Source organism: Sporolactobacillus vineae DSM 21990 = SL153 (assembly GCF_000377985.1).
Lineage (GTDB): Bacteria > Bacillota > Bacilli > Bacillales > Sporolactobacillaceae > Sporolactobacillus > Sporolactobacillus vineae.
In genome coordinates, this window is record NZ_KB899048.1 from 1 (window position 1) to 57,671 (window position 57,671).

The window sequence follows — 57,671 nt, forward strand, 5'->3', positions numbered from 1 at the left end:
TCTCCAAAAAGGGGATATTCAACGGCTCCGGGAAAAATGGCTGTCGGATTTCTTTGTCAGCTTGCCGCTTCATTCCTCACGTATCGCAATACGCTCCGGTACTCGCGCCTTCGCTTCCTCGAACTCCTCGGCCCTTTTTGTCCTTGCCCTTGAACGATCCCTGCGAAAGCCTCAGCTTCCGTTTCTTACATTTTCGTTCATTCGATCCTCAGCAAAATTGAATTGACTAAAAGGGGTTTACCCTTCCAATCACGCTTGGCTTTTATTTAGTTTTCAAGGAACGATTCCTGAGCAATCATCATAAAAGACAACTTTTATATACTATCAAAAACTGATAGACATGTCAAATCCCTTATGGTGATAACTTGTCTTTATTATATCGATGCCGTCGTTATCTGTCAATAACTGAATGTGTTTCCCCGACAGCGACTTAAATAATATAACAAGAAGCAAAAATATTGTCAACCCCATTTTAAAATAAATTCGATCCTCAGCCAAATGACTGCAATCCATAATCCGATGATCTCAAGAAGGCTGCTCTGTTGAAACCTGACCGTTGTTTTCCGCTGCAGGTGCCTGCATCCCTTGGGCGAACCGCCCTCGCCCGCTGTGCACCGATCCCGCGGGCGTCCTGCGCCTTCCGATCCAGACGATTGAGTGAAAAACAATATAAAAAAAGGCAATGAGAGATTTCCTCATTGCCCGTTTCCGAAAAAGCAGATCGTTTTTGATTATTTTTCCTTGCCGATACCCTGTGCAACAATAACCTTTCCGATTGCAGCAGAAGCTTCATCCGCATCCGAACCATCGGCAATAACTTTAAACTCTGCACCCTGCATAATGCCGAGAGCCATAACACCCATGATGCTCTTCAGATTTGCTTTCTTGCCGTTGTATTCAATGTTGATATTTGATTCAAACTTGCTTGCTTCACTAACAAGCACCGTTGCAGGACGTGCATGAATTCCCGTTTCATCAGTGACAACATAATTTTTTTCCATCTGATAACTCGCTCCATTCATTTTCTTGAATTGGTATTGGTCAAAATTCAATTATAAAAGGATTCAGATAACCGTTTTCATCCCTTTATCGACAGAATTCTGCAAAACCACAATTTTTATTTTATCATTCCTTTTCGCTCATGTCATGGAAAAAGGTGAAGAAAATTAGAACGCTGTCATTTTTCACAAAAAATATTTTCAAATTGTCTGCTAACGTTTGGTCATTCCCAGGAAAATGCCGCCGACCGTAATCAGTAAACATCCGATCAGGATAAGAACAAACTGTTTTCTTGTTTTCTTTTCGTGAAGCAGGAAGATGCCACCTAATGTAGACAGTACGGTGCCGATCTGGGACATCGAAAAACTGGTAGCCACGCCTTCGAGTTTTGTGGCAATCAGCAGGGCAATATTGCCGCCTCCCCACATCAAGCCTGAAGTAATATTCCTAAACGTGTATTTGCTCGCAATTTCCTTAATAGTCCTGGCTGAAAAAACGAGTGAACCGACGATCATTCCTACAGACTGAGAGAGAATGATCGACCAGCCGTTCAGATTGAAATAGCGAATAATCAGCAAATATGCCAGATAACCCAGTGTAGAAAGAAACACGTAGCCGATCCCCCGGAAAAGATGCCCATTTTGCTGACGGTTACTTCTTGCTTTCCCTTCATAAGACGTGAAAAGCACACCTGTAATAATGAGCAGCAATGCCAGGAAACCGATCGTCAGCTTGAAAGACGTATCCCATTCTTTGAAAATTATAACGCCGAATAAGGCGGCTCCCGCCAGCTGTGTTCCAGTTGAGAAGGGCATCGTTTTAGAAACGCCGATCGTTTGCATGGATGCAAATTGATAAAACTGACCGATTGTCCAGAATAAACCTGAAATAAATCCGATCATCATCACCTTCGGATCAAAGTCAGGTGGGTAAATAAAAGAGACAAACAGTGAAAACAGTAAAGCGCCGATCGTCATCCCGAAGACCTGATGGGCAGGCTTACCGCCATTTTTCATGCACACAAGCGGCAACGTGCCCCATAATAGTGCCGGGATCAGTGCAATTAACAAACCATTCAAGTCGTACACCCTCCGGAAGAAGTCCATGGTGTGCCTCTGGCTGAGGCTCTCCGATGTCATTCAGCTTATGTATGTCGTGCCGGAGTAAAAATCCGGCACTTTACTAAAAATACCATAAAAACCATTTCTGAAAAAGTTAAGGAGAATTCTGAATTTCATCGGAACTGAAATCGCCTTTTGACGGCAAATTAAAAATCAAAGCACCTTCTCACTCACCTGACTTAAAAAGGTGGCGAAAAGGTGCTTGAGAAATGCAGAATGATATTGAGATGTTGCTTTTCCCCCAGCTGCATTGATGAATACTTCCCCTGCTATTTTTAATTGATCTACTTAGTTTTACGGATCGTTCCGGTTGCTATTGCCGGCACTGTTTCCAAAGGGTATAAGCACGAAGTTTACCTTGCTCAGATCTTCATCATTTCTTCTGCACGATTTTCGATTCTTAATTTATCAGCGACCATGGCAATGAATTCACTGTTCGTTGGTTTTGCCTTTGACATTGAGATGGTGTAGCCGAACAGCGATGAAATAGACTCGACATTTCCGCGGCTCCAGGCAACTTCAATGGCATGACGAATGGCTCTTTCAACCCGGCTCGGCGTTGTTTTATATTTTTTGGCAATATCCGGATAAAGGACCTTAGTGATTGAACCGAGCAGCTCGATATCATGGTAAACCATCGATATTGCTTCCCGCAGATACATATAGCCTTTAATGTGGGCAGGCACACCGATCTCGTGGATGATTTCCGTGATACTGGCATTCAGATCATGATTGCTTTTCACCGCCTGATGATGGGGCTTACTTCCGGATACAACGGCACTTTCCGTTTCTTTTCTTCCTGCTACATGCCGGATCTGATTCGCCAGATTCTCCATATCAAATGGTTTCAGGATAAAATAGGAGGCGCCGAGCTCAACGGCCTTTTTCGTCACGTCTTCCTGTCCGAACGCCGTCAGCATGATAATCTTCGGGCGGTTCGGCAGATTTTTTTCCCGAATCTGCCGCAGAACGCCGAGTCCGTCAAGATGCGGCATAATGATATCAAGTAACAGAACATCCGGTTCCACCTTACCCAGCATCTCCAGACATTCTTTTCCGTTTCTCGCCGTACCGATTACGTCCATGTCTTCTTGTGTCCGCAGATATTCCGAGATCAATGTAATCATTTCCTGGTTATCATCTGTCAGGCATACTTTAATTTTCTGCACAAGAAAATCCCCCTCATCAAATTTACTACATGTAAGTTTTTCGACAATGAGAGGAACAATCCTTTTTATTCAATTTGAAAATTATTGATCTTTTTCCTGCTGATTCATCTTATTTCGACAACATAAGACAGAAATGAGCAAAATGCGCTGGCTTTCGCAGCCGATTGCCGGACATTTGTTGAATTTCTTTTATGTCAGCTTGCCCGTTCTTCAGATTTCCGGGTTTCTTCCAGCCCGCTCTCTCGCAGCATCCATTCGATGTGGACCCCATAGCCGCATGTGGGGTCATTGACGAATACATGTGTCACCGCTCCGACAATCATTCCATTTTGAATGATCGGGCTTCCGCTCATCCCCTGGATGATGCCTCCGGTTACTTTCAAAAGGCGCGGATCAGTAATTTTTATGACCAGTCCTTTAGTTCCCGGTTTTTTTTGTGTTTCAGCATTCAGGATCCGGATATTAAAGGCCTGTACACGATTGCCGCTGAGCACAGTCAGAATCTTTGCCGGACCCTCGCGAACCTGTGACGGATGGGCTACCGGGAGTGCCTCCTGCAGGTTCAGTGCATTTCGCTGCATCGGCTGCTCAAAATGGCCGAAAATTCCGAAAGGTGTATTTTCTTCAACTGTGCCGATCGTTCTGGCATGATCGGAAAAAAGCGCGATTTTCTCACCTGGTTTGCCTTGTACGCCTTTTTCGATCGCCATGACGGAGGCTTTAAGAATATTGCCGTTCCGGATCAGAATCGGCTGCCCGGTGTCGTGATCGGAAATCACATGGCCGAGCGCACCGTAGCCTGATGTCACCGGATCATAGTAGGTCAGTGTGCCGATACCTGATGCCGAATCCCGGATATTCAGGCCTAATTGATTCTGTCCGTTGTTTTGGACCGGAACGAGATTCTTTCTGATCAGTGAATTTCTTCTTAATACGTCTATTTTCAGTGGCCTGGATGATGAAGCAGCCGGTATGATTCGCTGTATATCCGCCACATTTCGGATGACTGTTCCGTTAATTTTCGTAATAACGTCACCGATTCGTATATCGGCAATTTCTCCAGGTGACAGCGGCGGCTTCCCGGAAGCCGCCGGGACCAGATGATAGCCGACCACAAGTACGCCGTGCGTTGCGACGCGAATGCCGATGGACTGACCGCCCGGAATCAGTCTTCTCTGATCCTGACTCTGAACCGCCAGTGCGGATCGGTCTGCCGACAGAGTCTCCAGGCTTCCTGATGCCTTCTTCTGGATTAATCCGGCCCTCAGCTGACGGAAATTATGTCCTGCAGATGCCAGCACTGCTTCATGCCCCTGATCGTCATATTGTGACCCGGGACCGGACTTAATATGACCGATAACTTGCTCCGGCCCGGTAAGACTTAACACAATCACAGCGACTGCCAGTATCAGTCCCGACAGCCAGCCGATCTTTCTTTTTCTCCTTCCCATAATGCACTCTCCTCGCTCCAGTCCTGCATCCATCTTTGCCGTGCATTTATTAAAGTTGCCGGGGCAAGGTAGAATTATGAGCCGCATGATAAATCGATTGCTGCCATTCAAGGGGAGTGATACCAATTCTGGAGCCAAAGCTTTGGCGACTGAAACCGGGCGATGATCCCTTATTTTCCGTTATTTCACTTTTTCCGCCATCACACGGAGTTCGTGCGCATGACGGCGCGTCAGTTCCGTCATCTGTGTTCCTGAAATCATTCGGCCGATCTCATTAATCTTATCCTCTTCATTCAGCTTTTTCACCGATGTCAGGGTCCTGTGTTCCGGCGTCACCCGCTTTGAGATATAAAAATGATGGTCGGCAATCGCTGCGACTTGCGGAAGATGGGTGATGCAGAATACCTGGCTCGACTTCGACAGACTGAATATTTTCTCCGCCATGGCCTGGGCAACACGACCGCTGACGCCGGTGTCCACCTCATCAAAAATGATCGACGAGACGCCCATAACGCGGCGAAAGTTTGATTTCAGCGCAAGCATAATCCGGGACAATTCGCCGCCGGATGCAATCTTCGCCAGCGGCCGCATCGGTTCACCGGGATTGGTCGTAATAAAAAATTCTGCCTCATCAATGCCATCCGGATGATAATTTTCAAAAGTGCTGAGATTTTCATTTCGGTTCAGCCTTGCTTCAAAGCGGGCATGATTCATGTATAAATCCTTCAGTTCACTGCTGACCGATTTGTTGAGCTGGACCACTGTTTTCTGGCGGATTTGGGAAACAGACAGGGCCGCTTGTTTCAGTTTCACCAGATGCTCCTGAAATGCAGCATAGAGCTCGTCCATTTTCTGGTCGCGATGTGTCAAGTCATCATATTCCCTGCCGATTTTATCGAGATAACTGAGGATCTCGGTGATACTTGCCCCGTATTTTCGTTTCAATAGAGAAATACGATCCAGACGTGTCTCAATTTCGTCAAGCCGTTCCGGATGGTACGCCATCTGTTCCAGATAATCGCGCAGCGAAGCTGCCTGATCTTCAAGGGTGTAACGGCAATTGGCCACCGATTCGGAAAATGTGCCGATCTCCTTACCCATATCCTGAACGGAGTCCAGACTTGTCGACGCTTTCCGGATCCAGTCCAGGCCCATATTCTCACCGTCGAGTGCTTCGTAGGCTGTCTTCAGTGCCTGAAATACCTTTTGGAAATGCGTCAGCCGGTTTTTTTCGTCTTCAAGTGTCTCATCTTCGCCTTCCTGAAGATGTGCTTCGCTGATCTCGCGGATCTGATACTTCAGCAAATCAATTCGCTGGGCCGCAAGCTTTTCACTCTTATTGAATTTAGCCAGCTGCGCAGCTATTTCTGCTGTCTTCTGATACTGCCGGCGATACGTCTCTTTAAGCACAGCCAGTTTATCGCCGCCGAACAGATCGATCAGCGGCAGATGCTGATCCGGGTCGAGAAGCAGCTGGTGCTCATGCTGGCCGTGAATATCGATCAATTTTCGGCCAATCTTCTGAAGAACAGCCAGCGTGACGAGTTTTCCATTCACTCGGCAGACACTTTTGCCTTTTGCTGAGATTTCGCGGCTGATAATCACTGTCTGATCGTCATGATCAATGCCCTGATCGTCCATGACCTGAAAAGCTTTAGAATTTCCGTCAATATCAAACTGACCCTCGATTTCTGCTTTCTCAGTCCCGTGACGGACATATTCCGTCGACGCACGTCCCCCGGCAAGCAGACCGATGGCATCGATAATTATGGATTTACCGGCACCTGTCTCACCGGTGAAGACGGACATTCCCTTTTCGAACGAAAGGTTCAGCCGATCAATAAGCGCAAAATTCTTGATCTGCAATTCTGCGAGCACCCGAAGCACCTCCTGAAAAGCGAACACAGGTTCTTTACTTATTGTCACCTGTTTTTATCCATTCGTCAATATCTGTGCCCAAATAGCGCGGACAAAGAAGATGAAAAAAGAGAGCCTGCACGCTCTCTGAAATGATTTTTTGTTCACCTTTTATCCAGTTCCTGATGGGCCCGGGAAACAATGTCTTCAGGCCGCTCTTTCAATTTATTCTCTGCACCGGCGCCGTCCGCCTGGAGCCAGGCTAAAAATTCGATATTTCCGTCCCCGCCGGTGATTGGGGAATAATCCAGTCCGCACAGACTGAAACCTGTCTTCAGTGCAAACTCGAGTATGTTCTGAAGCACTTCCAGATGGACGTCCGGATCCCGGATAATTCCCTTCTTGCCGACTTCATCCCGTCCCGCCTCAAACTGCGGCTTGATCAGGACAACGGCCGAACTGCGGGGAACAATGATGTCCATCAGCGGAGGAAGAATTTTTTTCAGCGATATAAATGATACATCTGTCGTCGCAAAGTCCGGTTGCCCCTGCTGAAAATCATCGGATGTGCAATAACGGAAGTTGGTTTTCTCCATAACGATCACTCTGGGGTCGCTCCGCAGTTTCCAGGCAAGCTGATTGTAGCCAACGTCAAGGGCATATACTTTTGCTGCACCGTTCTGAAGCGCGCAGTCTGTAAATCCACCGGTGGAAGCGCCGATATCAAGCATCAGCCGGTCACGGACATCCACAGGAAATATCTTCAAAGCCTTCTCCAGTTTCAGACCGCCGCGCCCGACATAAGGCAGTGTCCTTCCCCTGACTTCCAGGCGGACCGTACTGTCCAGCTTGCTTCCCGGTTTATCCACTCGCCGGTTGTCAAGGTACACCATACCGGCCATTACCGCCCGCTGCGCTTTTTCACGCGACTCAAACAGGCCGTCCCGGACTAAGAGGACGTCGACGCGCTCTTTATCCTTCATGGCAGGGTGATCCTTCTTTTTACATGTTTTTGATCCGACACCGGCTTCTTGATCAGTTTCCTGATCCGGGCACAGACGCCGTCAGCGGTGAGTCCAAGTTCCTTCCAGAGCTCGCGGACACTGCCGTGCTCGACAAACTGATCAGGAATGCCCATGATGTCGACCGCGAGATCCTGCACGCCGTGCTCAGCGAAATATTCCAGAACGCTGGAACCGAAGCCGCCGGCGAGCACCCCTTCTTCCAGAGTCAGCACCGGTTTTCCCGCTTTAGCAAGTGTATTCAGCAGTTCTCCGTCCAGCGGTTTAAGGAAGCGGGCATTGACGATGCCGACATGCACGCCTTCTGTATTCAAGGCTTTGGCTGCTTCAGCAGCAACCCGAAGCATCGGTCCAAAGCTCAGGATCACGGCGTCGGCACCTTCGCGGATAACTTCCCATTTTCCGATCGGTATCTGCACCGGTACACGATCCATTTTTACACCAGTTCCGTTTCCGCGGGGAAAGCGCACGGCAATCGGTCCGTCGTGATACTGCAATGCCGTAAAAACCATGTTTCTCAATTCGTTCTCATCTTTACCCATCATGATCGTCATATTCGGCATTGCCCGCAGAAAGCTGATGTCGAAGACGCCCTGATGGGTTTCACCGTCGGCACCGACCAGCCCGGCCCGGTCGACGGCAATAACCACGTTCAGTTTCTGACGGCAAATGTCATGCACAAGCTGATCGTAGGCCCGCTGCATAAACGTCGAGTAGATCGACAGCACCGGTTTCATGCCCTGTGTGGCGAGCCCGGCGGCAAACGTGGCGGCATGCTGCTCCGCAATACCGACGTCGAAAAGCCGGTCGGGAAATTCATGGGCAAAGCCTTCAAGTTTCGACCCGACGACCATGGCCGGCGTGATGACCACGATTTTGTCGTCTTTACGTGCCTGTTCCTGCAAGGTATCGTTAACTACCTTGCTGTAAGACGGCGCAGCGGCCACCGGCTTGATAAATGCACCGGATTCGATTTTATAAGGACCGGTCCCGTGCCAGGTGCCGATCAGGTCCATCTCGGCCGGCCTGTAGCCTTTCCCTTTCTGCGTCAGGACATGAATCAGAACCGGCCCCTTGCGTTTTCTGGCAAGGTTCAGGTTATCGATCAGGGCACTGAGGTTATGGCCGTCAACCGGCCCCTGGTAGGTGATCCCGAGCTCTTCAAAAAAAACGCCTGAGACAAAGAGATATTTAAAGCGGTCCTTCATCCGCTCGGCCACCGATGCCAGCCGGCCGCCGAAAGCAGGAATCCGTTTCATCAGATACTCGATATCTTCTTTTGCTTTTGTATATTTCTGTGCGGAGCGGATTCGGTCCAGCATATTATGCATGGCGCCGACATTCGGCGCGATCGACATCTCATTATCATTCAATATGATGATCATATCTTTCTTGAGCTGGCCGATATTATTCAGCGCCTCAAGAGCCATCCCGCCTGTCAGGGCTCCATCGCCGATTACCGCAATGACGCTGAACTTTTCCTTTTTCAGATCACGGGCGACAGCCATTCCAAGCGCCGCCGACAGCGACGTGGAACTGTGTCCCGTTTCCCAGACGTCATGCTTGCTCTCACTGCGCTTTGGAAAACCGCATAGCCCCTTATACTGGCGCAGGCTGTCGAACCGGCCCGCTCTTCCTGTGAGGATTTTATGCACATAAGTCTGATGGCCGACATCCCAGATGAGTTTATCTTCCGGACTGTGAAATACCCGGTGCAGAGCAATCGTCAGCTCCACAACGCCAAGATTCGGTGCAAGATGGCCGCCGGTCTTGGACAGTTTATTGATTAAAAACCGGCGGATATCCGCTGCAAGGCGATTCATCTGTTCCAGAGACAAATGTTTCAGAAATTCAGGATTTTTAATTGACGTCAGATCCATGGGTTATTCACCCTTTTTCCGTTTTTTATCTGTATTTGTTTTTTTATCAAGCAGATTCAGCACCGGCAGATGAAGATGATGCTCAGCAAAAAAAATCACGTACCCGACTTTATAAATGATCTTTGTTGCATTTTTAATGGCAAACGTTTTCCCGAGTGCTTTGACAAATACCGTTGTCGCAGCCACAAAGCAGGTCATCACAACAGAGAGCACATTCTCAATGAAACTGCCCCGGTTCGAGGCGATCATGGCGATCATCTCAGCAACAACAACAGAAGCAGCCGTACCACTGATAATCGCACTGATGTCGCCGATGACATCTGTACAGAACGTATTCACTCTGTCTGCGTTCTTCGTCAGCCATACAGCATATCTTGCGCCGCGCATGCCCTTCGATGCCATCGAATGGAAGGGTGCCTCATTCGAAGCGGTCGCTGCCACGCCAATTATATCAAAAAACAAGGCGATCAGAATAATCACAAGAACCACAAAAATGCCTGAAAACACCCCGGCATGATTCAAAACGACCGTTGATATAATTGAAAAAATAGCCGCCAGCACAAGCGTGATAACGGCTAGGGGCAACGCCCATCTTAGTGAATTCTTCAGTTCGTTTTTCATTCACCGTTCCGGTCTTCCCCCAGACTGCAGAGGAAACCAAGTCGTCACATCCTTAACGGATCAATTCGAAAATGGACCTGCACCGGCCATTTCTGATCTGAACCTTTTATCTTATACTTATTCAGTCCATAACTTTAATATGTAAAGCAGGAGGTCACTGGGAAAGTAAACATTGCGGCTTAGGTCCAGTAGGTTTTCCCGTCAGGCCACCCGATGTTGCCATGCGGGCAGTTTCCTTTTAAAGCCTGACCGGCGTCGTCACCAGACGCCGAACTGGAACACCACTCAGGCCGCACTATAATCCTTTCCCGGTGCTGTCCGCATCCGGACAGACAGTCTAGGAGATTTCCTCAAGCACTCTTGAAACTTTATTCTAGCCTCTTTTGCAGAATTGATTTCAGGAAGGCGCACGCCGCCGGTGCCGGCCAAGCGACCGGCAGTTCCGCGTCTCCATCCCCTCTTTTCCACTCAAGGCAGGCTACGCTGTCTGCTTTTCCTTATAAAAAGTACTTACAAACAGGTTTTCCACTCAGTCATTTTGCATCAAAAGCAAACAACGTTTTGTGTCTCCACGGGCGCAGGGTCTTCGCCCACATGCCGTTGCGGATCGCCCTACACCCTTTACTCCCAGTACCAGCCCAAAGCTGGGCGCCTTAAGCCGGCACCAGGAACTTCATCGATGTGCCCTTTGACGGATTTTTAGCCCCGTCTTCAAATAAAGTGGAGTGACTAGAATACTGCACCACCTGCATAATAACTAATTCTATTCTATCATAAAAACAAAAACTGCTCAATCCTGTTAATGCGTCCGCGTCTGAAGGTAATCAGCCAGATCCGAGAGAACGCCATAATGAATGCCGCTTTCGCGCAGCGCTTTTTTAGCTGATGCAACATGATCTTCCAGTTTCTTCCTTGCACCCTCCATGGTCAGCAGGCTGACATATGTATTTTTATGATTGACCAGATCGCTGCCGACCGGCTTTCCCAGTTCCTGCTCGCTTCCGGAAATATCGAGAATATCGTCACCGATCTGGAAAGCAAGCCCGAGGTGCCCGGCGTACTGTTCCAGTGCGCGCCGCTGATGTTCCGGAGCACCGGCAATGACCGCAGCCGCAGCTACCGGGAAGCAGATCAGCCTTCCTGTTTTCCTTCGATGCACAGACATCAGTTCATCGATGGTCAGCGTCTTCTCTTCCGCCTCCAGATCGTCTTCCTGCCCGCCGACCATACCCTCAGGTCCTGCCGCATTCGCCAGCATCTGAAGGATCCGGCAGCGGATTTCAGCATTCAGTGCAGGATCTCCGGCAACCAGATCAAAGGCTGCAGTCAGCAGACCGTCACCGGCAAGAACGGCTGTTGCTTCGCCGAAAATCACATGATTCGTCGGCTTGCCTCTTCGCAGATCATCATTGTCCATTGCCGGCAGATCATCATGGATCAGGGAATAGGTATGAATCATTTCCAGCCCGATCGCGGTCGACAGCCCTTTTTCTTCCCGGCAGCCCAGGGCATCAAGCGTCGCAAAAAGGAGGATCGGCCGAATCCGTTTTCCTCCGGCCATCAGTGAATAGATCATCGATTCCTTCAGTTTGCCGGGAATCGAGGCCTGTTCCAGAAAATCAGGCAGCTTTTCTTCCAGCCACACTTTTTTAGATGCCATATAATCGTGCAGCGACGCGTTCACCGATCTTCATCCCCCTGAACAGAGAACGGCTGCGACTGGCCGCTGCTGTCAATCAGCTGATCCATCTTTTTACTGACTAGATCCAGTTTGTCATGACATAAATGCGACAAAGCCATCCCCTGCTGAAAGAGGCCGATCGCCTTTTCCAGTGGGACATCATTCTGTTCCAGCTGGCCGACAATCTTCTCCAGCTGCTCCATTGCCTCTTCGAAAGTCGGATTCTTTTTGTCACTAGCCTGTGCATCATCCTGATGATTGTCATCCGTCATTTTTTCTTTGCCTCCTCAATACCCCAGATCTGGCAGTCTATTTTTCCATCATGCATCCGGATCATTAACGGGTCACCCGGAGCCAGTTGCCTGACCGATTTGACCAGCTCATGCTTTTGATTGTAAGCCAGATTGTATCCGCGCGCCATGATTTTCAGCGGACTCAGTGCGTTGAGCTGCAAAACAATCTGGCGAAAACGGGCACTTCGAGTCTGAAGGTCGTTCTGCGCCGAGCGGGCAAGACGGGCGGTCCAGTCTTTCAAGCTTGCCTCGGCTCGGCTGATCATTGCGTCCGGCCGGTTCTTGCCAAGCAGACGATCGTTTAGATTGAGCTGTTCCCGTCTTCCGTTCAACTGTCCGGCCATACCTTTTTCCAGGCGATCGGCCAGCCGGTCATATTCCTGTTCCTTCTGCAAAATCAGCTGGCCGGGATAGCGGAATGCATAGGCGTCACGTGCCCGTTTCAGCCGGTCCCGGCCGCGCATATATCCGTTTTTCATAGCCTGGATCAGGCGGGCGACATCGCTGTTTAACTGTCTGGACAGATCCCGGACATCCGGAACGGCGAATTCTCCAGCTGCCGTCGGTGTCGGTGCCCGTTTGTCGGCGACAAAATCGGCAATTGTAAAATCCGTTTCGTGACCTACTGCAGAGATGACCGGTATGTGTGACTGAAAAATTGCTTTAGCCACAATTTCTTCATTGAACGCCCACAGATCCTCGATCGATCCGCCGCCTCTGCCGACGATCAGCAGGTCAAAAGTATTGATCCTGTTCGCCTGCTCAATCGCGGAAGCAATCGACGGTGCGGCCCCGGCGCCCTGTACAAGCACCGGAAAAACACTCAGGCGGGCAGAAGGAGACCGTCGCTTAATCGTCGTGAACAGATCGCGAATCGCAGCACCGGTCGGGGACGTGATAATGGCAATTTCTCTGGCCGCAGCCGGAATCGGCTTTTTTCGGGCCGTGTCGAACATACCCTGGGTTTCTAGCTTTTTCTTCAATGCTTCGTAGGCCAGGTAAAGTCTGCCCAGCCCGTCCTGTTCCATCTGGCGGATATAAATCTGGTATTCTCCATAAGGTTCATAAAGCGAGATCGAACCGCGCACAAGTACCTTCATCCCGTCTTCCGGCTCGAAAGTCAGCGATCTGGCATTGCCGGCAAACATCACTGCGCGGATGCGTGCGTTATTGTCTTTGAGTGTCAGATAAAGGTGGCCGCGGGAATGCCGTTTGAAATTGGATATTTCCCCTTTCAGCCAGACTTCCCGAAGCAGCTCGTCCGATTCCATTTTCTGTTTGATATAGCGCGTCAGCCGGGTGACACTGACATAGCGGTCATCCTGCAGCATGATTTGCCCGCTTCAGGGCGTTCTCAGCAGCCTTTAATGTATTCTCAAGCAGCATGACACGCGTCATCGGACCGACTCCGCCCGGCACAGGAGTGATCAAACCGGCCACCTGACTTGCCCCTGCAAAATCAACATCGCCAACCAGTTTGCCTTCGCTGTTGCGGTTCATTCCGACATCAATCACCACGGCGCCCGGCTTGATCGCATCGGCACCGATCAGTCCGGCACGGCCGACAGCAACAACGAGAATATCGGCCTGACGGGTATAGTCGGCCAGCGATCTGGTCTTTGAATGGCAAATCGTCACCGTTGCATTGTGGTTCAGCAGCAGCTGTGCAGCCGGTTTCCCGACAATATGGCTTCTGCCGACAATCACGGCATGTTTCCCGGCAATGTCAATCTGTTCCGTTTTGAGCATCTCGATAATCCCTGCCGGCGTACAAGGGATGAAGCCGTCCTGACCGGTCATCATTCTGCCGATATTGACCGGGTGGAAACCGTCGACATCCTTGTCCGGACGGATCGCGTCGATCACCTTTTGTTCGGAAATCTGTTCCGGAAGCGGCAGCTGCACCAGGATGCCGTGCACGTTCTCATCGGCATTTAACCGGTCAATCTGTTCCAGCAACGCTTCTTCGCTGACTGTTTCAGGAAGATGAATCAGTTGTGAATTAATGCCGACTTCCTTGCAATCCCTAATTTTCCCCCTGACGTAGGAACGGGATGCCGGATTTTCGCCGACAAGAACTACGGTAAGTCCGGGGACCAGGCCTTTCCGGCTAAGCAATGCTACCTTCGCTTTCATATTCTGCCGTTTTGCCGCAGCAATGGCTTTCCCGTCAATCAATTTCGCCGTCATTCATCTTCCGCCTTTCGTTATTCCAAATTTTTGTCCGCGACGCCTCAGAATCTGCCTGTCATCTTTCAGCTTTGTCCAGCAATTCACGTGTTATGCTCGACAATACTCCATTGACAAATTTTCTCGACTTCTCATCACTGAACTTCCGGCATAACTCAACTGCTTCGCTGATCGTTACCGTATCCGGCACATCGTCGAAATACAGCAGTTCACAGACTGCCAGCCGTAATATTGCCTTGTCGATATTTCCGATCCGGTCGAAAGACCAGTTTACTAAATGGCGGCCGATCCATTGGTCGATCTCTTTCTCATGGCCGGATATCCCGTCCAGAAGACGATCCACAAAAGGATCTTCCGGGAGATCCTGTTCATTGACCGCCTCCCATGCCGTCTTTCTGTCGGTCCCGCTCAGCATCATCTGGAACAGCACCTGCAGGGCCATCTCCCGCGATTGTCTGCGTTTCATTTCCAACTTCCTCTCTGACATCGTTTAATACAGAAAAAAGCAAAGAGATACATGCCGATCCCCTTGCTTCTTAATCTTCTCCGATTGTTTTTCGCTCAGGTGAATCGAACTGGATGCCGACGACATGAATATTGATTTTTTCGACTTCCAGTGCTGTCATTTTTTTCAGTGCACGAATAATATTCACCTGAACATTTTCTGCGACATCCGGAATCGACGTGCCGAAATTCACGGTCAGGTGGACATCGATGACAATGCCGTTGTCTGTCAGATCGACCTTAACCCCTCTGCTGTATTTCCGGCCGCTCAGTTTGTCGACCATTCCGGATGCAAAATTGCCGTGCATCGCCGCAACACCGGATACTTCCAGTGCCGCAAGCCCGGCAATGATTTCGATGACGTCGGGGGAAATTTCAATTTTCCCAAGGTCGTCACGATGCTCCGCGTCCTCCGGCGACCTTATCTCATTGTCTGGCATGAGTGTCACACCTCCAAAGATTATTCCTGTTTATTAAGCGGATATTTTTTTAGAAATTTTGTATTAAACCGGCCACTGGCGAAAACAGGATGACTGATCAGGCGCAAATGAAAAGGAATTGTTGTATGGATACCCTCAATGACATATTCGCCCAGAGCGCGTTTCATAATCGCAATCGCTTCGTCGCGCGTTTTTCCATAGGCAATGACCTTGGCAATCATGGAATCATAATACGGCGGGATAAAGTAGCCCTGATAGGCTGCTGAATCCACCCGGATACCAGGCCCGCCGGGCGGCAGATAAGTCTCAATCCGCCCGCATGACGGCATAAAGTTCTTTTCAGGATTTTCCGCATTGATCCGGCACTCAATAGCATGCCCGCTCAGGTGAATATCTGACTGTTTCACGGAAAGAGGTTCGCCTGATGCGATGCGGAGCTGTTCCTTAACCAGATCTACGCCGGTCACATATTCCGTCACACCGTGTTCTACCTGTATCCGGGTATTCATTTCCATGAAATAGAAGGATCCGTTCGGTTCGTAGATGAATTCCAGCGTCCCGGCCCCGCAATAGTGCACGGCCTTCGCCGCACGGACAGCGGCCTGTCCCATCTCTTCACGCTTCTCGCCGGTCAGTGCCGGAGAAGGTGATTCCTCAAGCAGTTTCTGAAGGCGGCGCTGGATGGTGCAGTCACGTTCACCCAGATGAATGGCATTCCCGTGCTGGTCTGCCAGGATCTGGATCTCAACATGACGAAAATCTTCAATATACTTTTCAATATAGACACCGGAATTGCCAAATGAAGTGTTCGCTTCCTGCTGTGTAATCGCAATACCGTGCCTCAGTTCGGATTCATCCCGCGCGATTCGGATTCCTTTTCCGCCGCCGCCGGCCGTCGCTTTGATCAGTACCGGATAGCCGATTTTTGAAGCAATACGTACACCTTCATCAACACCGGAAATGACGCCGTCAGAACCGGGAACCACCGGCACTCCCGCATGCTTCATCGTCTGTTTGGCAACGTCTTTGATCCCCATTTTACTAATTGCATCGGATGAAGGTCCGACGAAAATCAGACCGCAGTCCTCACACATTTCGGCGAAGTCGGCATTCTCAGAGAGAAAACCATAACCGGGGTGAATCGCGTCGCATCCGGTCAGCGTGGCAATACTGATGATATTGGTGAAGTTCAGATAGCTGTCCTTCGGCGAATTCGGTCCGATACAATAGGCTTCATCGGCAAGCTGGACGTGCAGCGCCTCCCGGTCAGCCTGCGAATATACCGCAACGGTTTCAATGCCCATTTCTTTGCAGGCACGGATAATCCGGACAGCAATTTCTCCTCTGTTGGCGATTAACACTTTTTTTATCATTAAACAACTGACTCCTTAATCTTCCTTTACCAAAAATAACGGCTGACCATATTCGACAAGCTGTCCGTCCTCGGCCAGGATATCGACGATCGTCCCCTTGCAGTCTGCTTCGATCTCATTAAACAGTTTCATGGCTTCGACGATACAGACCACTGTCTTCTTGTCAACTTTGGACCCCTTTTTCACATAGGCATCCTCATCCGGTTTCGGGGAAGCGAAGAACGTCCCCACCATAGGTGCCGTGATCTTGTGCAGTGAAGGATCATTTTCTGTGTCCTGCTTCTGCGAATGATCTGCCTGGGCGGCAGCGGGCTGATCAGCTGCCTGAGCAGCCGGAGCCGGAACCGCCTGAGCAGCCGCCGCCGGCTGAACTTTCCCCCGGCCGGCGAACGCCGATGCCTTGCGAAGCGTTATTTTTGTTTCATCCGTTTCATACTTCAGCTCACTGAGGGAAGATGAATCCAGCTCCTTCATTAAAGCTTTGATATCGTCAATACTTAACAATCCCAGCACTCCTTTATTTCCTCACACTTTTCAATTCATTATAGCATAACACCGGATGCCGGCTCTGCAATGAACAGTCCGGCCATGTTGGTGAGTTAATTCTGCAGCTGTGGGCCAAATAAAAAACTGCTGCAGGTTGCCGCAACAGTCCTATTGTACCTAATTTTGTTCAAAAAATCTTCACTTATTTATTAAGCCCGGCAAACTTTTTCTTTGATCAGACCGGTCTCATCGAAAAATGGCCCGTCTCAGGAAGATACCGGCACCAACTTATTTTGCCCCGAGATTATAGCCTACACTGACTACATGTCCGGCTCCAAGATACTGATTGGCCAGCCGGATGAGACTGTTCGCCTGCTGATCCGTCAGCTGTCTGGCATCGACATAGATCTGCACGTCGCTCCCGTTGTCCCTGACCACCGCATTCTTGTAACCCTTCGACTGAATTGCATCTTCCAGCATTGTCTCATTGCTCGCCGCGGTCTTCATCGCCTGCATTTTATCATAGGCCGCGCTGGCTTCTTTTGCTGAACTCTTGCTTGAAGCAATCACGCTCTCATACTGCTTCTGCTGCTGCGCGCGCGCAGATGCTTTATCCAGTTCAATCTGACCAAGTTTATTTTCAGAGGAGGTCACTTTGACTGAAGCGCTATTCTTCCCGCTGACTGCCTGGTGCGCCCCCTGCGAACTGCCGGAGGTACTGCCGGACGGCTTGTCCGGAGCATTCAAAGCATAAACAGAGAGAACGACTATCAGGCTGAGCATAGTGAGCAGCCAAACCGTTTGTTTTTTGACCATTTGGAAATTGCCTCCTTATTCTCTATTCACTCTTTTGCAGCACTTTGACCTGATAATCAGGGATCGCAAGAACTGTAGAAACGGCATCCATGATTTCTGCACGGATCGCCGGCTGGGAAGCACCGGCCGCAACAACGATGCATCCCCTGACCGCAGGCTGCTCCTTGCCGATCATCACAGGTTCTTTCGTGCCGTTTTTATCAATCATCACAACCTGAGTTTCCTGATTCCGCTGATTAATCCGCCGTGTGCCGCCTTTCTGATCACTCTCCACCGTCTGGTTATCCTGGGTCTTCACGTCATTTTGATAAATGCTCTTCTCTGTTGATGAAAAAGTGACCATCACCGAGACATTGGATACACCCTCAATCTGTTCCAGAATATTTTTCAGATTCTGATTCACATAGCTTTCATAGGCTGCCAGCGAGGCGGAAGGCGCCTTGCCGCTGTCGGTATTGATCTGCGACAGTTTCTTTGCATCGGTACTGCTGAACGTCTGGACAACTTTCCCGGATGAGCTTCCGGCAGGCGGGGAGGCAAAGAGCCGGTTGCCGATAAGCAGGGCGATACCGAGCATCATCAGGACGGCGAGCCGAAGGAACAGTGCTTTCCGCTTCGTCGGGGTCGTCCCGTTTCTCTCTAAAATCCGGCGCAGAAACCTTTTTATCAGATCAGGCAAATCTTTCATTCCTTCTCGCCTCCCTCGATCCGGAGTCCGATCAGACTTTTGTCAATGCCCCAGCGCCGGGCGAGAAAAGACCGGATCTCGTCCGTTTTTCCGGATGGTGCCGGCGTGACCGTCGAAGTGACTGTACCGATCTGAATGGAAACAGGCTTCACAGGGGTCACAGACTGAGAACTGCTGTTCTCTGCGGATGATTTGCCCGTTCTGCCGACAGTTACCTGAATGCCGTTTTTTAAAGGATTATCGGCATTCGGATCGACCGGCAGATCCATGCGGGTAATCCGAAGACCAAAGCGTTCAGCCAGGGGCCCACTGACCTGATCGGATAACCGGACAGCCATCTGTTCCTGAATATATGCGGCCTGTGCCTTTTCTATTTCTTTTTTTTTCTGATTGGATGCCTGATTCAACTGGCTGCTCCCCTGATCTGTTCTGAATCCCTGGATCAATGTTTCAGGATTCAGATGAAACAGCTGAATCATCGGGTTCAGCAGGACGACAATCAGGACGAGACTGATGACGAACCGGACATATTTCTGAAAATCGCCCGATGGCAGCAGAAGTTCCAGAATCACGGCAAACAGGAGGATCAGCACGAGTTGTGCGATCCAGTTTTCCAGATAGGCCATCGCTACCTCCTAGCGAATCATCAGGGATAGATTTCCTGAGGTGATGATGATGGTCAGGGCAAGAAAGAACATCAGTGAAACAACAGCCAGACAGGCAAACATCAGGAACATCACTTTGGCCATGATGACCAGGCAATCGTTCACCGGGCTTTTCCCGAGCGGCTGCAGCACCGCTCCGGCAACATTATAGATAAAGACCAGAGAGAGTACTTTGATCAGCGGGAAAATTGTGATGCAGAAAAGGATCAGGAGACCGGCGATGCCGATGGTATTTTTAAGTATCGCTGAAGCGCTGATCACCGTATCCGCCGCTTCGGTAAACATCCTGCCGACAACCGGCAGGAAATTAGCGGTAAAAAATTTGGCCGACTTGACCATCAGTCCGTCTGAAACCGCAGTGGCGGCACCTTGAACGGACATGACACCGAGAAAAACGGCAAAAAATGAAGCGAGTGTGAACAACGCTGTATTTTTTAAAAGATCCGCCAGGCGATTTAATTTGTAATGGTCGGACAATGTGCTGACGATGTTAAGCAAGGCGGACATAAAAAGCATGGGCAGAATAAAGGCTGAGACGAGCCAGCCGGAAACGTTGACCAGGAAGATAATCAAGGGATGGAAAAACGCAACGGACGCTGCTCCGCCGGTTGCTGCTGTCAGACCGAAGATCATCGGGATCAGTGCCAGCAGAAACTGGCTCATCGCGCTCACGGTGTTATTCGTAAAATCAGCAGCCAATTTGAAACTATTCAACAGGAGGATCAGCAGAACGAGTGTGACAACTATTGAGGCTACTTTAGAGACAGTCTTTACCTCGAATGCGGACTGGATTGCCTGAAGCAGGTTTGCAAAGACGGCCAGCATGATCAGCGTCCCGAGCAGTTTGCTGCTGACGAGCAGCTCATTCAGAAAAAAATGAAGCATACCGGAAAAAAGCCTTTTCAGGAAACCCTGTTTGTCCGACAAGATAAAGCCTTTGAAATTCGGATCTGTTTCAGGCAGATAGCCATGATACTGATCGACCACATGATTCCAGAATGTCTCTATCGTGGTTGTATCCATCCGTCCAAGCTCCTGCTGCGACCATTGATCCGGGGTCACAGATGCAGCCGACGCCGGCTGCGGAGTGAGTAGAAAGAAAACAGTCAGGGTAAGCATAAGGATCACTGCCGGATACTTCACGTATCGAAAACTACCCATCGGTTATCCTCCTGACTAGGGCATCAGATTCATGACCGCATCGACGATCGCTGCAAGAATCGGCATCGCCAGCACAAGGATGGCGATTTTACCGGCAAGTTCAATCTTTCCTGCGAGCGCACTCTGGCCGGCATCCCGCGCAATCTGGGCACCAAATTCAGAAATGTAGGCAATGCCGATAATTTTCAATACGGTCGCCACATAAACGCCATTCAGATGGGCCGTCTCCGCCATTTTCTTCAGAACGCCCATGATCATCCCGATTTGATCGACCAGCATGATGAAGATGAATGTCCCGACGATCAGAGATAACAGAAGAGCAAAAACAGGATTGTTCTGTTTAAGAATTAATGCCAGGAAGGTTGCCGCCAGACCCATACCGACAATCTGCAGAATGTCCATCGAATCTTAAAGAAAAAGGAAGACACTTTTTATTTTTTCAAATAAATCGTCGATCATCGTAGCGGCCATGTACAAGATGACGACGAATCCGATCAGAGTCACCCACTGGGCCCAATCATCTTTCCCCATCTGTTTCAAGACAGTCTGGATCATTGCGACAATGATACCGATTCCGGCAATCTGAAAGATCGTATTCACATCAAGCGACATCCAAGGTCCCTTCTTTCCAGAATCAGACTCTGCGTCGGGCAGACTCAATACAGAACCAGTACAATTAATATGCCGGTAAGCAGTCCGAGACTGCGCATCATCCGTTCGTTTGCCTTCTGACTGGCGGCAGCTTCCTCTTCTTCACGCTTCAGATGAGCCATGGCCAGACGAATATGCTTCTGCTGATTCAGGGTGTCTTCCTGTCCGAGTGTCTCTCCGAATTGCAGGATAATCTGTTTTTCAGACTGTCTCATTGCCGTATCCTGCCAGAACGCCTCTGATGCCTGAATCCAGGCCGTCCGAAGCGGTAATTGGCCGGCGCTCAGGCGCTTATACAGGTCTTTAAAGAAACGGGCGGCCGGCATCGGAAGCTGCCTGGATAACTGAGCAGCCAGATCCGTGACCGGCAGCTGGCCGTACAGGATCTCTGTTTCCATCAACTGCAAGGCAGACCGCCACTGGCGGATTTCTTTAGGGCGGTTTCGATAGGCTGCCGCCAGGAAAAAACCAGCATAAGCTGTGGTGAAAACGATGAGCAGAGCACCGGACAAGCGGATCATCGCCAGACCTCCTCTATTGTCGTCATGGTCCCGCCGAGCTCGTCCAGCACAGAAAAACGGCAGGCTCTTTTCCCTCTGGTCCGTGTCAGAACGACATAGCGTTCGAACAGATGAATGTTCAGCACTTTAAGAAAAGAAGGACGTTTTCTCAGTTCATCCAGGGAACCGGCATGGGCAGACGCCAGAACTGTGACTCCGGCGTTAAGTGCTTCAACGAGCGCATCCATATCTTCCCTGCCGCCGATCTCATCGACAGCCAGAACGCCGGGACTCATCGAACGGATCATCATCATCATTCCTTCAGCCTTGGGACAGGCATCCAGAACATCCGTCCTTGGACCGACATCATTTTGCGGCACACCGCCGACACAGCCGGCAATTTCCGAACGTTCATCAATGATCCCCGTTTTTTCCCCAGGAATACCCCTCTCCGGGAGTCCGTTGCTGATGAAGCGCGCGAGATCGCGGAGCAAAGTTGTTTTGCCGGTCTGCGGGGCGCCGATGAACAGCGTGCTGAGCCAGCGATGATCCTGATACAGGTAATCGATCAGGGGGCGCCCGGCACCGATCTTCTGGCGGGCAATCCGGACATTAAAGAAGGCAACATCACGAAGCCGGCGTACCCGGCCATTTTCCGTGATGACTCTGCCGGCCAGGCCGATCCGGTGTCCCCCGCGCACCGTAATATAACCGCGCCGCAGTTCTTCTTCCATGGTGTACAGGGAGTAGCCGCTTATCTTTTGCAGCATGGCCGCCGCATCATGCCGCGTGAAACGGCGCTGCTTTTTATCTGGATCGATCCAGAGACCGTCGGAGCAGATAATTTCAGGTATCTGACCGGTACGCAGCCTGATCTCTTCCAGATTGCGCCGCCTGTCTTCCGGCATCTGAATCACCGCCGATCGGACAAAATCCGGCAGCCATTCCAAAATTTGTTCGATCATGTACATCACCTGGCTGATTCACTATCGGTCCGGTTTCTCTCACGATTTTTCGGACGTTGTGTTTACTCAAATATATGCCGGCCTGTCCCTGATATGCATCGGTCTCGTTCAGCCGGCAGCGTTCCCGGAAGGAAAGAAGGCAAAATAAAAAGTGCCCGGCTGGCGGACACTGATGACTTTATTGAACATGTACTTTTCACAATTTGTTTATGCACGGGAAACATAAAGGCCGGAGCGTGTATCAATGACGAGCTTGTCTCCCTCATTGACGAAGAACGGCACCTGAACAACATATCCTGTCTCCAGAGTGGCCGGTTTCGAACCGCCGGACGCGGTGTCGCCCTTGATCCCCGGTTCTGTAGAAGCCACTTCCAGCACAACGGTATTCGGAAGTGCCACACCAATCGTTTCGCCCTTGTAAGACTGAACGTTAACCTCCATGTTTTCTTTCAGGAAGTTCAGCTGTTCCTTAATCTGGTCGGCGTCCAGATCCAGCTGCTCATAAGTTTCCGTATCCATGAACGTATACGTGGAACCGCTGGAATACAGATACTGCATCTTGCGGTTGTCAATATGCGCAGGGCTGACTTTTTCACCACCGCGGAATGTTTTTTCCTGAATGGCACCTGTTCTGAGGTTTCTCAGTTTGGAGCGGACAAATGCAGCTCCTTTACCTGGTTTAACATGCTGAAACTCAATGACGGAAAGAATGTCTCCGTCTACCTCAATGGTAAGTCCTGTTTTAAAATCATTGACCGAAATCATTGTCTTCCTCCTCTTCAGAATACGCCGCGCCGGGACGACCTGGAAAGAGGCTTACGGTAAGCCGTGAAATCCCTCCGCGCACAAAAACGAACCCTTCCAATCCCCCCGGACCGATATCCGGACTATCTATTGGAAGAGAGCGATTGTCGTCTCCCGGAACAAATGAAGCTCGCGAGTCCAAAATACTGTTCATAGTTTAACACAGCCCTACTCTTTTGAATAGTTCGCGGCAGCGGGTTTTTCATTCAGATCAAAAGCAATGGAATAACCGATGAAGAGTCCGTAAAGCATAAACAGGCAGAGCGTCGTCCAGAAGGTATTCCAGCCGAGACGAAAAAACACGGGCAGGCCGGGTAACCAGTGCTGAAGTCCGAGAAATACGGCCGCCCATAGCAGAATGCCATAGCCGATTCCGGTCCAGATCGTCTTGAACCGTGACAGGATGAGTTGAAACAGGAGCGCGACAATGACCGAGATCAGACAGATGACCGCAATTGCGATAAATTGCGTGAGCATCCGCTGATTGATTTTCCTCGGAATAAAAGGTGAAAACAGGAGCGAAGGACCAACCGATGAAAAATGGATCAGCTGACAGACCAGAGCGATCGATCCCCAGAAGAATCCGGCAAACAGTCCGATAACCGTTGTGCGGCCAACTGACTTGCCGAAAGATGGCTGCTTATTTTTTGCCGCCGCCGGCTTATTCTTTTTCATTTTTCTAGCCATCCACAACACCGACCCCGAACGGTTTTCTTTTCACAGGATGCCCGCCAATTGAAGAATCATGCATTGACCTGGCTGGAGTCCGGGCCCGGGCAATCATTTTACCATTTCAAGGCCGTCTTTCTAGAGATTTATCGCCATTTCAGTTAATATAGTCTATGTATAGGCTATTCGATAAACGTAACGAATCAATAATGAAGAATCGGGCTGATGATTTAATGGCAAAAATCCCTCTTTACTATGGCGGCCAGGCTGTCATCGAAGGCGTCATGATGGGTGGAAAGTATACAACAGTAACCGCTGTACGAAGGAACAACGGCTCCGTGACCTACTTCGAATGCAGGAAAAAACACTATCCTTCACTGCGCCTGCTCAAAAAGATCCCGATTCTGCGTGGTATCGTCGCCATTTTTGAAGCGAGTGCCATCGGAACACGTCATCTGAACTACGCATCTGAAGTTTTTGAACAGGACCCTTCAGACGATGCGGCAATCGCCGAGAGACCGGCGAAAGGGCTCAGCGCCTGGATCGGTCTCACGGCACTGGGCATCCTCTCTTTCCTGTTTGCCAAATTTGTCTTCACACTGGTTCCAGCCTGGGTGGCCAGCCTGTTTGAACCCTGGATCAGCGGAAGAACCGGTCAGGTCCTGCTCGAAGGGCTGTTCAAGGTCCTCTTGCTGGTTGGGTATATTTATGCGATCTCGCTGACACCGCTCATGAAAAGGCTGTTCCAATATCATGGCGCAGAGCATAAAGTGATCAATACCTTTGAAAGCGGCGAGGCACTGACGGTAGAAAACGTGCAGAAGCATTCCCGGTTCCACTATCGCTGCGGCTCAAGTTTCATTGTCTTCACCGCGCTGATCAGTGTGTTTCTCTACTTCTTTGTCCCGACGAATCCGCTCTGGCTGCGATTTGTCACGCGTATCCTGCTGATCCCGCTCGATCTCGGACTGGCTTTTGAAATTCTCAAATTCACCAATCGCGTCCGTCACATTCCTGTTCTCCGCTGGCTGGGGTATCCCGGGTTGTCAGTTCAGCTGCTGACCACCAAGGAACCGGACAGAGAACAGATTGAGATCGGGATCAGAGCATTTAAAAAAATGCGTGCTTCAGAAGATTCGATTGAGAGCGAACAACTTCCACAAGATCAGATTCTTTAATTCTTTAACGGAGGTGAGGTCCGTGAAGACGTTCTTTTATTCCCTGTTTTTCACGATCATTATCGTGCTTGGTATTTACGGCCTGCTAACAAGAGTTTTTACGAATCCAGCTGCCCTGTTTATTCAGTTGTTGATCATCGCACTGGTTGTTCTGATCGGACTCTTCCTCTTCAAAAAGCTGACCGGGGGAACAGGTAATTCGGATCAGATGCAGTACCGAAAAGCAGCCCGGCAGTCCAGAAAGCGCCATAAAATGCCGGCTTTTAACCGAAGACTGCACACGACCCATACCTCCAGATTAAAAGTTGTGTCCAGCGGAGGAAAGCTGCTTAAAGATCAGGGATTCTCCAGCCATAAAGAAAAAGCGCACAGCCACCTCACCGTGATTGAAGGAAAAAAGAATAAAAAAAGAAATCGCCTGCTGTTCTAAGCGATTTACCTTTGAGAAGGCCGATGTGAAATGCGGCCCTTTTCTTTTTTTCAGAACGACCATTTCTGGAGAAACCGTCTCGTCTCTTCGGCACCGATCCGGCACAGCCTTTTTCGCTCTGCAACGGAAATCTGCATATCCCGGGTTTCGACATGAGTGACGGGGATGGAAATAATGTTTGAATCCTTCAGCTTATCGGTTGTCCGTTCATCGTGTGCATTGTGCATCGCCGTAAATATTCCCCGGAATAATTCCGCTGCATTTTTAACATTTGTATAATTTTCTTCCTTTCCATCGACAATGCGCAGACCCAGGAACGGCCGTACCGGAAGGCCTTCTTCACGGTCAAAGATCCAGATCGGAAAATTACTGAGGATCCCGCCGTCGACGATCAGCGACCGTTTGCCGGTATCGTCGAACAGCGCTGCAGGTTCAAAGAAGAGCGGCAGTCCGGCACTCATCCGAACCGCCCTGGCAACAGAAAAGGTTTTCGGATCGACCCCGTAGTCAACCAGGTCATTGGGAAAGACAACCATCTTTCCCCTTGAAATATCCGAAGCAACGACTTTCAGGGCCCCGTCCGGCAAATCGGAAAAGGTCGAGACCCCCTTTTGCGCGAGCATCTCCGTCAGCCATTGTTCCAGTAAATCGCCGCGATACAGACCCATTTTGAAGTACATCCGCAACCATTTAATAAAAGGGAAGCGGTTCTGCGCCGAAGCATCCAGAAGCTTTTCCGTATCCATCTGACTGACCACCGTCTCCAGTTCTGACGGTGAATAGCCGGCCATCAATAATGCTGCAATCATCGAGCCGGCACTTGTCCCCGCTGCACGTTTAAACTGATAACCGGACTTTTCAAGCTGGCGAAGTGCTCCGGCGAAGGCAAATCCTTTGACCCCGCCCCCGGAAAACACGATATCAATCCACACTGGCCTCACTCCTCGGATCAAAATCCCTGAATCATGAAGGGAGCTTTACCGAAACTGCCTGTGTTCGATCATATGCCGGATCCTCTGCCGCTTATTCATGCCGCAAAAAAAGACCGGAGGCCTGATCCGATCTTCTGCCTTAACGGCACTGGTATCTATTCATCAAATTCTTCGCTTCGTTCTTTAATCTCCAGCAGCTGCTCCACACGTTTCGGGTCTTCTTCAAAATACTGGACCACATCGCCGATCCGGTCAATCGAATCCCAGCTCAGGTGATGCTCGATGCCTTCCACATCTTTATATACGTTGTCCTCTCCGACTCCGATCAGTTTCAGAAAGTCTTCCAGCAGCTCATGGCGATAGACAAGCCTTTTCCCCATTTTCTTGCCCTTTGCCGTCAGGATAAATCCCCGGTATTTCTCATAGATCAGATACTGATCCTTATCCAGTTTCTGAACCATTTTGGTCACTGATGACGAATGAACATCCAGCGCTTCCGCAATATCGGAAACCCGGGCGTACCCTTTATCCTGTATCAGCCAGTAAATCCGCTCGATGTAGTCTTCCATACTTGGCGTAGGCGACATCATGTCTCCCCCTAACAACACGTCCCTTAATCACTTTCTTCATGTTACACTAACCATCTGCAAAAAACAAGAAAGCCCGTTCCCCTCCTCTCTTTTGAAATAAGTGGTTCGTCACACGATCCTGTCCCTTCGCTTCCGGCTGTCTTTAAAAAATATCGAAGTGCCGCTATAATTATTAATGAAAAGTTTTGGGGGGAAAACAGTATGCTCAGTTGGGTGATTCTGATTGTCCTGGCAGCGGCGTATCTGGGCTATGCAATTACATCCAGACTCATGCTGCGCAGGTATCTTACGACATTAAGCGAGGCTGACTTTCGCGCCGGTGAAAGAAAGGCGCAGCTGATTGACGTGCGTGAACCGAATGAATTTAAGAACGGTCATATTCTGGGGGCCAGAAATATTCCCCTTGAACAGCTGAAAATGAGGAAGCAGGAGCTTCGTCATGACATGAAGATTTATCTCTATGACTCGAACGGTTCCCGCAGTGCCCGAGCCGCCGCAACGCTGAAGCGCCTGGGATACCGCAATCTGTTCGATCTGCAGGGCGGATTCAAAAAATGGAACGGCAGAGTAAAAAAAGGTATTTGACCGGTTTGCTGAAAAAAGCGCGTCCCCGATTGATCTTCGGGTGACGCGCTTTTTATGATATCACGGCCGGTTCCGACGCGAACGCCGCGAATCGCCGCTTATTTTTTAAAGCGAAGTACAGGGTGACGTGCTGCGCGGGTTTCATCCAGCCGTGCGACAACCGTCGTGTGCGGTGCACTTTGAACCGTCTTCGGATCATCTTCTGCTTCATGGCTGATCGTAATCAGGTGTTCTGCGAACGCATCCAGTGTTTCCTTAGACTCGGTTTCAGTCGGTTCGATCATCATCGCCTCATCTACAATCAATGGAAAATAAATAGTCGGCGGATAGTAGCCGAAATCGAGCAGGCGCTTTGCCATATCCAGCGTACGGACACCCAGTGCCTTCTGACGGCTTCCCGACAGGACAAACTCATGCTTGCAGAACTGACTGAACGGCATCTCAAAATCTTCGGAAAGCTTCTTTTTCAGATAATTCGCGTTCAGCACAGCATCCCGGGATACCTGCCGAAGCCCTTCCGGACCCATTGTCCGGATATAGGCATAGGCACGGACATTGATGCCGAAGTTCCCGAAAAACGCCTTAACCCTGCCGATCGACTGCGGACGGTCGTCGTCCAGACCATAGCTTCCATCCGGGTGCCGGATGATCAATGGTTTGGGAAGAAACGGGGCCAGTTCCTTTTTCACACCGACAGGGCCGGATCCAGGTCCGCCGCCGCCGTGCGGTCCGGTAAATGTTTTATGGAGATTGAGATGGACAACGTCGTAGCCCATGTCGCCAGGGCGGGTCAGTCCCATGATCGCGTTCATATTGGCGCCGTCATAATACACTTTTCCGCCGGCCGCATGGACAATCTCGGCAATTTCCTGAATATGTGTTTCAAACAGACCCAGTGTATTCGGATTCGTCAGCATCAGGGCGGCTGTCTGATCATCCGCGACCCGCTTCAAATCCTCCAGATCCACCAGTCCGTTCGCATCGGATTTGACGGTCACCGTATCAAATCCGGCAACAGAAGCAGAGGCAGGATTCGTGCCGTGCGCCGTATCCGGGATAATGACCTTGGTTCGACGGATATCCTTCCGGGCTCCATGGAACGCTTTAATGATTCTCAGACCGGTCCACTCGCCATGCGCACCGGCTGCAGGCTGAAGCGTCATCGCGTCCATTCCGGTGATCGCCTCAAGGTTGGTCTGCAGCCTGTATAACAGTTCCAGTGCACCCTGAACCGTTTGCTCATCCTGCAGCGGGTGAATCGCATTGAATCCTGAAAGACGGGCTACTTTCTCATTGACTTTCGGATTATATTTCATCGTACACGAACCGAGCGGATAGAATCCATTGTCAACACCGAAATTTCGGCGGGATAAGGCCGTATAGTGTCGGACGAGCTGCAGTTCAGAAACTTCCGGAAAGTCCGGTTCATCCTGCCGCAGATAATCTGCCGGGATCCACTCGCCGACCGGCGTTTCCGGAACATCCAGTGCCGGCAGACTGTACGCCGTGCGTCCCTTTCTGGATTGTTCGAAAATCAGCGGCTGATTCTTTTCAGCGGGCATCGACAATCACCTCCAGAGCGTGAACAAACTGATCAATTTCGTCTTTCGTGCGCATCTCGGTCACAGCGATCAGCATTCTTCCGGCCATTTCCGGAACCCTTCTGCCCAGGTCGAATCCGCCGATAAAGCCCTGCCGCATCAGCTTTTCATTCACCGATGATGCAGACTGACCGAGATCGATCACAAACTCGTTAAAAAAGCTGTCTTCATAAAGCACTGTGAACCCCTTCTGCCGCAGCTGACCGGCTGCATAGTGGGCCTTCTGAATGTTCTGGGCTGCGAGTTCCCGGATGCCCTGTTTGCCGAAAGCCACCATCGCCACTGAGGAAGCCAGTGCATTAAGTGCCTGGTTCGAACAGATGTTGGACGTCGCCTTATCCCGGCGAATGTGCTGCTCGCGGGCTTGCAGTGTCAGAACATATCCGCGCTGGCCTTGCTCGTCGACGGTTTCTCCGACCAGCCGCCCGGGGATTTTATGAATCAGATTCTTTTTTACAGCAAAATAGCCGCAGTGGGGGCCGCCGAACGATTCCGTGATGCCGAGCGGCTGACAATCACCGACCACAATATCTGCGTCAAAAGCACCCGGGGGTGTCAGAATGCCAAGTGCCAGCGGATCTGAGGACACGACGAATTTTACACCTTTATGTTGATGAACAGCTTCCTCAATGTCCCTGAGACGTTCAATCTGTCCATAAAAATTGGGATACTGGACAATGACGCAGGCTGTGTCTGCATCAATCTCCCGGTTGAGACGCGTCACATCCGTTACCCCGTCAGCAGACGGAATGGTAACCACCTTTAATTTTCTTCCCTCTGCATAAGTATGTAATACCTCGCGATACTGCGGATGCACCGTTTCTGAAACAATGATTTTCTTCCGGCGTGTACTGCCGGCTGAGAGCAGTGCCGCCTCAGCCAGCGCCGTCGACCCGTCGTACATCGAAGAATTGGCTGCATCCATGCCGGTCAGTTCACAGATCAGCGTCTGAAATTCGAAAATGGCCTGCAGTTCGCCCTGTGAGACTTCCGCCTGATACGGTGTATACGCTGTGTAAAATTCGCCGCGCGAGATCACACTGTCGACTACTGACGGAATGTAGTGATCATAGACGCCGGCTCCGAGAAATGACGGATACTGTTCTGTCGTCCTGTTCTTCAGGGCCAGTCCAGAGAGCAGCCGGATCAGTTCCGGCTCCGACAGCGCTTTTTCCACATTTAAAGTACCGTGAAAGCGAATTTTCTCCGGGACATCGGTATACAGTTCGTCTTCATCGGCAATGCCGATTTCATCGAGCATCGCCTTCCTGTCTTCATCCGTTGCCGGCAGGTAACGAAATCCTGTCATGAATCTTCTTCCCCCTCAGCTTCTTTTGTAAAATGGCGTTCTGACAACCTGAGCCTGTTTCTGCTTGCCGCGAACATCTATTTCAACGACTGTGCCGATCGACGTGTAAGCCGCATCGATCAGTGCCAGACCGAGATTTTTCCCCAGTGTCGGTGATTGTGTGCCCGATGTGATCTCCCCGATTCTGACTCCGCCGGCATAGACCGGATAATGAGCACGCGGGATTGCCCGGTCAAGCATCTCAATACCGACAGACTTGCGCGACAGGCCGTTTTTCTTCTGACCGGCCAGTGCCTCCCTGCCGATAAAATCAGCCTTCTTTCCGGTTTTCACGGCAAAGCCGATACCCGCTTCCAGCGGCGAGATCGACGCACTCAGCTCCTGCCCATATAAAGGCAGGCGGGCCTCAAAGCGCAGTGTATCACGGGCACCCAGCCCGCACGGCAGAAGCCCGTCATCCTTCCCTGCTTCCAGTAAAGCCGACCAGAGCGATGCCGCATGATTCCATGGGCAGTAAATTTCAAAACCATCCTCACCCGTATACCCGGTACGCGAAAGCAGGACATCGGTCCCCGCTACCGGTACATTTTGTCTGAACTTAAAGTGAGGCAGGGCCGACGGATCAAATGCGGTTAATTTCTGCAGAATGCCTGCCGCACGCGGCCCCTGAAGTGCAAGCAGGGCAATATTTTCAGATTCATTGGTCAGTTCCGCCTGACCGTCGAGGTGCCTGGTCAGCCAGTCGAAGTCCTTGTCAATATTTGCTGCATTCACGACCAGCATGAAATTGGTCGCCGTCAGTCGATAGATCATCAGGTCATCGACCGTGCCGCCGTTCTCATAGCACATGGCTGTATACATGGCATCGCCAGGTTCTGTGCGCGAAACGTCGTTGGTCACCATCCTCTGCAAAAAAGATTCGGCATTTTTCCCTTCAAGGTAAAATTCACCCATGTGGGATACATCGAAAAGACCGGCAGCGGTCCGCACAGCCTGGTGCTCCTGCTTGATTCCGGAGATCTGTACAGGCAGCAGGTAGCCGCCGAAATCAATCAGCTTAGCACCCATCTTTTGATACGTATCGTAAAGCGGTGTTGTTTTCATTTCCGGCATCTCTTAAGTAACCTCCCCGGTTGTTCGTTCCATTCTTTAAGAAAAAAAGCAAAAAAGGACAGGGGAAAACAAGATTGTGTTTTCCCCTGTCCTTAAACCTGAAAGTTTATCACTTCACAGATGAAGCGGTATCCCCTTTGGTGGCTGCATAAGCACTCTCCAGAGGTGCGTCTGTCACAGGTCTCTTTTGCCTGAGAGATTCGCTTTCGTTTGCTCCTTCGGCGTCGCATCGCTGCGCCCTCTCCCCGGGACATCATCCGCAAAATATTCAGCTGGTTTACCTGTAAGCATTTTGGCTCATACTAACTATTATTATCCTACATGCTCGCATCGCTAAAAGCAATGACTAGTTCACAAAATATTAACATTTAAGGTGCTAATTTATGGAACCGATAATTCAGTTTGACCGTTCATGGCAGAACGATTTTTTAAAAAAAATTGACGATGACGGTCCCTGGGCTAATCCGGAGCTCTTTGAGCTCGCTTATCAGGCTGAGAAGGAGAGCATGATCCCCTCCTTTCAAGGTCTGGTGGCTCCGGGAATGCTCCCGGCATTGAACCTGCATCCTCATCAGATTGAAACAGCCCGCCAGGTCATCGAAAAAATGCATGGTAAAGCGATCTTAGCCGATGAGGTCGGGCTCGGCAAAACGATCGAGGCCGGACTTGTTATTAAGGAGTATATGCTCCGTGGGCTTGTCCGGAAAGTCCTGATTCTTGTTCCGGCGTCGCTCGTCCTTCAGTGGGTAGCCGAACTGAACCGTAAATTCTCCATTCCTGCCGTCCCTCAGCGCAAAACCTATGTCTGGGACGCCTGCGATATCGTCGTTTCATCGATCGATACAGCCAAGCGGGAACCGCACCGCAGTCTCGTTCTGAAACAGGACTATGATCTGATCGTGATCGACGAAGCCCATAAACTGAAGAATCAGCAAACCCGGAATTATCAGTTCGTCCGCGAGCTCAGGAAGAAGTTCTGTCTGCTCCTGACGGCAACGCCGATTCAGAATCGGCTGGATGAAATCTTCTATCTCGTTTCAATTCTGAAACCGGGATTTCTAGGAAACGAGGCACAATTTTCACGAACCTTCAAGTCCGGGAACCGCTCCGTGAAAAATGAAGATCGGCTTAAGCAGCTCGTCGATCAGGTGATGGTCCGCAACCGGCGCTCAGATACGGGTATGGACTGGCCAAAGCGAATTGTTGCTTCGATTCCAGTTCAATTTTCAGCCGAGGAACGGACTTTTTATCAGTCGCTTGATCTGCTGAAGCAGGCCGGACTGGTCGACGGATTTACCCTTCTCACCGTGAAACGTGAGGCATGCAGCAGCCGGGAAGCGGCTTACGTGACCTTGAACAAGAGATACCGGAAGTCGGCGAATCCGGAAAACCAGCAACTCTGGAACACTGTTTTTCAGAAACTCAATACGGTCCGGAGCAATGCCAAGGCGGAGAAGGCACTGGAACTGATCCGGAAAATTGACGACAAGGTCATCATTTTTACAGAATACCGCGCGACCCAGCTTTACCTCCAGTGGTACCTGAAACAGTACGGCATCAGTTCTGTCCCCTACAGCGGCGGATTCAGGCGGGGGAAAAAAGACTGGATGCGCAGCTTGTTTGAAAACAGAGTTCAGGTATTGATCGCCACCGAAGCCGGCGGTGAAGGGATCAACCTCCAGTTTGCCAGCCACCTGATCAATTATGATCTGCCCTGGAATCCGATGCGGGTGGAGCAGCGGATCGGACGCATCCACCGTCTGGGGCAGAAGGAGGATGTGCACATTTATAATTTTGCCGTTCAGGATACTGTAGAAAACCATATTCTCGATCTTCTTTACAATAAGATCGACTTGTTTGAACAGGTGGTCGGCGAACTGGACGAGATTCTGGCCCGGATCAATCTGAAAGACCTGGACCACCAGGTCAGCCGGATTTTTGAAGAATCCGATTCTGAAGGTGAACTGCGGATAAAACTGGACAATCTGAGCAGTGTCATCAATTCGGAAAAGAACACACTCGCGGCGGAGGATGGGTTCCATGCAGCAAACTGATCTGATTCGCTATTTAACGCGTTTTTTTAAGGCAACCGGGTGCACGGTATTGCCGGCCTCGCATCAGGGGCAAATCCGGGTCCGCTTGACAGAGAAAATGGATCAGCTCCTGATGAACCGGCCGTTTTACTGGCATTATATCCATCAGACCGGCGGTACTCCGGAAACCGCCACCCTGGTTCTAAATACGGATCTGACCATTGCCGAGGGAGAACCCATTTATCCCGGATCGCCCAGACTCCACCAGATTTTTAAGGCAGCCAGGCAACTGGCGATGTTTATCCGAATGTATCAGAAGATTCCGGAGCAGGCGGACCGCGCGCTGGAACCATGGATCGAACTGAACGTGAAAATCAGCGATCGATGCGATCTGAAGCGTGACCGGATGGCATCGATCGGCCTGCAGCTGATCAATGGTACCCTGATCGAAGGGTTCCATCAAGTGCTGAACAAACTGGAACTTTCCTCCAGGATGCCGGATTATTGTTACACACTAACGCCGCTGATAACGGTCCGCAGCGGCCTGATACGGATTGAAAAGCTGATTGAAAAAGAGCTGAGAGGCGAATCTGCCGAATGGGCCGATGAAGCAGAATACCGCTGGAACCAGGATCAGCGGCTTCTGGATTTATTCTATGAGCACGAGACGGAAATGCCTGACGTCTATACACAGGAATGCGAAACACTCAAAGAGCTGTACCAGCCGCGAACAACTGTCAGACTGGTCAATGCCGGTTTATACTATCTTCGGTCGGAGACCTTCCTTCCAGACCGAATCATAAGCCGTTAATCATCTGGAAAACCGGCAGAAGTACGGAAGCAAAGAGTCCAAGCACCAGTCCGCCGATGACAAGTAGGAGCGCCGGCTGACAGAATAACAAGAGCGTCTGCATCCGCTGTTCCATCTTTTCCATCACCTTGGCACTGTAAGTCGATAAGGAAGGACCCAGCATACTGTTCAGCTGGCCGTGATGGATCACTGCGGCGAGTTCCGGCAGATACCATCGTGAAGTGCGAACGGCTGCCTCCAGCCGTTCGCCGTGAAGCAGCAACCGACGGAGACGCACTGCTTCATATTTTAGAAACGGCGTCGTGCCTTTCTCTGACAAGCTGTCCATGGCCTGCCTGACGGAGAGGCCGGACCGGAGCAGACTTCCAAGATAAAATGAAAAATGATGGGTCAGATAGTAGCGGACATAGCGGCCTGCACCGGGAAGACGCAGAAGTAAACCGATTTGTCTACTGACCGGTAATCGCCTGAAATTTTTAACAGCCAGAACAAAGCAAAGACAGCCTGCCAGCATCAGAGAAATCAGCAGGTAAATATGACTGCTGAACAGGATCAATATCCGCGTGATCAACGGCAGCCGGATCGACAGCGATTCATACAATCTGATAAAACTCGGCAACAGGTATCGGCCGATGACAAAGACCATCAGGCAAAGCAGCCAGATCAGCAGAACCGGATAACGCAGCAGACGGATCAGTTTCTCATGATCCTCTTCCCGCCGCTGCATCATCTGTCCGCTCTCTTTCAGCCCTTCTGCCAGTTTTCCTGCGGATTCTGCAAAATAGACTGAACTGCAGACTTCACCGGGAAAGCCGCTTTCGCTCAGTGTTTCGTAGAAGTAATTTCCTTCCTTAAGGAGATTCAGCATCGCATCAAGTTTTCTACGGACAGACGGGGACTGATTGTACCGCTGCATCTGTATGGCAAGAAGAAGCGGATAGCCATCGGCAATACACTCGCCAAGATGAACGAGAAAGAGGGCGCGTTCTTTTTTAGTCCAGTCTTTTTTGAAGATCAAGCTCGGTGCGACCTCCCTTCGGACCCTCGGCGGAAATCCAGCCGGAAGCAATCCCCTCTTCAAGGTAGTCGTCAAAAGTTTTATAGTCCGGACGCTTTTCCCTTGCCGTCAGGATATCGTAAAGCGGTTTTCCTGCAAGAATCTCGAAGATACCTGTCCGCGCCGCATGACGGCGGTGCTCACAGTCAGGTGCACAGACATCGCCGCACACCGGACAGCGGACATTTACCAGTCTTTCCGAAATGACCCCGACCAGCGTTTCTTTAAGATCAAAACGCGGAATACCCAGTTCGATCAGCCTCTGAATCGTTCCCGGAGCGTTAAATGCATGTACGGTTGACAGAACAAGATGCCCGGTCAACGACGCGCGAATGGCGATTTTCGCGGTTTCCTCATCACGGATTTCGCCGACCATGACGATATCCGGGTCAGATCTTAATATGGCTTTAAACCCGTCGGCATACGTGAAGTTCGCCTTTTCGTTAATTTCCAGCTGAACAAATGCATCATGCTTCTTTTCAATCGGGTCCTCGAGTGTGATCACGCGGGCATGATACTGCTTTTCCAAAGCGGAGAGCAGCGTATATAGTGTGGTTGTTTTCCCTGAACCTGTCGGCCCGGAGATGACGATCAGCCCGCTTTCATAATGCAGCAGACGTTCCAGGCCATTGACCGCTTCATCAAACAGAGACAGATCGGATATCAGAAAAGTTTTGTTCCGGGGCAATAAACGGATTACCATACTTTCGCGTCCGGAAGCGGGGAGTGTGGACAGACGCAGGGAGAGAGACTCATTGCTGACCTGAACTTGCATGGACCCGCTCTGGGGAAGCCGGCGCTCGCCGATGTCCATGCCTGAATAAAATTTGAAATGATTGATGATGCGTTCCGCCTCAGACGGATCCATCACTGTCATTTGCTGAAGATAGCCATGCACGCGCAGTTCAATCAGCGTGTCCTTGAAACGGGGGATAAAGTGGATATCCGATGCATCGGCAGCCGCAGCGTGCTCAATGATTTTTCTGCTGCGCCATTCGATCGGATCTGGCGGTGTTGTCAAACTTTCACCTTCTTTTTGGCAAATTGAAAAAATGAAGGCTGAAAAGTCCTGGCCGGTTGCCAACTGATTCGTTTCATCTTCTCATCGCGCACAGTTGGTCCGCTTTTCGTGCCATTTATATAGAATTCGCTTCTCATCGACAGAATCCTTCAGAAAATAAAAAAAAGCAATAATAAAAAAACGGATCCGTGTCTGATCCGTTAACGGTAAAGCCGCCATTAATTTGCCTGACGTACGGTATCCGGATCATCGGCCGAGGTCATCCGCCTGAGGTCATCGGAATGATAGCCGACAACCAGTTTTTCACCATCTGTGAGAATCGGCCGGCGCAGCAGCCCCGGTTCAGAAGAGAGGAGCTCGACTGCCTTGCTGAGCGGCAGCGTATCAAGATCCACATTCAGCTGTTTATAGAGCGTACTTCTTGTTGCCAGAATATCTTCGACGCCGGACTTGGTCAGTTTCAGCATCTCCATCAGTTCAGAGGCATTGGGTTTGTTTCGGAAGAGGTGTCTTTCTTCATAGGAAATATCGTGCTGTTTCAGCCATCCCTTGGTTTTCCTGCAGGACGTGCAACTCGGATACGTATAGAACACCAGTTTCTTCATTCGTTTCCCCCCTCGCAGTGCTTATATTATTTTAAATTCCCGAATTGCCGCGAAATAAACCCCTTTTTACAAAAATGCTCGGATTTTTAGTAAAAACGTCGGGAAGCGCTGATCATTGTCCTGTATTTACGGAAAATAAGGACAAAACATGAGTCCGGTGAAAGTAAAGGAAACGAACACGTAAAAATGTCCGGATCCACGTGACGGATCCGGACATCATCATGTTTCAGGCAAATTCAGAAAGAAATATAGTTTCTCGGATTGACAGCGCCCGTATGCGGCGGAGCAGTCCAGGGCCCGACATAGAATTCAAAGTGAAGATGCGTTCCGAAAGCATCCCCGGTCGCGCCCATATAACCGATGACCTGTCCCTGCGATACGGCCTGCCCTGTGGACACAACATAACGGGTCATGTGCGCATAGACAGTAGTATAGCGCTGACCATTTATAAAATGTGAAATCATCACGCAGTTCCCGTAGCTGGATGATTGATAGGCCAGAAAAACAACGCCGTCGGCTGCCGCATGAATCGGTGTACCGGTACTGTTCGCAATATCAATACCCGGGTGCACTTTATGATCAAATGTTCTGTAGCCGAATTCCGACGTGACCACACCTGCAGCCGGCCGGATAAAGCGGCTTCCTGATTCAGGTGCTGCCGGTGATCCGCCGGTGTTCTCCGGCGCCGGATCCTGCTTTTCCGGAGAAGGCGGCGCAGATGAAGCATCAGATCCACTGCCGGAGGAAGACGGCGTCACGCTGGAAGAAGCCTGCACAACTGAAGCACTTACCGAAGTGCCGGGTTCCGACTTTACTCCTGTCGTATTTGTTGAAGCCGCAGCAGCATTCTTTTTGGCGACTTTCTTTGCCGCCGGCTTTGCCGCTGACTCAGTTATCTGCCGGTTTAACACACCAGCCTGTGCACGAAGCACGGCCGCTTCCTCTTTACTGCTCATCACAACCGCATTCAGATCGGATTCCTGCCGGTTCAGTTTCGCCAGCAGTTGCTTCTGACTTGCTTTTTCCTGATTCAGATTCTGGTTCAGCTGACTGAGTCCGGCAAGATCCCGGCGTGTCTGAATCACCCGGGCCTGAATCGTTTTTTGCTTCTCCGCCTGAGCTTTCTGATCTTTTCTCTGATCACTGATTAACTGATAATCATGATCCGCAATGGTTTTCACAGCGCTCAGCCGATCCAGAAAATCACCGAAACTACTCGACCCCATCAGAACATCAAGATAGTTCACAGCACCGCCATTTATGTATACCGTCCGGATCCTGCCCTCCAGCAGTTTCCCGCGCCGGTCGATTCTTTCCCCGATCACCCTGACCTCTTTCTTTAACTGACCGGCTGCCGCCTTATTCAATGCCACTTCCTGACGCTTCTGCAGGATCTGGTTCTGCAGCGATTTAATCTGCTTCCCCGATTTCACAATCGCAGTCATCACATGATCCTGTTTCTGATTTACCTGTGACAGTTTTGCTTTGGTTGTATCTATTTTCGACGCACTGTCCAGCTGTTTCTGCTTGATTTCATCCAGACGGTTCTGCAAAACTGACGAGGATGCAGCATCCGCCGGTTCTGCTGCGAGACCTGCTGTCAGAAACAGGACGAATGATACGATGACCGTCAGACGAAACCACTTTCGCTGTCTCAAATTGATCAGTCCCCCTCCGGTTCTCGTATTCTCGTAAACAAAAAGCCTACTCTATTACAAATAGACGGGTTGATGCGATACTTCTAATTATAGCAAGGATTTTCCCGGTGTTGAGACAAAATATGATTAAATTCTCATTTCATTAACAAAATTCTACAAAAAAACAGGCCTGAAGATGAGCTCAGGTCTGTTCCGTTATTCGATAAAATCAGCCTTATTTTCGCTTGCAGGGCTTTCTTTCCGCGGACGATCCGTGAAAACAAATGCCAGTGGCGATCTGACTTAATAGCCTAACTTCCGGTCGACGATGTTGACTAATTTCTCTCCCGCCCGATATCTATTAATGTTCTCACGGATCAAATCCGCCCGCTTGCGCAGATTGCCGGGACTGACGCCAAGCGAATGAGACGTAATCAGGACATTGTCGAAGTCCCATAGTTTACTTGATTCCGGCAAGGGTTCAGCTGAAGTGACGTCAAGACCTGCTCCGCCCAGCTTTTCTTCCCGGAGTGCTTCGATCAGTGCCGGCTCATCGACGGTACCGCCCCTTCCCGCATTAATAAAGATCGCTCCGGTTTTCATACGGCTGAATCGGCGGCGATCAAACACCGCCTTTGTCTCTTCAGTCAGCGGCAAAACATCAATCACAAAATCACTCTGATTCAGAACCTTATCAAGATCGTTCATCGTGACGAGTGCATCAATAAAATCCGGCTTCTTTCCCGGCGATCGTTTGACGCCGAAAATAGTCGCGCCAAAGGCTTTCAGACGTTTGGCGGTCTCCGTGCCGATATTGCCGAGTCCGACAATGGTCACTTTTGCCCCCTCAAGCTGCCGTACGTGTGCGTCTGTATGCCAGATGTGCTTCTCGGTCTGGCGCACGTATAATGGCAGTTCACGAACGAAAGCGAGCATCAGGGCGATGATGTGTTCCGCTCCGGGTACGCCGAACACGCCGCTCGCATTGGTAATGACAACCTGTCCGGCGATCAGCGGATTTCCGGCGAACTGGTTGGCACCGGCACTGGGCAGCTGCAGCCATCTGAGGTGCGGCATCAGTTGCAACTGTTCGTCTGACGGCCAGCCGACAAATACCTCCGCATCCTTCAGCTGTTCCGGATCATTATCCGCTCCCGATTCGCTGAATTGAAATGTCTCCTCTCCGTCACGCTTAATCTGGTTCATGACATCGGCCGGAATCTGAAACTCATCTGAAAAGCCGAACACAATTTTCCGCAATATGATCACCTGTTTCGCTTAGAATTTCATCATCTTCGACATTGATGCATCCGTCAGTCGACGGGGAACCAGCCGTTCCTCTGTGTAATGATTTTCCACAGGCGGTCGGGAACAACGAGCTCATTCTGGCTGCCTGGATCCAGTGTGACTCGGATACTTCCGGTCTCACCTGCTCTGACTTTCGCCGTCCAGTCAGGCTCCATGATCGCTTCGCGGCCGAGAGCGACAAGATCCGCTCCGTCCCGAAGACCTGCTGCCGCTTCTTCCGGCTGATGGATCCCGCCGACAGCGATCAGCGGCACGCGCTTGCCGATATGATCAGCCAGGAGGTGAACGATCGTTTCGTTATTCCCTTTTTGTCCGGTTGGAACGGACTGAATATTATTCTGCGAGACGTGTACGTAATTCACACCGCGATCGATCAGTCCGTCGACCAGATGCGTCGTATCTTCAACAGTATAGCCGCTGTCTCTATGCACTTCTTCAGGAGAAAAACGATAGCCGACAATAAATGACTTATCGGCATACTTTCTGACGACCGACTGCACTTCATCAAGAACGGCAAAAGAAAAACGCAGCCGGTTTTCAAGTGGGCCGCCCCACTTGTCCGTGCGCCGATTGAAGTACGCCGAAACAAACTGCTGGATCAGATAATGATTGGCTCCATGAATCTCAACTCCGTCGAAACCGGCACGAATCGCCTGCCGGGCGGCGATGCCAAATTCATGCACCACCGTTTCAATCTGCTCCTCCGTCATTTCTTCCGGAATCACTTCCGGATTTGAGAAAGACGGAACGGCACTGGCACTGAGCGTCTGATTGAACAGGACAAATTTCGGTTCGGCCTCACTGCCGCCGTGCTGAATCTGCAGAATCGCTTTGCTGCCGCCGCTCTTCATGGCCTCCGCCAGCCGTTTCAACCGTGGCAGCACGGCATCGTCATAAGCAATAAACTGATGATCGAAAGCCAGTCCGGTCGGCGATACGGCAATGCAGCCGGAGATAAACAATCCTGCCAGTGCAGCACGCCGCTTATAATAGGCAAGCTCCTGATCTGATACGGTACCGTTCAGATTGCCCGACCATGTCGTCATTGGTGCGATCACCAGGCGATTCGGCAGCGTCACCTCATCAGTCAGTTTAAAAGGTTCAAACAAAGCATCATATGAAGCCATCTGTGAATTCCCTCTTCCGATAAAGATAAAATCGAGTTTAGTATAGTCTCGTAATTCACTGATCTGTTAACTATTGATCTGTACCATGCCCGGCTCTTCTACAAGGCGAGCTCAATTTCAACCGGACAATGGTCGGATCCCCTGACGTCGGCAAGAATTTTGGCATCTTTAATCCGCTTCTTCAACCTCTCCGAAATGACAAAGTAGTCGATGCGCCAGCCAACATTCCGGGCCCTTGCATTTCCCATATACGACCACCAGGAATAAGCTCCTTCCCGGTCCGGATGCAGATAACGAAAACTGTCGATGAAACCGGTATCCAGTAATTCCGAGAAGTCCTGTCGTTCTTCAGCTGTGAATCCGGCATTCTTCATATTCGACTTAGGATTCTTCAAGTCAATCGCCTGATGAGCTACATTGAGGTCACCGCAGAAAACGACCGGTTTCCGGCGGTCAAGCCGGTCGATAAAATTTGTAAACGCCTGTCCCCACTTGAGGCGGAACCCAAGCCGTTTCAGGTCGCGCTGTGCGTTCGGTGTGTAAACGGTCATCAGGTAATAATCCTCATATTCGAGTGTGATCACCCGGCCTTCGTGATCGAATTCATCGACACCGATCCCATAGGTGACGTTTAGCGGCTTGTTCTTTGTGATGATGGCGGTTCCGGAATAACCCTTTTTCTCCGCATCATACCAGTACTGAAGATAGTCGGCCGTCTGAAAATCCACCTGGCTGCGCTGAAGCTTGGTTTCCTGAATACAGAACGCATCAGCCCCGGTGTTTTTCAGCCACTCGTTGACGTCCATCTTGCGCTGCAAAGCTCGGAATCCATTGACATTCCATGAGATAAATTTCACGTTCTCCGCTCCTCATCAATTGCTGTTTACTCTATGATTCTATAATATTCATCCGCCTTTTGACAAAGAATCCGTCCGGGCTGAGTGACCGGACGGATTCTTATAAAGTATATGCATTAGTCGTTACTGCTGAATTCCTCTGAATAGTGGTTCAGAAGATCATGCTTCGTATTCCAGACTTTTGGTGAAAGATCGACATAATAATTATGCGGATTTTCGAAGCGCAGCACTTCGGCCCACTGCCGCTTCAGTTGCTGCTTGGCAAAACTCCGGATTTCCTTGACAGAAGGGCTTTGGTAGCACAGCTGACCTTTTTTGAAAATCTGTTTGCGAAGCGTTTCCGCTGTGTAGTTTTTCAGCGTTTTCTTCTTCCATGTAAATACTGGATCAAAGATGGTCAGCGGCTCGTTTTCGTTCAGTACCTCGTCATCTTCGCAGATCAGGTCGCCAATCGCTTTATCCGACTCTTTTTCGTAGATCCGATAGATCTTCTTAAACCCTGGATTGGTGATCTTCTCTTCGTTCTCACTGATTTTGATTCGCGGGATCACTTTTCCGTCACGTTCAATGGCCACAAGCTTGTACACACCGCCGAATACCGGCTCCGACCTGGCTGTAATCAATCGTTCACCGACACCGAATGAATTAATCTGAGCACCTTCAGCAAGAACATCCTTAATGATATGTTCATCCAGGGAGTTGGAGATGACAATGATTGCTTTCGGAAATCCCGCTTCGTCGAGCGCTTTTCTGACCCGCTTGGTCAAATAAGTAATATCACCTGAATCGATCCGAATCCCGAGCGGCTCGTGACCTTTTGCCCGTAGTTCCTTGAATACTTTAATCGCATTCGGCAGTCCGGATTTCAGTACATTATAAGTATCGATCAGCACAAGACACTGATCCGGGTAGGCACGGCCCCATGCCCTGAAAGCTTCCAGTTCGCTGTCGAACAGCTGAACCCAGCTGTGCGCCATCGTGCCGGAGACCGGAATATCGAACATCATACCTGCCAGCGTGTTTGCTGTGGCGGAACAGCCTCCGATCACGGCGGCTCTGGCCCCGTAAATCGCACCATCATAACCTTGGGCACGCCGGGAACCGAATTCCATCACGGAACGGGAACCGGCCACCCGGCAGATTCTGCTTGCCTTGGTCGCGATGAGTGTCTGATGATTGATCGTAACCAGCACCATTGTTTCCAGCAGCTGGGCCTGAATGGCCGGTCCGCGTACGGTAACCAGCGGCTCATTCGGAAATACCGGGTAGCCTTCCGGAATGGCCCAGACATCACAGGAAAATTTAAAATGTGCCAGATAATCAAGAAATTTTTCATTAAAGGCATGGGTTGAGCGGAGATAATTAATGTCATCTTCTGTGAAGCGAAGATGCTGCAGATATTCAATCAGCTGATCCACACCTGCCATAATGCAGTAACCACCGCCATCCGGCACTTTCCTGAAGTACATGTCAAAGTAGACGGTCTGATCGCCCACCCCTTCTTCAAGATAACTGTTCCCCATCGTCAGTTCATAAAAATCAACGAGCATCGACAGATCCCGGTCGTTTTTGACATCAAACCTGCATTCCATTGTCGTACTTCCCCCAGTTATGGTCTGTTATGTAGTCACGATTACTTTGAATCGAGTATACTATTCGTCTTCAGCCTTGTAAACCGAAAACGGATACACGACTGTGTCAACTTTGTCATTTCTTTTCACATTAACAGCGCGTCACTAATTATTTATTTGCGGAAACGCGGTATACTTGAACTGGTTCAGACATAAAAGGCAGGGAGGTTCAACCTTGATCCGATTAATTGCACTTGATCTTGACGGAACACTACTCAATAACGAAAAGAGAATCAGTGCCGCAACACGGAAAGTCCTGATTCAGGCTCAGGAAAAAGGCGTTAAAATCGTCCTCTGTTCCGGGCGTCCGATTGCCGGGATTAAAACTTATCTTGATTTTCTCGGATTAAATGAACATGGAAATTACGCCATCACGTATAATGGCGGACTGGTACAGAAAACGGACTCCGGTGAAGTGCTGTCGGAGAAGATTCTGACCCGCCGTGACATTCAGAACCTCTACGCACTCAGCCGGAAGCTCAGCGTACCGATGAATTTCATCGACCGCAACTATGTCTACTGTCCCCTCCCGCCTGAAGGGAGACCGTCACTTTATGGAACGGTGATGAATTCTCTTCCCTTTATTGGGGCAACCATCGACCGGCTTCCGGGTGATCTAAAAATCAATAAAGTCGTTTATTGTACCGATCAGGATTATCTGGACTCGGCGATCCAAAAGATCCCGGAAAGTTATTCAAAAAAATATTCGTTGCTAAAATCACGGCCGATCCTGTTTGAGATCATGAATAAAGAAGTTGATAAGGGCAAGGGACTGCAGGCGCTCGGTGCCTACCTGAACATCAAGCCTGACGAGATGATGACATGCGGCGATCAGGAAAACGATCTGGCGATGATTCGTCTGGCCGGGCTCGGCGTTGCGATGGGCAATGCGATTCCCGAGGTGAAAGACATCGCACAGTTCGTGACCAAGACAAATGCTGAGGACGGTGTGGCCTACGCCGTCAAAAAATTTGTGCTGAATCAGTAATACAGGCGCAACCTGCATCTATAGCGAAACAGAGGGGATGGAATACACACTTCCACCCCCTCTGCTATTTGTTTGTCCTGCTTCTCTTGTTCCTTTCCGCAGCAGGTGCTCACTTTCCGCGGGCGATCTGTGAGCCTCCTCGGACAAGCCGTTCGGCGAGGACGACGACATAGAGCTGAAGGCCGGGTATGTTCATTTTCAAATTAATTTTTTCGGTATTCGGAACAGCGTGCCGATCCGGACAATTCATGCCCCCACATAACTGGGTAAACGCGAACGGTTAATTTTCAGCGGCAGGTGCTTTGCGCACAAGGTTCATGATTCCGGCGATCAGATAGAGCACTCCCGGGAAAATCTCCGGAAGACTGACAATACCAGCAATAATAAGCAGCCAGCCGGACAGCAGCGGCAGCCTTTTCAAAAAGAGAAGGATTAAGCCGGCAATGGCCAGCAAAATACCGATAACCGATAGTGTGACCAGCGCCCCGCCGATAAAGTGCACAAACTGGATCACCTGGCCGATTTCCAGGTCTGTCAGTTTCTTGCCTGTTTCCGCAGCCATCAGCTGTACTCTCAGCGCGTCTGAATCAATCAGCAAGATCCTGATGCCCGAGATCATCGCCAGGATATTCAGCACAGCTCCAATAATCGCAAGCGCCTTCTCACCCGTTCTTTTCAATGATTGTCACCCCCTGCCGTGCAAACGGCTTACTCAGATAATCCGCAATGGCAATTAAAAAGAGCTAATATTAACTATATACCTTCAACTGAAGAATAAAAACACCACTTCTTCGATTCATTACATTTGGCTGTCATTTTCCACTGCACGCGGTCGCTGTCTTCTTCTATACCATCGATTGCGCATGTTATCGTCCCGAGCTCAATATAATGAAATGCCTGACGTATTTGACAATTCCATAACATTTTCATCGAGGAGGTTTTACGATGACTGAGAGCAAATTTGCTTCAGCAGAAACAAAATTTGCGGATACCTCGATCAACTACACAAAAGTGGTTGAGACTCCGGCTTTCAGCCAGTTACTGCGCAAGAAACGGAACTTCATTCTGCCCTTCTCCCTGTTCTTTCTGGTCTTCTATTTCACACTGCCTGTGCTGACGGCCTATACGCATGTGCTGAATCACCCTGCCTTCGCCTCCATCAACTGGGCCTGGATTTTTGCTTTCGCACAGTTCGTAATGACCTGGACCCTTTGTATTCTGTATACACGACGTGCCGCCGGTTTTGACCGGCTGATCAAGACCATTCAGAAAGAAGTGACCGAATTAAAGGGGGATCAGTAAATGAACGGACTTGCCTTCACGCTTTTCCTGATGATCGTCGGTCTGACACTGCTCATTACCTATCTGGCGGCAAAACGAACAAAGACAACGAGCGATTTTTATACGGCAGATGCAAGTCTGACCGGCTGGCAAAACGGTGTGGCTATTGCCGGAGACTATATGTCGGCTGCGTCATTTTTAGGCATCGCCGGTATGATAGCGCTTTCAGGTTTTGACGGGTTCTTCTACAGTATCGGTTTCCTGGTGGCCTATCTGGTTGTCCTCTTCCTTGTCGCGGAGCCGCTCCGCAACCTTGGAAAATATACGCTCGCCGATATGATCGCCGCCCGGTTCAAATCAAGAAAAGTACGCGGCGTTGCCGCACTGAATACGATCACCATCTCGATTTTCTATATGATCGCGCAGCTCGTTGGTGCCGGTGCATTGATTCATTTACTGATCGGTCTTGACTATGTCTATTCTGTGCTGATTGTCGGTGTGCTGATGACCATCTATGTCGTATTCGGAGGAATGATGGCAACCAGCTGGGTCCAGATCGTCAAAGCCATTCTCCTGATGGTCGGCACCTTCATCATTTCATTTATCGTCTTCGCCAAATTCGGATTTAATATCTCCCGTATGTTTACCGAAGTCAAGACGGCAACGCCGCTCGGCGCCAGTTTTTTAAATCCGGGAAATAAGTTTACCAACCCGCTTGATATGATCTCGCTGAATCTGGCACTTGTGCTCGGAACAGCCGGTCTGCCCCACATTCTGACACGTTTCTTTACGGTGAAAGATGCGATCACAGCCCGGAAATCGGTTGTTTACGCCACATGGATCATTGGTATTTTCTATATACTGACGGTATTCCTCGGTTTCGGAGCTGCTGCGTTTGTCGGACACGATCGCATTATTGCTGCTAATGAAGCGGGTAACATGGCCGCACCGCTGCTCGCCCAGGCGCTCGGCGGCGACTTCCTGTTTGCTTTTGTCTCAGCCGTCGCCTTCGCAACAATTCTGGCTGTTGTCGCCGGTCTTGTCCTTTCGGCTGCATCAGCATTCGCCCACGACTTTTACAGCCATATTCTCCGGCGCGGGAAAGCATCGGAAAAAGAGCAGGTTTCGGCCGCTCGCTGGGCAGCGATCGGCGTCTCCGTTCTGTCGATCCTGCTTGCCCTTTTTGCCCAAAAAATGAATGTGGCTTTCCTGGTCTCGCTGGCTTTCGCGGTTGCCGCGAGCAGTAACCTGCCGATCATTTTATTCACAATATTTTGGAAACGTTTTAATATGGCTGGGGCAGTCACAGGCATGCTTGTCGGATTATTGAGCGCCTTGATTCTTGTTGCTGTCGGGCCTAATGTGTGGTCACCGGATGGAACGGCGATATTTATCGGCAACCCGCTCATTCATCTGACCAATCCGGGTATCATCTCCATACCGCTTGGTTTTCTGGGCGCAATCATCGGCACAGTGGTCTCCGGCAGAAACATTGATGAAGAGAAATTTGCCGAGATTTTAGTGAAGGCGAATACGGGAATCGGTATTGAAAATCCAGCAAAAAGTTAAAACTGGTTTTTGCAAAAAAAATCCGGTGCTCGAATCAGCGTCGGATTTTTTTGTTTTCAGTACATATCAATTCTGTTAAAGGATGCTGCGCGTCAGTTTCCGAGTGTCACCAGTCTGGTCTTGTTCAGCGGCTTGTACGGACCGGTCAGCGAGCCTGAAACAAAGCCGGGCATAAATAGCTGGATGTCCCAAATAAAAGATAAATCTGACTGAATTGCAAACTGTTAGTAAATCCCGTTCAATTTGTCAGATATATCTAATAAAAATGATATATTATAACAGTATTGGTAAAATTAAACTGTTATGATTAAAAATAATTGAGAGTGGTAAACGTCTCCTTATTCAGAGGACGATACCCTCTCAATTCTGCCGGTTGCCCTTGCAATGGTGCTGTTCTTCGATGCCCGATCGGGAACCAACCGGAAGGCTGTAAATGCAGCTGAAATAAAATATGCTATCCTAGTGGGGAGTACTAGCAACAACATGAATACCAGCAACAACAACTCAATCATCAGAAGGCTATGCCTATAAAAACAATCCAGATGACATATGCACTGAACACGGCTTTCACCTCCTTCTGATATAATGAATGATATCATGATTCGACATGATCTTTTTAATATGTAGAATATACTCACATACTTAGGAGAATGGTCCTATGGAATATGAATTGGGTGAAGTGCTGAAAAAAATAAGACAGTCAAAGCGATACACGCAGCAGTATATCTCTGAAGGCGAAATGTCGCGGACAACTTATGCAAAAATCGAAGCAGGAAAAATGCAGCCGACAGTAGGTAAATTTATGCATATCCTGGAACGGCTGGATCTTACATACGATGAATTTAAATATATTAAAAACGTTTATGCTCTGGATCGAAAAGATGAAATCATCTTTGATCTCTCTCATATTTCAACCAATATGGAAACAAAAGGGCTGAATCAGATCATTTCCAAATGTGATGTATATCTTGACCAGCATTCCGACAGCATTGTCGACGACATTCGTTCAGTTTGCAGAGCACTCCTCCTCATTCAAGAAACAATGGATTTGTCGCTTGCCTACCCGCTGGCCGAAAAAGTCTGGCATCGGCTGTCACAACTGGATAACTGGTATTCAATCGAATTAAAGCTGATCAACAACATCTTTTTCTTCTTTCCATTAGAAACAGGGATCGCGATTGTCAAACGCGCCGTACGTGAAATAGACCGCCTTTCTTCACTTAATAAAATTAGTGAATTAAAGGCAGCCTATTTAATCAATCTTACTATTCTTCTTATAAAGAATAAGAAGTACGCGGAGGCTTACGAATACGCGCAGGAAGGCATTGCCGAATGCATTGCGGAGAAAAGATATGAAATCATCGCCGTCGGCTATGTCAGAAAGGGCATCGCATTAATCAATATGGGCAAGATCGGCGCCGGTAAAGCTGCGGTCAGAAAGGCCCTGCAGATCAGCTCGGCGCTCGACCAGACGCAGTTAACCGCGTCGATCAGGGAAGAAGTGCGACAGACGACAAACGCCGGAATCGAATTGTGATCCCGACGTTTGATCGCTCAGACTGATCGCCCTGTTTGAGCGCTCAAGTAAAAATTCACTTAAATGCTGTTTACTTCGTCCATCAGTTCTTTGTCCCAGACCCAGTCGCTGCAGAAACCGCGTCGGTGACATTGATCCCGCTATCCGGCGCCAGATCGATAATTCTGTCTGATTCCTGTTCATCGATCCAGCGGCCAAACGCCATCGTTCCCAGCGATAAGTTCGACACGCTCAGTCCGGTATTGCCCAGGTAATGATACTGCATCATTCACTCGCCACCCGATTCCTTAGTTTCTTCCATTATTATAGCTGCTCCGCGGACTGTCCGGAAAACCGACTTCAGGAAAAAAGCAAAGACGCAAAAAGGATTCTCCGCTAGAGCGACGGAAAATCCTTTGGGGATATACCACGATTTGCAGATATGCACTTCAGTTGTTACTTTTCCGGGATGACCAGCTGCTGGTTCGGGAAAATCAGGGTTGACTGAATATGATTTGCTTCAACCAACTTGAATACGGTGGTATGGTGAGCTACCGCAATATCCCATAGAGTGTCGCCCTTTTTAATTGAATATTTTTTGGAAACTTTTGCCGGTTGTGCCACCGTCAGTTTCTGTCCGGCGTAGATGGTGTCCGAATTCAGATGATTGGCTGTCTTAATCTGTGCCACACTGATCCCGTTATCTCTGGAAATTGCCCAGAGAGAATCACCGGCATTAACCACATAGGTCCCATGTGCCGCCTTGGCAACACTGCGTGAAGCGGTCTGCGCAGCAGTGGTTTTAGCCTGAGTGGTTGTTTTAGCTGTTGTGGTTTTGGATGCTGCTTCCGTTGTTGCTTTTGTTGCGGCTTGAGAAGTCGCCGGTTTTGCCTGAGAAGATGCTGTCTTAACGGTTGCTGCCGTACTCTTGGCTGCAGTTGCCGCAGGCTGCGTTTTTGCTGTCTGTACCGCCTGGCCTTTCAATTTCAGTACCTGACCGGCATTGATCTGATCAGAGGACAATCCGTTGATCGCTTTCAGATTGGCTACAGAAACATTGACTTTCAGACTGATCTCCGAAAGCGTGTCTCCGCTCTGAATTTTATAGGTTGATGCATTTTGCGCAGAGGGTGTTGCTGCCGACTTTATCGAAGCAGCCGGATGATAGGAAATAGCAGCTTTAGTCGAAGCGGACTTTGGAGCAGCTGCTTTCTTCGCTGTCTGCTGCGGCGCCTGCTGGCTGGAAACTACCCGGCGGGCTGTCACATATTTCGGTGCCCAGTAACTGGAGGCGCCGCCATTAAAGATTTGCGTTGCACGAACACCGGTGTTTTCATTTTCGGCGCTAATCATCCGATTATTGCCGACATAAATGCCGACATGTGAAATTCCGGCACCTGATGTGTTGAAGAAGACCAGATCTCCGGGCTGCAGGTTGGCCTGGCTGACCGGGGCCCCATAACTCGCTTGTGCTGCGGAACTATGCGGTAAATTGATACCGAGCTGTCCGAACACTTTTTTGGTAAAACCGGAGCAATCGTTCGCTCCCCAGACGTATTTCTGACCAATGCCATTTTGTGCCAGATTCACGACGCTTGATGATGTTGCAGCTTTTGCCTGCTGGGCGAATCCGGTTCCGCTTCCTGCAACGACCAGGCCGCCAATTAACGCGGCTGAAATAATACTCTTTTTCATGTTGTATTCCCCCAGTTAATTTCTTGGTTCAATGACGATACACAACTATGTATCCCCGGTCGTTCTCGACCAACACTATTAATAGTAGGCGCTTTATCTTTCACAGCGGTTACACGTAATTAACAGTGAGAATACGACTTGATGACAGAAATTTAATATTCGATACAGTATCCGTCATCAAATTAATAAATTTTCATTGCAAGAAATTTTTTACATTAAAATAAAACACTTCACGATATTCGCTTGTCTCATTAACTGAGTCCGATTATGATAGTCATGTAATCGTTTTCCAAAATTAATCATGACGAAAGGATCTGTGGCCGATGGAAAATTCTTTTCAGGCGCTGACTGTAGATAAAAAGGGGAAGCAGTTTTCGGTCCGACTCAATCGATATACAGTCGATAAGCTTCCTGATGATGATGTCTTGATCCGTGTCCGTTATTCAGATATCAACTATAAAGACGGTCTGGCCGGCACTCCTGATGGAAAGATTATCAGAACTTATCCCTTCATTCCCGGAATCGATCTGGCGGGAGAAGTCGTTTCCTCACGGGATCCGCGTTTCCATACAGGAGACAGCGTCATTGCGACCGGTTATGACATCGGTGTCACTCACTTCGGCGGATACAGTGAATATGTCCGGATGCCGGGGGACTGGCTCGTTCCGCTGCCGAAAGCCATGACCTTTAAACAGTCGATGTTCTATGGAACGGCCGGTTTCACAGCAGCGCTTGCCATTCAGCGTCTGGAAGACAGCGGGTTGACGCCTTCACAGGGTAAAGTGCTCGTCACCGGCGCTACTGGCGGCGTTGGGAGTCTGGCCATTGCCATGCTGTCAAAGCGCGGCTATCGTGTCGTCGCCGAAAGCGGCAAAGCCGCGGCAAAAGACTATTTAAAACAGCTTGGTACAGAAGAAATTATTCCCCGCTTCAAGGTGAACGATGGTGCAATCAGGCCGCTTGCCCATCAGCAATGGGCCGCGGCCGTTGACACGGTCGGCGGCAGCGCACTGGCCGTCGTACTCAGCCAGATCAAGCAGCACGGCTCCGTCGCCGCCTGCGGCAATGCCGGCGGCAATCACGTACCCGCCACAATTTTTCCATTTATCCTTCGCGGCGTCAGTCTTGTCGGAATCGATTCCGTGTATTGTCCGATGAGTCTGCGACTGAAAATCTGGCATCGGCTGACGAATGATCTGAACATCAGTGATCAATCCGGCCTCATCAGCAAAGAAATCACGTTGCGCGAACTTCCGGATCAGCTGACGGACATTATCAAGGGAAAACATTTGGGCCGGACGCTCGTGAAACTATGCTGAAAGTCGGGACAGCTTCATCGCTCAGGCGGTACCATACTGCAAGTCAAATCACTTCTCCGAAATAAGCAGAAAAAGCAGGCTGTCTCAGGATCGGAAGAATGATCCGTGAGACAGCCTGTGATTGTTTAAAGATACGGCAGCTTATTTTGACAGGGACCTGGCCTGCTTCATTTTTTTGAAGAGGGAACCTGAGGTATAGGTCAGAACCGAACCCTTATAGAAACGCAGACTGAACAGGAACAGCCAGATGATCGTCCCTGCCAGCAAAAGCAAGGATGCGGCAGCCTGCCACAGTCCCATATCGGTCGCGCCGATGCGCATCGGCATGATCATCGATGCGGTAAACGGAATGAAGGAAAAGATCTTAATCAGCAGCGTATCCGGATTCGCCATGCCGCTGATGGCGATGAAGAACCCGATCATTAACACGAACGTGACCGGCATGATCGCCTGACCGACATCCTGCACTTTGTTCACCAGCGAGCCAAGCACCGCGCCGATCAGTGTATACAGAATGCAGGCGAGAATGAAGAACAGCAGCGCATAGAAAATATAGGATGCAGAAACACTCGATAAAGCGGTGCCGGCCAGATGCCAGTACTTACCTCCATAGAAGCCGGCAGCCATGAGGCAAACCGCTCCGAGGATAAGGAAAATCTGGGTAAAAGCGAGCATCAGAATGCCTGCGACGCGTGAAAGCAGATGAATCACCGGCGACGAACTTGAAATAATAATTTCCATAATCCGTGAATCTTTTTCCGCCGCGACTTCCGAAGAGATCATCGACAGATAGGAAATGACAAACAGGTAGATAAAGAAGGCGACCGCGTAGGAAATAAATGTCGCTGTCGTTTTCACCTCGGCCGACTTTCCATTAGCCTGATGGTCAATCGTCTTCTGATCGAGATTAATCTTGGTGGTCAGAATACGCTGGGCCTGTTCCGGCGTCAGTTTCATCTGTTGGATCGTAAACAGCTGATTGGCGGTCTGAACATATTGACTGAGTGCCTGCTGATCATTCAGCTGCAGCGGTGTATCTGTCCGAATCTGTGCGGTCATGCGCCCGCTGCCGTCAAGTGCCAGCAATAGCGTACCATCTGCTTTTTTAGCTGTCACAGCCTGATCGGCCTGCTGCAGGCTGCCGTTGAAGGAATTGAATTTGATCCTGCTGTCACCTTTGAGCAGTTCGCCGGCATGTGCCCGTGTCTGATCCACAACAGAAATGTTGATCGCCTGACTTTTTGACGAAAACCAGCTGCTGATTGTCGGCCACATAAAAGCCGTAAAAACAGCCAGCAGAACGATTGCGGTGGTAATCAGAAAGGATTTGGCTTTCAGTTTGCTGAAATAGGACTGTGAAAAAAGGATCATGAATTTAGACAAGTGCTTCCCCTACCTTTCTCTTGAAGATCTCTTCAAGCGACAGATAGTCGAGGCTGAACCGCTCGATAAATCCTCTTTCGGTCACCTGGTCAAAAATGTTCCTGGCCTGTTCTTCATCAGATAATAACAGCCGGAACATGTCTTTCTCTCGCGTCACTGAAACAACCCCCGGCATCACCGACAATTCTTCTTTCTCAAATGGCCCGCGTATGGTCAGATTCACCTTGCCGAACTGTGCCTTAAGATCATGCAGTGGCCCGCTGAACAGTGATTCACCACGCTTCATCAGACAGAGGTGGTCACAGAGTTCCTCGACATGATCCATCCGATGGCTGGAGAAAATGATCGTCGCTCCCTGATTTTTCAAATCGATGATGGCATCTTTTAAAAGCGCCGCGTTTACCGGATCGAGTCCGCTGAAGGGCTCATCGAGAATCAGCAGAGACGGCTGATGGATCAGGCTGACGATCAGCTGAACCTTTTGCTGATTTCCTTTTGACAGTGTTTCCGTCAGCGCCTGCTTCTTATCAGCAAGATCAAAACGGTCAAGCCAGTATTCCGCTTTCTTTTTCATGTCCAATTTAGCTTTCCCCCGCAGTCGTCCGAAGAAAATCAGCTGTTCTTCCACCGGCATTTTCGGATACAGGCCCCGCTCTTCAGGCAGATAGCCAATCATATCCCTGTTCAGCGTATGAACTGCTTTGCCATTCCAGCTGATCGTTCCTCCCGACGGGGCAAGCAGATTCAGGATCATCCGGAACGTTGTCGTTTTACCGGCACCGTTTTGGCCGATCAGACCGAATATTTTTCCCTCCTCAGCCTCAAAATTCAGATCATTCACGGCAACAAATGTTTGAAAACGTTTGCTGAGATGGTTCACTCTCAGTGTCATAGTTCCCCTCTTTTCGTGATTTCTAAATGTGCCTGATCCTTGCCAGATCACTTCCACATTATCCTTATGTTAACATAGTCTCGTACCATTTTATTGAATGTGGAGGGTGCCGCACTGCACCGAAACACGTGAAGACCGAAAAACCGGTTGCGAAGACCGAAAACAGCACTTTCAAGACCGAAAAGCCGACTGCAAAGACCGATAAACTGATTCAGGCAGAGTTGCTGAGAAATTGTACAATGTATCTTACCGTCTATTTTCCATAGGTATGAATCGCAGCACGGATATTGATGATATTATTTTGAATTCAGTCAGTGCCCTGATAGGTATCATTTTTTATATTTCCTAGCTAAAAGTGAAATCAAAAATCAGAAAGCTAAAATGGTTGACCGGATCACACGATATGTAATACGTACTGATATCGTAATTATTTCAAACAAACATTGGGGAATGATTGTAGATAATACAGAATTAGAACAGAAATTGCCCAGTTTTCTCCGCTGGCAACTCCTCCCTTGACTGCATTGCCTGAGCGCATTACAATAAAAAAGCCGATGGGGTTCATCAAATGATTGCGTTAGTATCCAGGCGGAAAGTAGCTCAGCTTGGTAGAGCACATGGCTGGGGGCCATGTGGTCGCAGGTTCAAATCCTGTCTTTCCGATAAAGCCCGCTGTTGAGGGATTTTCAAGGGCTCATTCAGAAAAATGGGTTGCCCTCTGCAACGAATCAGGTCAAATGGTTTTTACAGTTTCTCAGTGAGTACTTCCGGTACATTACCGGGAGTTTTTTATTCGGATCGCCAACCGGAAAAATTCAACTTAGTTTTCAATGATTTCGTAAAAACTAAAAGACCTTTCTCATCAGGGAAGGGCCTTTTAAAAATTTGTTTTTCCTGTTTCCTCACGGCAGTGTTTTAATTACAGATTTATTAAACGGTATAGCCGCCGGCCTCAATAACACGTCCGGCGATTTTTGTTTTCATCTGCATCACATTAGCCGGGAACGCTTTCGCTAATTTTTCTGCAGTGGCAAAGAGATTTTGCCCGGCCCCGAGATCCACGACTTCTGCCAGAACTTCTCTGGCAAGCGATCCAACAGTTTCAAAACTTTTCTGAATAAACAGCCGGGCCATGTCGAGGCTGTTTTCAGCTTTCTCGCTCCCTATTCTGTCCCGACGTTTCAGCGTGCGCAGCAGAACACTGTCCATTGTATAGATCTGAATAATGATGTCGCTGAGATGCCCGGCCACCTGCTGCTCCTTCTGCAGATCCCTGCCGTATTTCTTCTCCGCCTCACCAAGCGCAATCAGCAACAGTTTCTTCGCCCGGGAGACAAGATCAGCTTCTCCTTCCAGAGAATCCGCTGCCGGGGATTTTGTACGCTCAGGCGCAAGTGTCTCGATTTTCTCGAAAAGCGGCAGTTCGCCTTTCGCAGCTTTCTTCAACAGTGTGCCGACAATGACCAGACGGTTGATTTCATTTGTCCCTTCAAAGATCCGGTTAATACGTGAATCGCGGTAGATCCGCTCAATTTTGTAGTCCTGTGTATATCCGTACCCCCCGTGAATCTGCACGCCTTCATCTGCTACAGCACTTAAGGTTTCGGATCCGAACACTTTATTGATCGAGCACTCCATGGCATACTCAGCGATCCCCTCCGCCGACTGACATCCGGCTTCCGGACTCATATGATCCACATCCTTAAGCGAGGCATCGATCAGTCCCGCGGTTCGATAGACAATGCTTTCGAGGGCATAAGTTTTTGTATTCATTTCCGCCAGTTTTTTCTGAATCAATGGAAAAGAGGCAACCGGCCTGCCGAACTGAATCCGCTCAACGGCGAACCTGGTGGCGAGTTTGATCGCCTCTTTCGCAGCGCCAAGCCCGGTCATCCCAAGTTTAAAGCGGCCGATGTTAAGAATGTTAAAAGCGATAATATGCCCTTTGCCTCGTTCACCAAGCAAATTGTCCACGGGTACTTTGACATCGTCTAAAATCACTGCACGTGTGGACGATCCCTTAATCCCCATCTTTTTCTCTTCAGGACCCAGGCTGACCCCATCCATTGTTTTTTCGACAATGAACGCACTGAAATCTTTTCCTTCGATCCGGGCGTAAACAATGAAAAGATCTGCAAACCCGGCATTCGTGATAAATTGTTTCCGGCCGTTGAGCAGATAATAGTTCCCGTCATCCGACAAGCGGGCCGTCGTTCTCGCACTCAGCGCATCGGAACCTGACGAGGGTTCAGTCAGGCAATAGGCGGCAATCTTCCTTCCTGCGGCCAGATCAGGGAGATATTTTTCCTTCTGGCGCTTGTTGCCGAAGAAGACAATCGGCAGCGTTCCGATCCCTGTGTGAACCGAAGCTGACAGACAAAAGGAGGATCCTTCGGCCAGCGACTCAGTAATCAGCGCAGCACTCACCTTATCAAGGCCCAGGCCACCGAACGGTTCGGGGACATCTGCACCGAGCAGGCCGAGCTCGCCCGCTTCCTGAAGCAGTTTCACCGTCAATTCATAATTAAGCTGCTCAATTTCCTGATCATGCGGAACTACCGACTTTTCAATAAAATTTTTGGTCGTTTCCGCAAACATCAATTGTTCTGCTGTGAAGTCTTCCGGGGTAACCATCGTTTCCTTTTCAATAGAATCAATCAGAAAACGGCCACCGCCGGTCTTCCCGCTTTTCAATGCCACCGTAATCCTCTCCTTTAAGAAGCGAAAATATGTTCATTCATTCGCGGCGAACTGTAGTTTATTCCGGACCAAATACAGATTCGGCAAGAATCTCGGCAACGTCTTTCGTAAGGACGTGATCGTCGACGCCCTTCATCTTTGTTCCGTCGGACAGCATGGTAAGGCAGTAAGGACAGGCACTGGAGATAATCCCCGGATGAACTTCGAGCGCCTGTTCCGTCCGGGCGATGTTAACACGTTTGCCGGCCTTCTCTTCCATCCACATTCTTCCGCCGCCGGCGCCGCAGCACATCGCTTTTTCCCGGGAACGCTTCATTTCGACGAGTGCGACACCCTGGATAGCCTTCAGCACACTGCGCGGGGGATCATAAACCCCGTTGTAGCGGCCGAGATAGCAGGAATCATGATACGTAATGCGCGCATTAATCGGATACTCAGGAACTAGTTTTCCCTCACGGATCAGCTGATCGAGCAGTTGTGTATGGTGAACGACCTCC

General features: G+C 49.8%; 56 protein-coding genes, 1 tRNA gene and 1 riboswitch (1 of these 58 running past the window's edge). Of the genes, 11 read left to right on the forward strand and 46 right to left on the reverse strand.

Annotated features, from left to right (window positions below):
• Positions 1-731: 731 nt before the first annotated feature.
• The 26 genes from D889_RS0109645 to D889_RS0109775 form a co-directional block, all read right to left on the reverse strand.
• A complete protein-coding gene (locus D889_RS0109645; protein WP_010631958.1) occupies positions 732-1,001 on the reverse strand; it encodes a phosphocarrier protein HPr in 270 nt (89 codons plus the stop codon).
• 210 nt (positions 1,002-1,211) lie between these two features.
• Positions 1,212-2,087 (reverse strand): GRP family sugar transporter, encoded by an 876-nt coding sequence (locus D889_RS0109650; protein WP_238537654.1) that lies wholly within the window; start codon positions 2,085-2,087, stop codon positions 1,212-1,214.
• Between the two features lie 395 nt (positions 2,088-2,482).
• Complete coding sequence (gene spo0A, locus D889_RS0109655) at positions 2,483-3,289, reverse strand: sporulation transcription factor Spo0A (RefSeq protein ID WP_010631960.1); 807 nt, start codon at positions 3,287-3,289, stop codon at positions 2,483-2,485.
• A 194-nt stretch (positions 3,290-3,483) separates the two neighbouring features.
• The gene (spoIVB, locus tag D889_RS0109660) at positions 3,484-4,740 is read right to left on the reverse strand and encodes a SpoIVB peptidase (RefSeq protein ID WP_010631961.1); all 1,257 of its coding nucleotides are present in this window, start codon (positions 4,738-4,740) and stop codon (positions 3,484-3,486) included.
• A 180-nt stretch (positions 4,741-4,920) separates the two neighbouring features.
• The gene (gene recN / locus D889_RS0109665) at positions 4,921-6,618 is read right to left on the reverse strand and encodes a DNA repair protein RecN (protein ID WP_010631962.1); all 1,698 of its coding nucleotides are present in this window, start codon (positions 6,616-6,618) and stop codon (positions 4,921-4,923) included.
• 143 nt (positions 6,619-6,761) lie between these two features.
• Complete coding sequence (locus D889_RS0109670; protein ID WP_010631963.1) at positions 6,762-7,580, reverse strand: TlyA family RNA methyltransferase; 819 nt, start codon at positions 7,578-7,580, stop codon at positions 6,762-6,764.
• The gene (dxs, locus tag D889_RS0109675) at positions 7,577-9,499 is read right to left on the reverse strand and encodes a 1-deoxy-D-xylulose-5-phosphate synthase (RefSeq protein ID WP_010631964.1); all 1,923 of its coding nucleotides are present in this window, start codon (positions 9,497-9,499) and stop codon (positions 7,577-7,579) included. Before dxs ends, D889_RS0109670 begins: the two co-directional genes overlap by 4 nt.
• A gap of 3 nt (positions 9,500-9,502) precedes the next feature.
• On the reverse strand, positions 9,503-10,120 hold the full coding sequence (locus tag D889_RS0109680) for a hypothetical protein (RefSeq protein WP_010631965.1): 618 nt from the start codon (positions 10,118-10,120) through the stop codon (positions 9,503-9,505).
• A 799-nt stretch (positions 10,121-10,919) separates the two neighbouring features.
• Complete coding sequence (locus D889_RS0109685; RefSeq protein ID WP_010631966.1) at positions 10,920-11,804, reverse strand: polyprenyl synthetase family protein; 885 nt, start codon at positions 11,802-11,804, stop codon at positions 10,920-10,922.
• Positions 11,801-12,073, reverse strand: a complete 273-nt coding sequence (gene xseB / locus D889_RS0109690; protein ID WP_010631967.1) for an exodeoxyribonuclease VII small subunit — start codon at positions 12,071-12,073, stop codon at positions 11,801-11,803. Before xseB ends, D889_RS0109685 begins: the two co-directional genes overlap by 4 nt.
• A complete protein-coding gene (gene xseA, locus D889_RS0109695) occupies positions 12,070-13,425 on the reverse strand; it encodes an exodeoxyribonuclease VII large subunit (RefSeq protein ID WP_010631968.1) in 1,356 nt (451 codons plus the stop codon). The genes xseB and xseA overlap by 4 nt, the downstream gene beginning before the upstream one ends.
• Positions 13,412-14,284: a bifunctional methylenetetrahydrofolate dehydrogenase/methenyltetrahydrofolate cyclohydrolase FolD gene (folD, locus tag D889_RS0109700; RefSeq protein WP_010631969.1), complete on the reverse strand. Its 873-nt coding sequence runs from the start codon at positions 14,282-14,284 to the stop codon at positions 13,412-13,414. Before folD ends, xseA begins: the two co-directional genes overlap by 14 nt.
• 58 nt (positions 14,285-14,342) lie before the next feature.
• Positions 14,343-14,750, reverse strand: coding sequence for a transcription antitermination factor NusB (gene nusB, locus D889_RS0109705; protein ID WP_010631970.1), 408 nt, complete (start codon positions 14,748-14,750; stop codon positions 14,343-14,345).
• Between the two features lie 70 nt (positions 14,751-14,820).
• Positions 14,821-15,228: an Asp23/Gls24 family envelope stress response protein gene (locus D889_RS0109710; protein ID WP_010631971.1), complete on the reverse strand. Its 408-nt coding sequence runs from the start codon at positions 15,226-15,228 to the stop codon at positions 14,821-14,823.
• Positions 15,229-15,248: 20 nt separating this feature from the next.
• Complete coding sequence (gene accC / locus D889_RS0109715) at positions 15,249-16,601, reverse strand: acetyl-CoA carboxylase biotin carboxylase subunit (protein WP_010631972.1); 1,353 nt, start codon at positions 16,599-16,601, stop codon at positions 15,249-15,251.
• A 15-nt stretch (positions 16,602-16,616) separates the two neighbouring features.
• A complete protein-coding gene (gene accB, locus D889_RS0109720; protein ID WP_010631973.1) occupies positions 16,617-17,105 on the reverse strand; it encodes an acetyl-CoA carboxylase biotin carboxyl carrier protein in 489 nt (162 codons plus the stop codon).
• A 270-nt stretch (positions 17,106-17,375) separates the two neighbouring features.
• Positions 17,376-17,903: a SpoIIIAH-like family protein gene (locus tag D889_RS0109725; RefSeq protein WP_010631974.1), complete on the reverse strand. Its 528-nt coding sequence runs from the start codon at positions 17,901-17,903 to the stop codon at positions 17,376-17,378.
• A 22-nt stretch (positions 17,904-17,925) separates the two neighbouring features.
• A complete protein-coding gene (gene spoIIIAG, locus D889_RS0109730; protein ID WP_010631975.1) occupies positions 17,926-18,591 on the reverse strand; it encodes a stage III sporulation protein AG in 666 nt (221 codons plus the stop codon).
• Positions 18,588-19,217, reverse strand: a complete 630-nt coding sequence (gene spoIIIAF / locus D889_RS0109735) for a stage III sporulation protein AF (RefSeq protein ID WP_018962309.1) — start codon at positions 19,215-19,217, stop codon at positions 18,588-18,590. Before spoIIIAF ends, spoIIIAG begins: the two co-directional genes overlap by 4 nt.
• A 9-nt stretch (positions 19,218-19,226) precedes the next feature.
• Complete coding sequence (spoIIIAE, locus tag D889_RS0109740; RefSeq protein ID WP_010631978.1) at positions 19,227-20,417, reverse strand: stage III sporulation protein AE; 1,191 nt, start codon at positions 20,415-20,417, stop codon at positions 19,227-19,229.
• Between the two features lie 15 nt (positions 20,418-20,432).
• On the reverse strand, positions 20,433-20,819 hold the full coding sequence (gene spoIIIAD, locus D889_RS0109745) for a stage III sporulation protein AD (protein WP_010631979.1): 387 nt from the start codon (positions 20,817-20,819) through the stop codon (positions 20,433-20,435).
• A gap of 6 nt (positions 20,820-20,825) precedes the next feature.
• Positions 20,826-21,029 carry a stage III sporulation protein AC gene (spoIIIAC, locus tag D889_RS0109750; protein ID WP_010631980.1) on the reverse strand — a complete coding sequence of 68 codons (204 nt, stop codon included), beginning with the start codon at positions 21,027-21,029 and terminating at the stop codon, positions 20,826-20,828.
• Between the two features lie 44 nt (positions 21,030-21,073).
• Complete coding sequence (gene spoIIIAB, locus D889_RS0109755) at positions 21,074-21,589, reverse strand: stage III sporulation protein SpoIIIAB (protein ID WP_010631981.1); 516 nt, start codon at positions 21,587-21,589, stop codon at positions 21,074-21,076.
• Entirely contained in the window at positions 21,586-22,533 is a 948-nt protein-coding gene (spoIIIAA, locus tag D889_RS14950; RefSeq protein ID WP_010631982.1) for a stage III sporulation protein AA, read from the reverse strand. Before spoIIIAA ends, spoIIIAB begins: the two co-directional genes overlap by 4 nt.
• Positions 22,534-22,740: 207 nt before the next feature.
• Positions 22,741-23,298: an elongation factor P gene (gene efp, locus D889_RS0109770; protein ID WP_010631983.1), complete on the reverse strand. Its 558-nt coding sequence runs from the start codon at positions 23,296-23,298 to the stop codon at positions 22,741-22,743.
• Positions 23,299-23,505: 207 nt separating this feature from the next.
• The gene (locus D889_RS0109775) at positions 23,506-24,012 is read right to left on the reverse strand and encodes a YqhR family membrane protein (RefSeq protein WP_010631984.1); all 507 of its coding nucleotides are present in this window, start codon (positions 24,010-24,012) and stop codon (positions 23,506-23,508) included.
• 227 nt (positions 24,013-24,239) lie between these two features.
• Between D889_RS0109775 and D889_RS0109780 the strand changes: the two genes are divergently transcribed.
• The gene (locus D889_RS0109780) at positions 24,240-25,184 is read left to right on the forward strand and encodes a DUF1385 domain-containing protein (protein WP_010631985.1); all 945 of its coding nucleotides are present in this window, start codon (positions 24,240-24,242) and stop codon (positions 25,182-25,184) included.
• Between the two features lie 22 nt (positions 25,185-25,206).
• Entirely contained in the window at positions 25,207-25,614 is a 408-nt protein-coding gene (locus D889_RS0109785; protein WP_010631986.1) for an SA1362 family protein, read from the forward strand.
• 50 nt (positions 25,615-25,664) lie between these two features.
• Here D889_RS0109785 and D889_RS0109790 read toward each other — a convergent pair whose 3' ends face one another.
• Positions 25,665-26,546, reverse strand: coding sequence for a patatin-like phospholipase family protein (locus D889_RS0109790; RefSeq protein WP_010631987.1), 882 nt, complete (start codon positions 26,544-26,546; stop codon positions 25,665-25,667).
• Between the two features lie 155 nt (positions 26,547-26,701).
• A complete protein-coding gene (gene mntR, locus D889_RS0109795) occupies positions 26,702-27,133 on the reverse strand; it encodes a transcriptional regulator MntR (protein WP_010631988.1) in 432 nt (143 codons plus the stop codon).
• 204 nt (positions 27,134-27,337) lie between these two features.
• On the opposite strand from mntR, the gene D889_RS0109800 reads away from it, so the two are divergent.
• Positions 27,338-27,721: a rhodanese-like domain-containing protein gene (locus tag D889_RS0109800; RefSeq protein WP_010631989.1), complete on the forward strand. Its 384-nt coding sequence runs from the start codon at positions 27,338-27,340 to the stop codon at positions 27,719-27,721.
• A 98-nt stretch (positions 27,722-27,819) separates the two neighbouring features.
• Here the strand turns inward: D889_RS0109800 and gcvPB are convergent, their stop codons facing one another.
• From gcvPB to gcvT, 3 genes are read right to left on the reverse strand one after another with little or no spacing between them, the layout of a single operon-like run.
• Positions 27,820-29,283, reverse strand: a complete 1,464-nt coding sequence (gene gcvPB, locus D889_RS0109805) for an aminomethyl-transferring glycine dehydrogenase subunit GcvPB (protein ID WP_010631990.1) — start codon at positions 29,281-29,283, stop codon at positions 27,820-27,822.
• Positions 29,273-30,631: an aminomethyl-transferring glycine dehydrogenase subunit GcvPA gene (gene gcvPA, locus D889_RS0109810; RefSeq protein WP_010631991.1), complete on the reverse strand. Its 1,359-nt coding sequence runs from the start codon at positions 30,629-30,631 to the stop codon at positions 29,273-29,275. Before gcvPA ends, gcvPB begins: the two co-directional genes overlap by 11 nt.
• Positions 30,632-30,646: 15 nt before the next feature.
• Positions 30,647-31,744, reverse strand: coding sequence for a glycine cleavage system aminomethyltransferase GcvT (gene gcvT, locus D889_RS0109815; protein WP_010631992.1), 1,098 nt, complete (start codon positions 31,742-31,744; stop codon positions 30,647-30,649).
• Positions 31,745-31,912: 168 nt separating this feature from the next.
• A riboswitch (glycine riboswitch) is annotated at positions 31,913-32,001 on the reverse strand.
• A 126-nt stretch (positions 32,002-32,127) separates the two neighbouring features.
• Here gcvT and D889_RS0109820 point away from each other — a divergent pair.
• Together D889_RS0109820 and D889_RS0109825 are read left to right on the forward strand one after the other, a co-directional pair.
• A complete protein-coding gene (locus tag D889_RS0109820; protein WP_010631993.1) occupies positions 32,128-33,798 on the forward strand; it encodes a DEAD/DEAH box helicase in 1,671 nt (556 codons plus the stop codon).
• Positions 33,785-34,588 (forward strand): YqhG family protein, encoded by an 804-nt coding sequence (locus D889_RS0109825; RefSeq protein ID WP_010631994.1) that lies wholly within the window; start codon positions 33,785-33,787, stop codon positions 34,586-34,588. The genes D889_RS0109820 and D889_RS0109825 overlap by 14 nt, the downstream gene beginning before the upstream one ends.
• Here D889_RS0109825 and comGB read toward each other — a convergent pair.
• From comGB to D889_RS0109875, 8 genes are all read right to left on the reverse strand, one after another.
• Positions 34,575-35,606, reverse strand: coding sequence for a competence type IV pilus assembly protein ComGB (comGB, locus tag D889_RS0109830; protein WP_010631995.1), 1,032 nt, complete (start codon positions 35,604-35,606; stop codon positions 34,575-34,577). The two genes, D889_RS0109825 and comGB, sit on opposite strands and share 14 nt — an antisense overlap.
• Positions 35,581-36,666 carry a competence type IV pilus ATPase ComGA gene (gene comGA / locus D889_RS0109835; RefSeq protein WP_010631996.1) on the reverse strand — a complete coding sequence of 362 codons (1,086 nt, stop codon included), beginning with the start codon at positions 36,664-36,666 and terminating at the stop codon, positions 35,581-35,583. Before comGA ends, comGB begins: the two co-directional genes overlap by 26 nt.
• A gap of 218 nt (positions 36,667-36,884) precedes the next feature.
• Complete coding sequence (locus tag D889_RS14955; protein ID WP_010631997.1) at positions 36,885-37,271, reverse strand: Spx/MgsR family RNA polymerase-binding regulatory protein; 387 nt, start codon at positions 37,269-37,271, stop codon at positions 36,885-36,887.
• A gap of 236 nt (positions 37,272-37,507) precedes the next feature.
• Positions 37,508-38,929: a murein hydrolase activator EnvC family protein gene (locus D889_RS0109850; RefSeq protein WP_010631998.1), complete on the reverse strand. Its 1,422-nt coding sequence runs from the start codon at positions 38,927-38,929 to the stop codon at positions 37,508-37,510.
• 282 nt (positions 38,930-39,211) lie between these two features.
• Positions 39,212-40,168, reverse strand: coding sequence for a D-2-hydroxyacid dehydrogenase (locus tag D889_RS0109860; RefSeq protein ID WP_010631999.1), 957 nt, complete (start codon positions 40,166-40,168; stop codon positions 39,212-39,214).
• A 53-nt stretch (positions 40,169-40,221) separates the two neighbouring features.
• Complete coding sequence (locus tag D889_RS0109865; RefSeq protein ID WP_010632000.1) at positions 40,222-41,343, reverse strand: NADH-dependent flavin oxidoreductase; 1,122 nt, start codon at positions 41,341-41,343, stop codon at positions 40,222-40,224.
• Positions 41,344-41,441: 98 nt separating this feature from the next.
• Positions 41,442-42,200 carry an exodeoxyribonuclease III gene (locus D889_RS0109870; protein ID WP_010632001.1) on the reverse strand — a complete coding sequence of 253 codons (759 nt, stop codon included), beginning with the start codon at positions 42,198-42,200 and terminating at the stop codon, positions 41,442-41,444.
• Between the two features lie 116 nt (positions 42,201-42,316).
• Positions 42,317-43,792, reverse strand: coding sequence for a nicotinate phosphoribosyltransferase (locus tag D889_RS0109875; RefSeq protein ID WP_010632002.1), 1,476 nt, complete (start codon positions 43,790-43,792; stop codon positions 42,317-42,319).
• A gap of 214 nt (positions 43,793-44,006) precedes the next feature.
• On the opposite strand from D889_RS0109875, the gene yidA reads away from it, so the two are divergent.
• Positions 44,007-44,819, forward strand: coding sequence for a sugar-phosphatase (gene yidA / locus D889_RS0109880; protein ID WP_010632003.1), 813 nt, complete (start codon positions 44,007-44,009; stop codon positions 44,817-44,819).
• 280 nt (positions 44,820-45,099) lie between these two features.
• Here yidA and D889_RS0109890 read toward each other — a convergent pair whose 3' ends face one another.
• Complete coding sequence (locus D889_RS0109890) at positions 45,100-45,498, reverse strand: DUF4064 domain-containing protein (RefSeq protein ID WP_010632004.1); 399 nt, start codon at positions 45,496-45,498, stop codon at positions 45,100-45,102.
• Between the two features lie 266 nt (positions 45,499-45,764).
• Here D889_RS0109890 and D889_RS0109895 point away from each other — a divergent pair, with 266 nt between their 5' ends.
• The 3 genes from D889_RS0109895 (at position 45,765) to D889_RS0109905 (ending at position 49,206) form a co-directional block, all read left to right on the forward strand.
• Positions 45,765-46,121 (forward strand): DUF485 domain-containing protein, encoded by a 357-nt coding sequence (locus tag D889_RS0109895; protein WP_010632005.1) that lies wholly within the window; start codon positions 45,765-45,767, stop codon positions 46,119-46,121.
• On the forward strand, positions 46,122-47,669 hold the full coding sequence (locus D889_RS0109900) for a solute symporter family protein (protein ID WP_010632006.1): 1,548 nt from the start codon (positions 46,122-46,124) through the stop codon (positions 47,667-47,669).
• 658 nt (positions 47,670-48,327) lie between these two features.
• Positions 48,328-49,206, forward strand: a complete 879-nt coding sequence (locus D889_RS0109905; protein WP_010632008.1) for a helix-turn-helix domain-containing protein — start codon at positions 48,328-48,330, stop codon at positions 49,204-49,206.
• A gap of 82 nt (positions 49,207-49,288) precedes the next feature.
• Here D889_RS0109905 and D889_RS0109910 read toward each other — a convergent pair whose 3' ends face one another.
• The gene (locus D889_RS0109910; RefSeq protein ID WP_018962316.1) at positions 49,289-49,474 is read right to left on the reverse strand and encodes an aldo/keto reductase; all 186 of its coding nucleotides are present in this window, start codon (positions 49,472-49,474) and stop codon (positions 49,289-49,291) included.
• A 167-nt stretch (positions 49,475-49,641) separates the two neighbouring features.
• Complete coding sequence (locus D889_RS0109915) at positions 49,642-50,880, reverse strand: LysM peptidoglycan-binding domain-containing protein (protein ID WP_010632010.1); 1,239 nt, start codon at positions 50,878-50,880, stop codon at positions 49,642-49,644.
• 323 nt (positions 50,881-51,203) lie between these two features.
• Between D889_RS0109915 and D889_RS0109920 the strand changes: the two genes are divergently transcribed.
• Positions 51,204-52,199 carry an oxidoreductase gene (locus tag D889_RS0109920; protein ID WP_010632011.1) on the forward strand — a complete coding sequence of 332 codons (996 nt, stop codon included), beginning with the start codon at positions 51,204-51,206 and terminating at the stop codon, positions 52,197-52,199.
• A 141-nt stretch (positions 52,200-52,340) separates the two neighbouring features.
• Here the strand turns inward: D889_RS0109920 and D889_RS0109925 are convergent, their stop codons facing one another.
• Together D889_RS0109925 and D889_RS0109930 are read right to left on the reverse strand one after the other, a co-directional pair.
• Positions 52,341-53,582, reverse strand: a complete 1,242-nt coding sequence (locus D889_RS0109925; protein ID WP_018962317.1) for an ABC transporter permease — start codon at positions 53,580-53,582, stop codon at positions 52,341-52,343.
• Complete coding sequence (locus D889_RS0109930; protein WP_010632013.1) at positions 53,575-54,474, reverse strand: ABC transporter ATP-binding protein; 900 nt, start codon at positions 54,472-54,474, stop codon at positions 53,575-53,577. Before D889_RS0109930 ends, D889_RS0109925 begins: the two co-directional genes overlap by 8 nt.
• Before the next feature lie 589 nt (positions 54,475-55,063).
• Here D889_RS0109930 and D889_RS0109940 point away from each other — a divergent pair.
• Positions 55,064-55,137: transfer RNA gene (locus tag D889_RS0109940), tRNA-Pro, on the forward strand.
• Between the two features lie 267 nt (positions 55,138-55,404).
• Here the strand turns inward: D889_RS0109940 and D889_RS0109945 are convergent.
• Together D889_RS0109945 and D889_RS0109950 are read right to left on the reverse strand one after the other, a co-directional pair.
• A complete protein-coding gene (locus D889_RS0109945; RefSeq protein ID WP_010632014.1) occupies positions 55,405-57,174 on the reverse strand; it encodes an acyl-CoA dehydrogenase family protein in 1,770 nt (589 codons plus the stop codon).
• A 58-nt stretch (positions 57,175-57,232) separates the two neighbouring features.
• Positions 57,233-57,671: the 3' portion of a heterodisulfide reductase-related iron-sulfur binding cluster gene (locus D889_RS0109950; RefSeq protein WP_010632015.1), read on the reverse strand. The gene runs 1,781 nt beyond the window's last position; only the last 439 of its 2,220 coding nucleotides appear in the window; the start codon falls outside the window, past its right edge; the stop codon is at positions 57,233-57,235.

Bases quoted from the DNA above. Each gene is read 5' to 3' on its own strand.
- spoIIIAG (WP_010631975.1), bottom strand. From the start codon at position 18,591: ATGAAAGATTTGCCTGATCTGATAAAAAGGTTTCTGCGCCGGATTTTA.
- spoIIIAD (WP_010631979.1), bottom strand. From the start codon at position 20,819: ATGGACATTCTGCAGATTGTCGGTATGGGTCTGGCGGCAACCTTCCTG.
- spoIIIAA (WP_010631982.1), bottom strand. From the start codon at position 22,533: ATGATCGAACAAATTTTGGAATGGCTGCCGGATTTTGTCCGATCGGCG.
- D889_RS0109780 (WP_010631985.1), top strand. From the start codon at position 24,240: ATGGCAAAAATCCCTCTTTACTATGGCGGCCAGGCTGTCATCGAAGGC.
- mntR (WP_010631988.1), bottom strand. From the start codon at position 27,133: ATGTCGCCTACGCCAAGTATGGAAGACTACATCGAGCGGATTTACTGG.
- D889_RS0109775 (WP_010631984.1), bottom strand. From the start codon at position 24,012: ATGAAAAAGAATAAGCCGGCGGCGGCAAAAAATAAGCAGCCATCTTTC.
- D889_RS0109930 (WP_010632013.1), bottom strand. From the start codon at position 54,474: ATGACACTGAGAGTGAACCATCTCAGCAAACGTTTTCAAACATTTGTT.
- D889_RS0109910 (WP_018962316.1), bottom strand. From the start codon at position 49,474: ATGATGCAGTATCATTACCTGGGCAATACCGGACTGAGCGTGTCGAAC.
- accC (WP_010631972.1), bottom strand. From the start codon at position 16,601: ATGATAAAAAAAGTGTTAATCGCCAACAGAGGAGAAATTGCTGTCCGG.
- D889_RS0109670 (WP_010631963.1), bottom strand. From the start codon at position 7,580: ATGAAGGATAAAGAGCGCGTCGACGTCCTCTTAGTCCGGGACGGCCTG.
- nusB (WP_010631970.1), bottom strand. From the start codon at position 14,750: ATGAAACGCAGACAATCGCGGGAGATGGCCCTGCAGGTGCTGTTCCAG.
- xseA (WP_010631968.1), bottom strand. From the start codon at position 13,425: ATGCTGCAGGATGACCGCTATGTCAGTGTCACCCGGCTGACGCGCTAT.
- D889_RS0109895 (WP_010632005.1), top strand. From the start codon at position 45,765: ATGACTGAGAGCAAATTTGCTTCAGCAGAAACAAAATTTGCGGATACC.
- D889_RS0109710 (WP_010631971.1), bottom strand. From the start codon at position 15,228: ATGCCAGACAATGAGATAAGGTCGCCGGAGGACGCGGAGCATCGTGAC.
- spoIVB (WP_010631961.1), bottom strand. From the start codon at position 4,740: ATGGGAAGGAGAAAAAGAAAGATCGGCTGGCTGTCGGGACTGATACTG.
- D889_RS14955 (WP_010631997.1), bottom strand. From the start codon at position 37,271: ATGAAGAAACTGGTGTTCTATACGTATCCGAGTTGCACGTCCTGCAGG.
- D889_RS0109825 (WP_010631994.1), top strand. From the start codon at position 33,785: ATGCAGCAAACTGATCTGATTCGCTATTTAACGCGTTTTTTTAAGGCA.
- spoIIIAC (WP_010631980.1), bottom strand. From the start codon at position 21,029: ATGTCGCTTGATGTGAATACGATCTTTCAGATTGCCGGAATCGGTATC.
- dxs (WP_010631964.1), bottom strand. From the start codon at position 9,499: ATGGATCTGACGTCAATTAAAAATCCTGAATTTCTGAAACATTTGTCT.
- gcvT (WP_010631992.1), bottom strand. From the start codon at position 31,744: ATGCCGGAAATGAAAACAACACCGCTTTACGATACGTATCAAAAGATG.
- D889_RS0109875 (WP_010632002.1), bottom strand. From the start codon at position 43,792: ATGGAATGCAGGTTTGATGTCAAAAACGACCGGGATCTGTCGATGCTC.
- spoIIIAB (WP_010631981.1), bottom strand. From the start codon at position 21,589: ATGATCCGCTTGTCCGGTGCTCTGCTCATCGTTTTCACCACAGCTTAT.
- D889_RS0109915 (WP_010632010.1), bottom strand. From the start codon at position 50,880: ATGAAAAAGAGTATTATTTCAGCCGCGTTAATTGGCGGCCTGGTCGTT.
- D889_RS0109865 (WP_010632000.1), bottom strand. From the start codon at position 41,343: ATGGCTTCATATGATGCTTTGTTTGAACCTTTTAAACTGACTGATGAG.
- gcvPB (WP_010631990.1), bottom strand. From the start codon at position 29,283: ATGCCCGCTGAAAAGAATCAGCCGCTGATTTTCGAACAATCCAGAAAG.
- spoIIIAE (WP_010631978.1), bottom strand. From the start codon at position 20,417: ATGGGTAGTTTTCGATACGTGAAGTATCCGGCAGTGATCCTTATGCTT.
- xseB (WP_010631967.1), bottom strand. From the start codon at position 12,073: ATGACGGATGACAATCATCAGGATGATGCACAGGCTAGTGACAAAAAG.
- efp (WP_010631983.1), bottom strand. From the start codon at position 23,298: ATGATTTCGGTCAATGATTTTAAAACAGGACTTACCATTGAGGTAGAC.
- spoIIIAF (WP_018962309.1), bottom strand. From the start codon at position 19,217: ATGGCCTATCTGGAAAACTGGATCGCACAACTCGTGCTGATCCTCCTG.
- D889_RS0109645 (WP_010631958.1), bottom strand. From the start codon at position 1,001: ATGGAAAAAAATTATGTTGTCACTGATGAAACGGGAATTCATGCACGT.
- D889_RS0109820 (WP_010631993.1), top strand. From the start codon at position 32,128: ATGGAACCGATAATTCAGTTTGACCGTTCATGGCAGAACGATTTTTTA.
- D889_RS0109905 (WP_010632008.1), top strand. From the start codon at position 48,328: ATGGAATATGAATTGGGTGAAGTGCTGAAAAAAATAAGACAGTCAAAG.
- folD (WP_010631969.1), bottom strand. From the start codon at position 14,284: ATGACGGCGAAATTGATTGACGGGAAAGCCATTGCTGCGGCAAAACGG.
- D889_RS0109900 (WP_010632006.1), top strand. From the start codon at position 46,122: ATGAACGGACTTGCCTTCACGCTTTTCCTGATGATCGTCGGTCTGACA.
- D889_RS0109920 (WP_010632011.1), top strand. From the start codon at position 51,204: ATGGAAAATTCTTTTCAGGCGCTGACTGTAGATAAAAAGGGGAAGCAG.
- gcvPA (WP_010631991.1), bottom strand. From the start codon at position 30,631: ATGACAGGATTTCGTTACCTGCCGGCAACGGATGAAGACAGGAAGGCG.
- D889_RS0109680 (WP_010631965.1), bottom strand. From the start codon at position 10,120: ATGAAAAACGAACTGAAGAATTCACTAAGATGGGCGTTGCCCCTAGCC.
- D889_RS0109800 (WP_010631989.1), top strand. From the start codon at position 27,338: ATGCTCAGTTGGGTGATTCTGATTGTCCTGGCAGCGGCGTATCTGGGC.
- D889_RS0109725 (WP_010631974.1), bottom strand. From the start codon at position 17,903: ATGGTCAAAAAACAAACGGTTTGGCTGCTCACTATGCTCAGCCTGATA.